57 protein-coding genes (1 of these 57 cut by a window edge) are annotated in these 55,585 nt (G+C 68.9%); 38 read left to right on the top strand and 19 right to left on the bottom strand.

Going from position 1 to position 55,585, the window contains the following annotated elements:
- The first annotated feature begins 1,252 nt into the window (after positions 1-1,252).
- From C7389_RS19575 to sppA, 5 genes are all read left to right on the top strand, one after another.
- On the top strand, positions 1,253-1,738 hold the full coding sequence (locus C7389_RS19575) for a hypothetical protein (protein WP_168977723.1): 486 nt from the start codon (positions 1,253-1,255) through the stop codon (positions 1,736-1,738).
- A gap of 270 nt (positions 1,739-2,008) precedes the next feature.
- Positions 2,009-2,212, top strand: coding sequence for a sulfur carrier protein ThiS (gene thiS, locus C7389_RS19580; RefSeq protein ID WP_133594347.1), 204 nt, complete (start codon positions 2,009-2,011; stop codon positions 2,210-2,212).
- Between the two features lie 70 nt (positions 2,213-2,282).
- On the top strand, positions 2,283-3,068 hold the full coding sequence (locus tag C7389_RS19585) for a thiazole synthase (RefSeq protein WP_133594348.1): 786 nt from the start codon (positions 2,283-2,285) through the stop codon (positions 3,066-3,068).
- Entirely contained in the window at positions 3,065-3,793 is a 729-nt protein-coding gene (gene trmB / locus C7389_RS19590) for a tRNA (guanosine(46)-N7)-methyltransferase TrmB (RefSeq protein WP_133594349.1), read from the top strand. Before C7389_RS19585 ends, trmB begins: the two co-directional genes overlap by 4 nt.
- A 46-nt stretch (positions 3,794-3,839) precedes the next feature.
- A complete protein-coding gene (sppA, locus tag C7389_RS19595; protein ID WP_133594350.1) occupies positions 3,840-5,657 on the top strand; it encodes a signal peptide peptidase SppA in 1,818 nt (605 codons plus the stop codon).
- Positions 5,658-5,878: 221 nt separating this feature from the next.
- Here sppA and hemW read toward each other — a convergent pair whose 3' ends face one another.
- From hemW to C7389_RS19620, 5 genes are read right to left on the bottom strand one after another with little or no spacing between them, the layout of a single operon-like run.
- The gene (gene hemW / locus C7389_RS19600; protein ID WP_133594351.1) at positions 5,879-7,111 is read right to left on the bottom strand and encodes a radical SAM family heme chaperone HemW; all 1,233 of its coding nucleotides are present in this window, start codon (positions 7,109-7,111) and stop codon (positions 5,879-5,881) included.
- On the bottom strand, positions 7,108-7,716 hold the full coding sequence (rdgB, locus tag C7389_RS19605) for an RdgB/HAM1 family non-canonical purine NTP pyrophosphatase (protein ID WP_133594352.1): 609 nt from the start codon (positions 7,714-7,716) through the stop codon (positions 7,108-7,110). Before rdgB ends, hemW begins: the two co-directional genes overlap by 4 nt.
- Before the next feature lie 46 nt (positions 7,717-7,762).
- Positions 7,763-8,488, bottom strand: a complete 726-nt coding sequence (gene rph, locus C7389_RS19610) for a ribonuclease PH (protein ID WP_133594353.1) — start codon at positions 8,486-8,488, stop codon at positions 7,763-7,765.
- Between the two features lie 14 nt (positions 8,489-8,502).
- Entirely contained in the window at positions 8,503-9,432 is a 930-nt protein-coding gene (locus tag C7389_RS19615; RefSeq protein ID WP_133594354.1) for a PP2C family protein-serine/threonine phosphatase, read from the bottom strand.
- Positions 9,433-9,442: 10 nt separating this feature from the next.
- A complete protein-coding gene (locus C7389_RS19620; RefSeq protein WP_133594355.1) occupies positions 9,443-10,390 on the bottom strand; it encodes a serine/threonine protein kinase in 948 nt (315 codons plus the stop codon).
- 94 nt (positions 10,391-10,484) lie between these two features.
- Between C7389_RS19620 and C7389_RS19625 the strand changes: the two genes are divergently transcribed.
- From C7389_RS19625 to C7389_RS19655, 7 genes are all read left to right on the top strand, one after another.
- A complete protein-coding gene (locus C7389_RS19625) occupies positions 10,485-11,351 on the top strand; it encodes a YicC/YloC family endoribonuclease (protein WP_133594356.1) in 867 nt (288 codons plus the stop codon).
- Positions 11,352-11,362: 11 nt separating this feature from the next.
- Positions 11,363-11,977: a guanylate kinase gene (gmk, locus tag C7389_RS19630; protein WP_133594357.1), complete on the top strand. Its 615-nt coding sequence runs from the start codon at positions 11,363-11,365 to the stop codon at positions 11,975-11,977.
- A 2-nt stretch (positions 11,978-11,979) separates the two neighbouring features.
- Complete coding sequence (gene rpoZ / locus C7389_RS19635; RefSeq protein WP_133594358.1) at positions 11,980-12,195, top strand: DNA-directed RNA polymerase subunit omega; 216 nt, start codon at positions 11,980-11,982, stop codon at positions 12,193-12,195.
- 23 nt (positions 12,196-12,218) lie between these two features.
- The gene (locus C7389_RS19640) at positions 12,219-14,426 is read left to right on the top strand and encodes a RelA/SpoT family protein (RefSeq protein ID WP_133594359.1); all 2,208 of its coding nucleotides are present in this window, start codon (positions 12,219-12,221) and stop codon (positions 14,424-14,426) included.
- A gap of 73 nt (positions 14,427-14,499) precedes the next feature.
- Positions 14,500-14,691: a DUF3460 family protein gene (locus tag C7389_RS19645; RefSeq protein ID WP_133594360.1), complete on the top strand. Its 192-nt coding sequence runs from the start codon at positions 14,500-14,502 to the stop codon at positions 14,689-14,691.
- A gap of 40 nt (positions 14,692-14,731) precedes the next feature.
- Positions 14,732-15,529, top strand: a complete 798-nt coding sequence (locus tag C7389_RS19650) for a class I SAM-dependent methyltransferase (RefSeq protein ID WP_133594361.1) — start codon at positions 14,732-14,734, stop codon at positions 15,527-15,529.
- A gap of 10 nt (positions 15,530-15,539) precedes the next feature.
- On the top strand, positions 15,540-16,955 hold the full coding sequence (locus tag C7389_RS19655; protein WP_133594362.1) for an exonuclease domain-containing protein: 1,416 nt from the start codon (positions 15,540-15,542) through the stop codon (positions 16,953-16,955).
- 39 nt (positions 16,956-16,994) lie between these two features.
- On the opposite strand, the gene C7389_RS19660 is transcribed toward C7389_RS19655, so the two are convergent.
- Complete coding sequence (locus C7389_RS19660; RefSeq protein WP_133594363.1) at positions 16,995-17,687, bottom strand: Crp/Fnr family transcriptional regulator; 693 nt, start codon at positions 17,685-17,687, stop codon at positions 16,995-16,997.
- 245 nt (positions 17,688-17,932) lie between these two features.
- Between C7389_RS19660 and C7389_RS19665 the strand changes: the two genes are divergently transcribed.
- The 9 genes from C7389_RS19665 to C7389_RS19705 all read left to right on the top strand — a co-directional run bounded on the left by C7389_RS19665 (position 17,933) and on the right by C7389_RS19705 (position 27,197).
- Positions 17,933-19,861 carry an ATP-binding protein gene (locus C7389_RS19665; protein WP_133594364.1) on the top strand — a complete coding sequence of 643 codons (1,929 nt, stop codon included), beginning with the start codon at positions 17,933-17,935 and terminating at the stop codon, positions 19,859-19,861.
- Positions 19,858-20,520, top strand: coding sequence for a two-component system response regulator NarL (narL, locus tag C7389_RS19670; protein ID WP_133594365.1), 663 nt, complete (start codon positions 19,858-19,860; stop codon positions 20,518-20,520). The genes C7389_RS19665 and narL overlap by 4 nt, the downstream gene beginning before the upstream one ends.
- A gap of 167 nt (positions 20,521-20,687) precedes the next feature.
- Entirely contained in the window at positions 20,688-21,260 is a 573-nt protein-coding gene (gene napF / locus C7389_RS19675) for a ferredoxin-type protein NapF (protein WP_342773521.1), read from the top strand.
- Positions 21,257-21,523, top strand: coding sequence for a chaperone NapD (locus C7389_RS19680; protein ID WP_133594366.1), 267 nt, complete (start codon positions 21,257-21,259; stop codon positions 21,521-21,523). The genes napF and C7389_RS19680 overlap by 4 nt, the downstream gene beginning before the upstream one ends.
- 118 nt (positions 21,524-21,641) lie before the next feature.
- Positions 21,642-24,179, top strand: a complete 2,538-nt coding sequence (gene napA / locus C7389_RS19685) for a nitrate reductase catalytic subunit NapA (protein WP_133594367.1) — start codon at positions 21,642-21,644, stop codon at positions 24,177-24,179.
- 70 nt (positions 24,180-24,249) lie between these two features.
- Entirely contained in the window at positions 24,250-25,137 is an 888-nt protein-coding gene (gene napG / locus C7389_RS19690; RefSeq protein ID WP_133594368.1) for a ferredoxin-type protein NapG, read from the top strand.
- On the top strand, positions 25,134-26,099 hold the full coding sequence (gene napH / locus C7389_RS19695) for a quinol dehydrogenase ferredoxin subunit NapH (RefSeq protein WP_133594369.1): 966 nt from the start codon (positions 25,134-25,136) through the stop codon (positions 26,097-26,099). The genes napG and napH overlap by 4 nt, the downstream gene beginning before the upstream one ends.
- Positions 26,096-26,548 carry a nitrate reductase cytochrome c-type subunit gene (locus C7389_RS19700; protein ID WP_133594370.1) on the top strand — a complete coding sequence of 151 codons (453 nt, stop codon included), beginning with the start codon at positions 26,096-26,098 and terminating at the stop codon, positions 26,546-26,548. The genes napH and C7389_RS19700 overlap by 4 nt, the downstream gene beginning before the upstream one ends.
- A gap of 22 nt (positions 26,549-26,570) precedes the next feature.
- Positions 26,571-27,197 (top strand): NapC/NirT family cytochrome c, encoded by a 627-nt coding sequence (locus C7389_RS19705; RefSeq protein WP_133594371.1) that lies wholly within the window; start codon positions 26,571-26,573, stop codon positions 27,195-27,197.
- A 493-nt stretch (positions 27,198-27,690) separates the two neighbouring features.
- Here C7389_RS19705 and C7389_RS19710 read toward each other — a convergent pair whose 3' ends face one another.
- Positions 27,691-29,325 carry a methyl-accepting chemotaxis protein gene (locus C7389_RS19710; protein ID WP_133594372.1) on the bottom strand — a complete coding sequence of 545 codons (1,635 nt, stop codon included), beginning with the start codon at positions 29,323-29,325 and terminating at the stop codon, positions 27,691-27,693.
- Positions 29,326-29,803: 478 nt separating this feature from the next.
- On the opposite strand from C7389_RS19710, the gene ccmA reads away from it, so the two are divergent.
- From ccmA to ccmI, 9 genes are all read left to right on the top strand, one after another.
- The gene (gene ccmA / locus C7389_RS19715; protein WP_133594373.1) at positions 29,804-30,430 is read left to right on the top strand and encodes a cytochrome c biogenesis heme-transporting ATPase CcmA; all 627 of its coding nucleotides are present in this window, start codon (positions 29,804-29,806) and stop codon (positions 30,428-30,430) included.
- Complete coding sequence (gene ccmB / locus C7389_RS19720) at positions 30,424-31,092, top strand: heme exporter protein CcmB (protein WP_133594374.1); 669 nt, start codon at positions 30,424-30,426, stop codon at positions 31,090-31,092. Before ccmA ends, ccmB begins: the two co-directional genes overlap by 7 nt.
- A gap of 61 nt (positions 31,093-31,153) precedes the next feature.
- Positions 31,154-31,936 (top strand): heme ABC transporter permease CcmC, encoded by a 783-nt coding sequence (ccmC, locus tag C7389_RS19725; RefSeq protein ID WP_133594375.1) that lies wholly within the window; start codon positions 31,154-31,156, stop codon positions 31,934-31,936.
- The gene (gene ccmD / locus C7389_RS19730) at positions 31,936-32,130 is read left to right on the top strand and encodes a heme exporter protein CcmD (protein WP_133594376.1); all 195 of its coding nucleotides are present in this window, start codon (positions 31,936-31,938) and stop codon (positions 32,128-32,130) included. Before ccmC ends, ccmD begins: the two co-directional genes overlap by 1 nt.
- Positions 32,131-32,152: 22 nt before the next feature.
- Entirely contained in the window at positions 32,153-32,599 is a 447-nt protein-coding gene (gene ccmE / locus C7389_RS19735; RefSeq protein WP_133594377.1) for a cytochrome c maturation protein CcmE, read from the top strand.
- Between the two features lie 87 nt (positions 32,600-32,686).
- Positions 32,687-34,657 carry a heme lyase CcmF/NrfE family subunit gene (locus tag C7389_RS19740; RefSeq protein ID WP_133594378.1) on the top strand — a complete coding sequence of 657 codons (1,971 nt, stop codon included), beginning with the start codon at positions 32,687-32,689 and terminating at the stop codon, positions 34,655-34,657.
- 13 nt (positions 34,658-34,670) lie between these two features.
- Positions 34,671-35,264, top strand: a complete 594-nt coding sequence (locus tag C7389_RS19745; protein ID WP_133594379.1) for a DsbE family thiol:disulfide interchange protein — start codon at positions 34,671-34,673, stop codon at positions 35,262-35,264.
- On the top strand, positions 35,254-35,775 hold the full coding sequence (locus C7389_RS19750; protein ID WP_133594380.1) for a cytochrome c-type biogenesis protein: 522 nt from the start codon (positions 35,254-35,256) through the stop codon (positions 35,773-35,775). The genes C7389_RS19745 and C7389_RS19750 overlap by 11 nt, the downstream gene beginning before the upstream one ends.
- A 17-nt stretch (positions 35,776-35,792) precedes the next feature.
- Entirely contained in the window at positions 35,793-37,049 is a 1,257-nt protein-coding gene (ccmI, locus tag C7389_RS19755) for a c-type cytochrome biogenesis protein CcmI (RefSeq protein WP_133594430.1), read from the top strand.
- Positions 37,050-37,413: 364 nt separating this feature from the next.
- Here the strand turns inward: ccmI and C7389_RS19760 are convergent, their stop codons facing one another.
- Entirely contained in the window at positions 37,414-38,196 is a 783-nt protein-coding gene (locus C7389_RS19760; RefSeq protein WP_133594381.1) for a helix-turn-helix transcriptional regulator, read from the bottom strand.
- Positions 38,197-38,320: 124 nt separating this feature from the next.
- Here C7389_RS19760 and C7389_RS19765 point away from each other — a divergent pair, with 124 nt between their 5' ends.
- Entirely contained in the window at positions 38,321-39,094 is a 774-nt protein-coding gene (locus C7389_RS19765) for a class I SAM-dependent methyltransferase (RefSeq protein WP_133594382.1), read from the top strand.
- An 88-nt stretch (positions 39,095-39,182) separates the two neighbouring features.
- On the opposite strand, the gene alr is transcribed toward C7389_RS19765, so the two are convergent.
- Both alr and C7389_RS19775 read right to left on the bottom strand, forming a co-directional pair.
- Positions 39,183-40,253, bottom strand: a complete 1,071-nt coding sequence (alr, locus tag C7389_RS19770; RefSeq protein WP_133594383.1) for an alanine racemase — start codon at positions 40,251-40,253, stop codon at positions 39,183-39,185.
- Positions 40,254-40,324: 71 nt separating this feature from the next.
- Positions 40,325-41,626 (bottom strand): D-amino acid dehydrogenase, encoded by a 1,302-nt coding sequence (locus C7389_RS19775; protein WP_133594384.1) that lies wholly within the window; start codon positions 41,624-41,626, stop codon positions 40,325-40,327.
- Positions 41,627-41,761: 135 nt separating this feature from the next.
- Between C7389_RS19775 and C7389_RS19780 the strand changes: the two genes are divergently transcribed.
- The 7 genes from C7389_RS19780 (at position 41,762) to C7389_RS19810 (ending at position 47,851) form a co-directional block, all read left to right on the top strand.
- On the top strand, positions 41,762-42,229 hold the full coding sequence (locus C7389_RS19780; protein ID WP_133594385.1) for a winged helix-turn-helix transcriptional regulator: 468 nt from the start codon (positions 41,762-41,764) through the stop codon (positions 42,227-42,229).
- Positions 42,230-42,335: 106 nt separating this feature from the next.
- Entirely contained in the window at positions 42,336-42,914 is a 579-nt protein-coding gene (locus tag C7389_RS19785; RefSeq protein WP_211168450.1) for a hypothetical protein, read from the top strand.
- Positions 42,911-44,278: an NAD(P)/FAD-dependent oxidoreductase gene (locus C7389_RS19790; protein WP_133594386.1), complete on the top strand. Its 1,368-nt coding sequence runs from the start codon at positions 42,911-42,913 to the stop codon at positions 44,276-44,278. The genes C7389_RS19785 and C7389_RS19790 overlap by 4 nt, the downstream gene beginning before the upstream one ends.
- Positions 44,275-45,342, top strand: a complete 1,068-nt coding sequence (locus C7389_RS19795; protein WP_246034905.1) for a chorismate transformation FkbO/Hyg5 family protein — start codon at positions 44,275-44,277, stop codon at positions 45,340-45,342. The genes C7389_RS19790 and C7389_RS19795 overlap by 4 nt, the downstream gene beginning before the upstream one ends.
- Complete coding sequence (locus C7389_RS19800) at positions 45,339-46,184, top strand: MipA/OmpV family protein (RefSeq protein WP_133594387.1); 846 nt, start codon at positions 45,339-45,341, stop codon at positions 46,182-46,184. The genes C7389_RS19795 and C7389_RS19800 overlap by 4 nt, the downstream gene beginning before the upstream one ends.
- 81 nt (positions 46,185-46,265) lie before the next feature.
- Complete coding sequence (locus C7389_RS19805; protein WP_133594388.1) at positions 46,266-47,033, top strand: lysophospholipid acyltransferase family protein; 768 nt, start codon at positions 46,266-46,268, stop codon at positions 47,031-47,033.
- Between the two features lie 41 nt (positions 47,034-47,074).
- Positions 47,075-47,851, top strand: coding sequence for a glycosyltransferase family 2 protein (locus C7389_RS19810; protein ID WP_133594389.1), 777 nt, complete (start codon positions 47,075-47,077; stop codon positions 47,849-47,851).
- 74 nt (positions 47,852-47,925) lie between these two features.
- Here the strand turns inward: C7389_RS19810 and argC are convergent, their stop codons facing one another.
- From argC to C7389_RS19855, 9 genes are all read right to left on the bottom strand, one after another.
- A complete protein-coding gene (gene argC / locus C7389_RS19815) occupies positions 47,926-48,849 on the bottom strand; it encodes an N-acetyl-gamma-glutamyl-phosphate reductase (protein ID WP_133594390.1) in 924 nt (307 codons plus the stop codon).
- Between the two features lie 124 nt (positions 48,850-48,973).
- The gene (locus C7389_RS19820; protein ID WP_133594391.1) at positions 48,974-50,281 is read right to left on the bottom strand and encodes a cation:proton antiporter; all 1,308 of its coding nucleotides are present in this window, start codon (positions 50,279-50,281) and stop codon (positions 48,974-48,976) included.
- A gap of 106 nt (positions 50,282-50,387) precedes the next feature.
- A complete protein-coding gene (gene fabG / locus C7389_RS19825; protein WP_133594392.1) occupies positions 50,388-51,110 on the bottom strand; it encodes a 3-oxoacyl-ACP reductase FabG in 723 nt (240 codons plus the stop codon).
- Between the two features lie 55 nt (positions 51,111-51,165).
- Positions 51,166-51,627, bottom strand: coding sequence for a hotdog family protein (locus C7389_RS19830; RefSeq protein WP_133594393.1), 462 nt, complete (start codon positions 51,625-51,627; stop codon positions 51,166-51,168).
- The gene (locus tag C7389_RS19835; RefSeq protein ID WP_133594394.1) at positions 51,624-52,430 is read right to left on the bottom strand and encodes a beta-ketoacyl synthase chain length factor; all 807 of its coding nucleotides are present in this window, start codon (positions 52,428-52,430) and stop codon (positions 51,624-51,626) included. Before C7389_RS19835 ends, C7389_RS19830 begins: the two co-directional genes overlap by 4 nt.
- Complete coding sequence (locus C7389_RS19840; RefSeq protein WP_246034906.1) at positions 52,427-53,641, bottom strand: beta-ketoacyl-[acyl-carrier-protein] synthase family protein; 1,215 nt, start codon at positions 53,639-53,641, stop codon at positions 52,427-52,429. Before C7389_RS19840 ends, C7389_RS19835 begins: the two co-directional genes overlap by 4 nt.
- A 131-nt stretch (positions 53,642-53,772) precedes the next feature.
- Positions 53,773-54,486 (bottom strand): class I SAM-dependent methyltransferase, encoded by a 714-nt coding sequence (locus C7389_RS19845; protein WP_133594396.1) that lies wholly within the window; start codon positions 54,484-54,486, stop codon positions 53,773-53,775.
- Positions 54,483-55,301, bottom strand: a complete 819-nt coding sequence (locus C7389_RS19850) for a polysaccharide deacetylase family protein (protein ID WP_133594397.1) — start codon at positions 55,299-55,301, stop codon at positions 54,483-54,485. Before C7389_RS19850 ends, C7389_RS19845 begins: the two co-directional genes overlap by 4 nt.
- Positions 55,302-55,509: 208 nt before the next feature.
- A protein-coding gene (locus C7389_RS19855) for a chemotaxis protein CheW (RefSeq protein WP_425455587.1) crosses the window boundary here: on the bottom strand, positions 55,510-55,585 show its 3' portion. Its footprint extends 470 nt past the window's final position; 76 of the gene's 546 nt are visible here — the last part of the coding sequence; the start codon falls outside the window, past its right edge; it ends in the stop codon at positions 55,510-55,512.

The raw sequence follows: 55,585 nt of genomic DNA on the forward strand, positions 1-55,585 counted from the left end.
TCTGCTTCTTCTTGGCGGCGTACTCCAGGTCGGAAAAGCTCGATTGCATCGGTTGAGGTCTCGTCGTGGCCCAGCAGCCGCCATTATCTCAAAGGCACTCCGCCAGCCGGGCGGTGGCGGACGAATAAATCAGCGGTTCCCTATGGGCTTGGACTGGCTTTTACAGGCTTGGGTAATGCTGGCGGGCAGGCCGGGACGTGGGTTACTCAACAGTTCGTATCACAATGGGTGCGCACAGCCCCATTGAATCCTTTGGTGCCAGCCTTGTTGCAAGCACCTGCTGTGCTCAATCCGAGGCCGGGTCAGATTGGCTCTGTCGCAGACACGTTCATCAGTAATATCCCGGCGTTTCTGGATACGTCAAAGCAGTCTGGAGTACAGCCATGAGGTGGTGGCCAGGCTGGGACTTTAGGAGGAGCCCATTCGACGAAGGGCAAGTCTGGGATTTGCGAACGTATGGAGGAGTGCTTCGGTTTGCCATCATGTATGGAGTTGGCCTATGGGGGGCGTGGTTCATAGATGACTTCTTTGTATGGCAGGATCTTGTTGCCAAGGTCGACCCAAGAGAGCAGCAGTGGCACCGTTTCGGCGTGATCGGCTTGGCAATTGTTGGCGCTTATGGAGTATTGGGTGCGGTGGCGCTAATTGTTGTCCGCCGCCGACGTGAGCGCCAGATTCGCGAAAGCGCCAAGGGTCAGTGGTATGACCGTGCGGATCTGACAAGCGAGGAACTCTACGGCTCGTTAGGGGGAGAGGGCGCGACGGAGTGCGAAGACGATTCTTTGACGCAACGGTCACCTCGACCGCATCGGCAATAAAAGCAGTGGGTGCATTTGGCTTTTGATGCTGATTCTCCGGGGAAAAAGGATTGCTAGGGCAAGCCTGATTAATTGATTTATTCAGTGCTCACATCTAGGATGCATCGATTTTACGCGGTTCCGCCGGTCGGTTTTCCCGCGGCCCTTCGAGATATTTTCTGTCTTGAGCCTCCTTGGGGGCAGCGGACGGATTTCACTCATTAACTAATCAAGACTCTTCTGGTCAGTTTAGGGATTAGTCAATCTGATCAAAGGGAATGCTTGCGCGGAGTTCTTTGCGATCTCTTTATGCACAAGTAAATTTTGCTAAATTAATTTAATTGATCCTAATAATGCGTGCATTGCTGTTGTTTTCTCTGATTTTATTAAGCTCCTGTTCCATGATTCCGTATGAGGCACCAGAAGCCCATTCACGAATAATCCGAGATCTGAAGGTGCTTGATTCGGATGTCTTGGGGGTCACGGAAATAAATTGGTGTGTATTCGACTATGGGAAAATATCCCAGTGCAAGCCAACGAGAGGTTTAGGAGTGCTTGCCAAAAATGGCCTGATACTCAGTGTGTACGAAGATAATATTTATAGCCGCGTCTTTACGCTCTCAGCCATGGATGTTGGTTGCACGCACATACAGACTGGCGACAATGTGCCCGGACTCTTCTATGCTTTTACTGATACAAAGTCGTTCATGTTGGTGCCGATAACGCCCAGCGGAAAGGCAAACGTATTGATGCGGGAAAAGATATATGAATATTTGAATGGTGAGGGCGCTAAGAAATTTGTTGGAGATGAAGTGAAGTTTGTGAGGGAGACGGGGGATAAAGAATACCAAACCTCACTTCTCGTAGTCGGGACTGTGCCTGTGCCATATGTGAATAGAAAGCCTGTTCATGAAATGATTAATCCATGTCCTGTCCGTTAGTCTGGCAATCGAATAAGCCTCGATATAGTCCCGATGGGGACTGAAATTATCGGAGGCGGCGGCCTCGTTAATGAATGGTCGGCGAGCAATTTCACAGGGGGCGCCCAAAAAGGGGGCGGGAGCGCTTCTCTGTGCCGCGAACAGAGCGCAGCCGGCGGTGTTCGGTCGTGCTGACTAGCAGGAAGGCCAAGCGCTTGTCGGGTTTATAGGTGGCAGGCCTGCTTACCCCGCGTGTTAAAATCCGGCCTCGCAACAGTTCCAGGTCGCCGCATGATCCAGGTCACTCTCAACGGCCAGCCAGAAGTGCTGGATGACGGTATTACCGTGCTCGCGCTGCTCGAGCGGCGTCAGCTTGCGGGCAAGCGGCTGGCAGTCGAGCGCAATGGCGAGATCGTGCCCAAGGCGCGGCATGGCGAGACGGCGCTGGCCGAGGGCGACAGGCTGGAGATCGTCGTCGCCGTTGGCGGCGGCTGACGGCCGTCGCGCCTTCCGCCCAGCGGGTGCTTGCCCGCCCCTCAAAACTCCATAGACAGGTTTCCCCATCATGAACGAACCCTTGGTGATTGCCGGCAAGGCCTATGCCTCCCGGCTGCTGGTCGGGACCGGCAAGTACAAGGATTTCGCCGAGACGCAGGCGGCGATCGAGGCCAGCGGCGCGGAGATCGTCACCGTGGCGATCCGTCGCACCAACATCGGCCAGAACCCGGGCGAGCCCAATCTGCTCGACGTGTTGCCGCCGGAGCGCTACACCATCCTGCCGAACACCGCCGGCTGCTACACCGCGGACGAGGCGGTGCGCACGCTGCGGCTGGCGCGCGAGCTGCTGGATGGCCATTCCCTGGTGAAGCTGGAGGTGCTGGGCGATGCGCAGAACCTCTTTCCCAACATGCCGGAGACGCTGAAGGCGGCCGAGACGCTGGTGAAGGAAGGCTTTCAGGTGATGGTGTACTGCGCCGATGATCCCATTCAGGCCAAGATGCTGGAGGAGATCGGCTGTGTGGCGGTGATGCCGCTGGCTTCGCTGATCGGCTCGGGCCTGGGCATTATCAACCCGTGGAACCTGCGACTGATCATCGACAATGCCAGGGTGCCGGTGCTGGTGGATGCCGGCGTGGGCACCGCCTCCGACGCGGCCATTGCGATGGAGCTGGGCTGCGACGGCGTGCTGATGAACACCGCTATCGCCAAAGCCGGTAACCCGGTGTTGATGGCGAGTGCGATGAAGAAGGCGGTGGAGGCCGGCCGCGAGGCCTTCCTGGCTGGCCGCATGCCGCGCAAGTTCTACACGGCGGACCCCAGCTCGCCCAGCAGCGGACTCATTGGCTCGTGAGCGTTGAGCATGAGAAGGTCGAGCTGATCGGCCAGGACAGCCCGGAGCAGCGCTTCTCCAGCCGCAGCATCCGCAGCTTCGTGCTGCGCCAGGGCCGGATGTCGGTGGCGCAGCAACGTTGCCTGGAAGAGGTGCTGCCGCGCATCGGGCTGAAGTACAGCACGACCGAGAAGCTGGACCTGGACGCCGCCTTCGGCCGCAAGGCGCCGCACATCGTCGAGATCGGCTTCGGTATGGGCGAGACCACGGCGAAGATCGCCGCTGCCATGCCGGACAAGGATTTCGTCGGTATCGAGGTGCATGGCCCCGGCGTCGGCAGCCTGTGCAAGCTGGTGGCGGATGGCGATCTGCAGAACGTGCGCATCATGCAGCACGACGCGGTGGAGGTGCTGCGCGACATGGTGCCGGACGGCTCGCTGGCCGGCGTGCATCTCTTCTTCCCCGACCCCTGGCACAAGAAGCGCCACCACAAGCGGCGCATCGTGCAGCCGGACTTCGTCGCCCTGATTGCCGCCAAGTTGGCGCCGGGCGGCTATTTCCACTGCGCCACCGACTGGGAAGAATACGCAGTCTGGATGCTGGAGGTGCTGTCGGCGGAGCCTTTGCTACAGAACTCCGCCGAAGGCTATGCACCGCGGCCGGATTACCGGCCGCTGACCAAATTCGAGAACCGCGGCTTGAAGCTGGGCCATGGCGTCTGGGACCTGGTGTTCCACCGCCGTTGAAACAGGCGCGCCCTCCCCGGTGCGCTTTATGTAGGGAGAGGAAAGCTTGTTTCGATTGATAGGTCGTCTATTCAAGGGCCTGTGGTGGGCCCTGGATCTGGTGCGCCGCACCGCCCTTAACCTGATCCTGCTGGCGGTGCTGGTGGCGGTGGTCGCAGTGCTGATGCGGCCGGCGCCGGGCGTGCCGCAGGGCGCCGCGCTGGTGCTGCGGCCTACCGGCGCGCTGGTGGAGCAGGCGGCGCTGGTGGAGCCGCTGAACGTGCTGCGCGGCGGTGGCGTTTCCACCGAGCAGGCAGTGCTGCCGGATCTGCTGGAGGCCATCAACGCCGCCCGCGACGATGAGCGCATCACCGGCCTGGTCATCGAGACCGATGACCTGAGCGGCGGTGGCCTGTCCAAGCTGGCCGAGCTGCGCGCTGCGGTGCTTGCCTTCAAGGGCGCCGGCAAGCCGGTGCTGGTGCGTGGCGAGCGCTACACCCAAGCCCAGTACTACCTCGCCTCCGCCGCCGACGAAGTGCGCATGTCGTCCGATGGCTTCGTGCTGCTGCGCGGGCTGGCGCGCTACAACACCTACTTCAAGGGCGCGCTGGATACGCTGGGCGTGAAGGTGCACGTGTTCCGCGTCGGCGAGTACAAGTCTTTCTCCGAGCCCTTCACCCGCAGCGACATGTCCGAAGAAGACCGAGAGTCGTCCCGCGACCTGCTGGACGCCCTGTGGAACGCCTTCCGCACCGACGTGGCCGCCACCCGCAGGTTCTCTTCGGACGTGCTGGACGGCTATGTGACCGGCTACCGCGATGTGCTGGCGGCGGCCGGCGGCGACGCCGCCAAGGCGGCGAAGACAGTTGGCCTGGTGGACAAGCTGGATACCCGCGACGAGTGGCATGCAGACCTCATCGCCCGCTTCGGCGCTGATGGCAGCGGCAAGGACTATCGCCAGATCGACACCGGCGGCTACCTGGCGGCGGTGCGCAGCGGCTTGTCGCGCCCGCCGGCCAAGGTGGCGGTGCTGGTGGCGCAGGGCGCCATCGTCGATGGCGAGCAGCCCGGCGGTTCGGTGGGCGGCGACACCTTCGCCCGCATGATCCGCGAGGCGCGCGAGAGCGACGCGGTGAAGGCGCTGGTGCTGCGCATCGACAGCCCGGGGGGCAGCGCCTGGGCCTCCGAGTTGATCCGCCGCGAGCTGGAGCTCACCCGCCGTGCCGGCAAGCCGGTGATTGCTTCCATGAGCTCGGTGGCGGCCTCCGGCGGCTACTGGATCGCCACCGGCGCCGATGAGATCTGGGCGGCACCCACCACGCTCACCGGTTCCATCGGCATCTTCGGCATCTTCCCCGAGTTCGCCGAGCCGATGAAGCGCCTGGGGCTGACGGTGGATGGCGTCGCCACCGCGCCGCTGGCCGGCGCCTTCGACCCGCGCCGTCCGCTGGACGAGGCTGCCGCCCAGGCGATGCAGCTGGGCATCGAGCATGGCTACCGGCGCTTCCTGGAAACCGTGGGCAGCGCCCGCAACATGTCACCGGAGGACGTGGACAAGGTCGCCCGCGGCCGGGTGTGGACCGGCGAAGCCGCAGCCAAGCTGGGCCTGGTCGATTCCCTGGGCGGGCTGGACGCGGCGGTGGATGCGGCGGCCAAGCGCGCCAAGCTCACCGAGTACGAGGTGGTGTGGCCCATGGTGGGCGCGTCGACCAGCCAGGTGCTGCTGCAGCGCCTGCTGACCAGCGTCGGCCTGGAAGTACCGGCGGGGCCCACCGGGTCCGCCCTTGGCCAGATGCTCGACGGGCTGCAGGCGCAGGCGGCGGAACTGCTGCGCTGGAACGATCCACAGAACCTCTACACCCACTGCTTCTGCGAAGCGCCCTGAGGCGGTTTGCAGCAGGAGGCGCTGCCGCAGGCTGTGGCAGTGCCGTCACCGGGCCGTTTTCAGCGCGGCCCTTGCGCCGGGTGGTCATCAACCCGGCCATCAGATAAGCGGCGCCGTTCGCCCCGGGTTTGCCGAAGGGCCTCGCGGGGAGGGGGCTTCGACACGCCCAGTCTGAACGGTTGCCGCGTATCCAGCGGCCGGGTCAATAGCCCCGGGCGCGCTCAATCCTTCAGGAACAGCTGCAGCAGATCGTTGAGGAAGTGGCGGCCGCGCTCGGTCGGGCGGATGAAATCGCTGCCGACCTCCAGCAGGCCCCGGGCTTGCGCCTGCTTCAGCTCCGCCGCCACCGCCGCCAGCGGCAGGCCGGTGCGGCTGGCGAACAGGCTGGTCTGGAAACCGCCGGTGAGGCGCAGCGTGTTCATCATGAATTCGAAGGGCAGCTCTTCCACGCCCACTTCCCGTCTTTCCTGCACGAAATCGCCCTTGGCCGCGCCTTCGAGGTAGCGCGCCGGGTGCTTGTGCCGCATCTCGCGCACGATGCCCTCGTGGCTGGAAAGCTTGCCGTGGGCGCCGGGGCCTATCCCCAGGTAGTCGCCGAAACTCCAGTAGTTCAGGTTGTGGCGGCTGTGCTGGTTGGGGCGGGCGAAGGCGGAGGTCTCGTAGTGTTCGAAGCCGGCCGCGGCCAGCCGGCTTTCGATGGCGTCCTGCATGTCGGCGGCGGCGTCCTCATCCGGCACCGGCGGCGGGCTGTGGCCGAAGGGCGTGTTCGGCTCCATCGTCAGGTGATAACAGGAGAGATGGCCGGTGCCGAAGGCCAGCGCCGTCTCCAGGTCGGCCAGCGCCTGCGCCAGGCTCTGCTCCGGCAGGGCGTACATCAGGTCGAGATTGACGCGCTCGAAGCTGGCCTGGGCGATCTCTATCGCCCGCCTGGCCTCGTCGCCGCCGTGGATGCGGCCCAGGCGGCCGAGCATGGCGTCGTCGAAGCTCTGGATCCCGAGAGAGAGGCGGTTGATGCCGGCGGCCCGGTAGTCGCGGAAGCGCGCCGCTTCCACCGTGCCGGGATTGGCCTCCAGCGTGATCTCCGCCAGCGGGTCCAGCGGCAGGCGCATGCGGATGGCGGTCAGCAGCGTGTCCAGGCCGGCGGCGGAGAGCAGGCTGGGCGTGCCGCCGCCGATGAAGATGCTGTGCACCCGTCGGCCCCAGACCTGCGGCAGCGAGGCTTCCAGGTCCGCCACCACCGCCTGCAGCCACTCGGCCTCGGGCAAGGGGCTGCCCTCGCCGCGCACCGTGTGCGAATTGAAGTCGCAATACGGGCATTTGCGCACGCACCAGGGGAAGTGCACATACAGGGCCAGGGGCGGCGGGGCGCTGAGCTGGGGGCGTTGCGGCAGCGGGAGGGGGGAATCCAGCCCCCGTCCGGCCGGGGCGATGGGAATGATGCGGCGTTCGTTCACAAGGGGTGGTACTTGAGGCGGTCCAGCAGGTGGCGCATGGCGGCGCCGCGGTGGCTCAGGGTGTTCTTGAGCGCGGCGTCCAGCTCGGCGGCGCTCTGTTCCAGGTCCGGCAGCCAGAACAGCGGGTCGTAGCCGAAGCCGCCCTCGCCGCGGGCGGCGTGCAGGATGGTGCCGTGCCACTCGCCGTCGGCGATCAGCGGGCGCGGATCGTCGGCATGGCGCACCAGCACCACCGCCGAGTAGAAGTAGGCGCGCCGCTCCTCGGCTTCCTCGTAGGCGGCCAGCCGCTCCAGCAGCAGGGCGTTGTTGCGTATGTCCGACTTCGGCTCACCGGCGTAGCGGGCCGACAGCACGCCGGGCGCGCCGCCCAGGGCGGCGACGCAGAGGCCGGAGTCGTCCGCCACCGCCGGCAGGCCGGACAGCGCGGAAGCGTGGCGGGCCTTGGCCAGCGCGTTCTCGACGAAGGTGGGATGCGGCTCCTCCGCTTCCGGGATGCCCAGCGTGGCCTGCGCCACCACCTCGATGCCGAGCGGCGCCAGCAGGGCCTGCATCTCCACCGCCTTCTTGGCGTTGTTGCTGGCGAGGACAAGGCGTTTGGCGCTCACTGCGGCTTTCTCCGGTTGCGCTGGGTAGGCAGGGTGCGGCAATGGCTCATGCGGACGCCCCGGCCAGTGCGGCCTTCTGCAGTTCGATCAGCCGGGCGATGCCGTTCTCGGCCAGGCCGAGCAGGGCGTCGAGTTCGGCGCGGGAGAAGGGGGCGCCTTCCGCTGTGCCCTGGACTTCGACCAGCCCGCCGGAACCAGTCATGACCACGTTCATGTCGGTCTCGCAGTCCGAGTCTTCAGGATAGTCCAGGTCCAGCACGGGTACGCCGCGATAGATGCCGACAGACACGGCGGCAACGAAATCCTTCATCGGGTTCGCCGCCAGCAGTCCCTTGGCGACGAGTTGGCTCAGCGCGTCGTGCACGGCCACGCAGGCGCCGGTGATGGCGGCGGTGCGGGTGCCGCCGTCGGCCTGCAGCACGTCGCAGTCGATGGTGATCTGGCGTTCGCCCAGCGCGGCCATGTCCACCACCGCGCGCAGGCTGCGGCCGATCAGGCGCTGGATCTCCTGAGTGCGGCCGCTCTGCTTGCCCTTGGCCGCCTCGCGGGCGCTGCGGGTGTGGGTGGCGCGCGGCAGCATGCCGTACTCGGCGGTGAGCCAGCCCTGGCCCTTGCCGCGCAGGAAGGGTGGCACGCTCTCCTCCACGCTGGCGGTGACGAGGACGCGGGTGTCGCCGAACTCCACCAGCACCGAGCCTTCGGCGTGGCGGGTGTAGCCCCGGGTGAAGCGGATGGGGCGGAGTTCGTCGGCTTGGCGCTTGCTGGGTCGCATCGGGAATTTCCTGCTCAGTTGCGATTGAATTTCTGGATGGTCGAGTTGATCTCGGCGATGGTGCGCTCGATCTCGTCGTCGCTGAGGTCGATGTCCGGCCCGCCGGAGGCGCTGCCACGGCCGCGCTGGAAGGTGTCCATGCGGGTGTTGAAGTCGTCCAGCGCCATGGTCTGGGTGGATACCGCTGCCGGCGTCGGTTGGCCGGCGTCTTCGTGCCAGGCCATGGCGATCATGGAGAGATTGTCGCAGCCGTCGCCGGCGATGCTCTCCGCCCGGCTCATCATCTTGGGCACGGCGCCCATCACGTTGCCGCCGAGCAGGCCGAGCACCACGCCCTCGTTGCCCAGCGGCCCCCACAGGCCATCGGTGCACAGCACGATGAGGTCGCCATCCTGCAGCGGGGTGCGGCGGGAGAACTCGATCTGCGGCAGGTGCGAGCCGCCGAGGCAGGAGTAGATGCGGTTGCGCCCCGGGTGGCGGGCGGCGCCCTCGGCGTCCAGCAGGCCCTGGTCCATCATCAGCTGCACGCGGGAGTGGTCGCGGGTCTGCGCGGCGACGCGGCCCTGGCGCAGCAGGTAGAGGCGGGAGTCGCCGGCGTGCGCCCAGGTGGCGCTGTTCTCCTGGACCACGCAGGCGACGATGGTGGTGCGCGGCGCTTCGGGCAGGTTCTTGTCGAAGGCGTAGTCGAGGATGGCGCTGTGGGCGCGGCTCAGCGTGCGCGACAGGAACAGCGCCGGGTCCAGCAGCGCCGGCTGGGCCTCGCGCTGGAAGGCCTGGGTGATGAACTGCACTGCCAGGTGGGCGGCGACCTCGCCGTGCAGATGGCCGCCCATGCCGTCGGCGATCAGCATCAGCAGCGCGTCGCGCGAATAGCAGTAGGCGATGCGGTCCTGATTGGTCTTGCGCCGGCCTATCCGGCTTTCCTGGTAGATGGTGAATCGCAAGGGCGCGCTCCTAACGCTTGCCGATGAAGGACTTCAGACGCGAGCCCAGATCGGTGAACCAGCTCGCCGGCATGGCTTCACCGGCCTCTTTCTGCATCAGTGCCTTCTGCAAGGTATACACGCTCTGCGGCCGCGCCAGCGGGTCCAGCCGCAGGCACCAGTCCACCAGCTCCAGCAGCTGCGGGCTGTAGCGCGAGGCTTGCTGGCGGGCGATGGGCTGCAGGGTGTCCTGCTTGACGCGCTCGTCCGAGCGCGGCGGCGCGGTGCCGACGATACAGGCGTACATGCTGGCGCCGACGCTGTAGATATCGCTCCACGGCCCCAGCGCCTCGCGGTTGGCGAACTGCTCCGGCGAGGCGAAGCCGGGGGTGTACATCGGCTTCAGCATCGGCTGCTCCAGCGCCAGCGTCTGCCGGGCGGCGCCGAAGTCCAGCAGCACCGGCGTGCCGTCGTTGCGCAGGTAGATGTTGGAAGGCTTGATGTCCAGGTGCAGCAGCTTGTGCGCATGCACCTCGCGCAGGCCGTTCAGCATGCGGGTGAAGATGGCGCGGATGAAACGCTCCTTCACCTCGCCCTTGTGCTTCTGGATGTAGTCGTGCAGCGTGCGGCCGCGCTCGAACTGCATCACCATGTACACCGTGTTGTTGGCGCGGAAGAAATTCAGCACCCGCACGACATTGGGGTGCATCAGCTTGGCCAGCGAGCGGCCTTCCTCGAAGAAGCATTTCATGCCGTAGCGGAAGGCCGGCATGTTCTCGTCCGGAACCCGCGGCTCCACCTCGCCATCCTTGCGCAGGGCAAGGGAGTTGGGCAGGTATTCCTTGATCGCGACAGGCAGGCCGTCCTGGTCGAAAGCCAGGTATACGATGGAGAAGCCCCCCAGCGACAATTGCCGCTCGATACGGTACTGGTCGAGCTGAAAGCCGTGGGGCAGGGCGCAGTTGGCTTGAGGCGGCATCTTGGGGGGCGCTAAGATTCGGCTTTCCGCGGCACATTTATCCTGAATGGGCCCTGCAGTGTAAACGATCGCAGGTCCCCGGAGACCCTTACCCATGATCCACAGCATGACCGGCTTCGCGGTGCAGACCCGCGATCTGGGGCCTGTCAGCCTCCATCTCGAGCTGCGCAGCGTCAATTCCCGCTACCTGGACCTCACCTTCCGCATCGTCGAGGACCTGCGCCAGGCCGAGCCGGCCATCCGTGAGCAGCTTTCCGCCCGGCTCACCCGCGGAAAGGTGGAGTGCCGCCTCAACCTGCACACCAGCGATGCCGCGCCGCGCAGCCTGGCGCTGAACGGCGCGCTGCTGGCCCAGCTGGTGGATGCCCAGGCCGCGGTGAAGGCGCAGTTCGCGGATGCAGCGCCGCTGTCAGTGGCGGAGATCATGCGCTGGCCCGGCATGTTGGCCGACGACAGCATGGCCTTCGAGCAGATGCAGCCGGCCATCGCCGCGCTGGCCAAGGCCGCGCTGGATGAACTGGTGGCCACCCGCCGGCGCGAGGGCGAGAAGCTGGCCGACATGATCCGTGAGCGCGTCACCCGCATGCGCGAGCTGGTCGCCCAGGTGGAGCCGCGCATGCCGGCCATCATCGGCGAATACCAGGACAAGCTCACCGCCCGCCTGCGCGACGCGGTCGCCTCGCTGGACGAGGACCGCATCCGCCAGGAAGTGGCGCTGTTCGCCCAGCGCATCGACGTCGCCGAAGAGCTGTCGCGCCTGTCCACCCACCTCGACGAGGTGGAGCGCATCCTCAAGGCCGGCGGCGCCGCCGGCAAGCGGCTGGATTTCCTGATGCAGGAGCTCAACCGCGAGGCCAACACCCTGGCCTCCAAGTCCGCCGCCACCGACGTCACCGGCGTCGCCATGGAACTGAAGGTCCTGATCGAGCAGATGCGCGAGCAGGTGCAGAACATCGAGTAGGAGGGGGCGCCATGCCGGGAACCCTGTTCATCGTCACCGCGCCCTCGGGCGCCGGCAAGACCACCCTGGTGCGCGGGCTGCTGGATCGCGATCCGCAGGTCCAGCTCTCCATCTCCTACACCACCCGCGCGCCGCGCGCCGGCGAGCAGGATGGGCGTGAGTACAACTTCGTGGATGTGCCCACCTTCCGCGCCCTGCGCGACCGCGGCGAGTTCCTGGAGTGGGCGGAGGTCCATGGAAACTACTACGCCACCTCCAAGGTCTGGCTGAAGGAACAGATCCAGGCCGGGCGCGACACCCTGCTGGAAATCGACTGGCAGGGCGCGCAGCAGGTGCGCAAGGCCTTCCCCGAGGCGGTGGGCGTGTTCATCCTACCGCCCTCGCTGGAGGAGCTGGAGCACCGCCTGCGCGGCCGTGGCACCGACAGCGACGAAGTCATCAGCCGCCGCCTGCTGGGCGCCCGTGGCGAGATGCGGCATGTGGGCGAGTTCGACTACGTTATAATTAACAACGAGTTGCAACTTGCATTGGACGATCTCGTTGCAGTCGTCCGCGCCGCGCGCCTACGCTACGGCAACCAACACCTGCGGCATCCGCAGTATTTCGCATTTCTCGAACAGGACTGACCATGGCCCGTATTACCGTCGAAGACTGCCTGAAAAGGATCCCGAACCGCTTCCAGCTGACCCTGGCGGCGACCTACCGTGCGCGCCAGCTGACCGCCGGCGGCACGCCGCAACTCGAGCTGGATTCCGCCGACCGTGACAAACCCACGGTGATCGCCCTGCGCGAAATCGCAGCCGGCAAGGTCGGCCTCGAGATGCTCAACCGCGGCCAGGCCTGACCCCGCGCCAGGGGGAACGCGCAATGGAAGCCGCTGCCATTCCGGTCCCCCAGCCGCCTGCCTCTCCGCCCACGGGCGAAAGCGCAGTGGCGGCGAATTTCGCACGGCTGAAGCTCAAGCTCGCGAGCTACCTGAAGCCGGAAGACGTCGCCCGCATCGAGGCGGCGTATCACTTCTCCACCGCCGCGCACGAAGGGCAGTTCCGCATCAGCGGCGAGCCCTACATCACCCATCCGGTGGCGGTGGCGGACATCGTCGCCGACTGGAACCTCGATCCCCAGGCGCTCATCGCCGCGCTCCTCCACGACGTGATGGAGGACACCCACATCTCCAAGCAGGAGATCTCCGAGCGCTTCGGCAAGGCGGCGGCGGAGCTGGTGGATGGCCTCTCCAAGCTGGACAAGATCGAGTTCCGCTCGCAGGAAGAGGCGCAGGCGGAGAACTTCCGCAAGATGCTGCTGGCAATGGCGAGCGACCTGCGGGTCATCCTCGTCAAGCTGGCCGACCGCCTGCACAACATGCGCACGCTGGACTACGTGCGGCCGGCCAAGCGCCGCCGCATCGCCAACGAGACGCTGGAAATCTACGCCCCCATCGCCAACCGCCTGGGGCTGAACAACCTGTACCGCGAACTGCAGGAACTTTCGTTCCAGCACAAGTACCCGCTGCGCTACAAGGTGTTGTTCAAGGCCATCAAGGCCGCCCGCGGCAACCGCCGCGAGGTGGTGGGCAAGGTGCTGTCCACCATCGAGGAACGGCTGCCGCAGTGGGGCATTTCCGCCGAAGTGCAGGGGCGGGAGAAGCACCTCTACGGCATCTACCGCAAGATGGTGGAAAAGCACCTGTCCTTCTCCCAGGTGCTGGACATCTACGGCTTCCGCGTCATCGTGCGTGACATACCCGGGTGTTACCTCGCGCTGGGCGCGCTGCACTCGATGTACAAGCCGGTGCCGGGCAAGTTCAAGGACTACCTGGCCATCCCCAAGGCCAACGGCTACCAGTCGCTGCACACCACGCTGATCGGCCCCTTCGGCACGCCGGTGGAGGTGCAGATCCGCACCCGCGAGATGCACCACATCGCCGAAACCGGCGTCGCCTCGCACTGGCTGTACAAGGAAGACGAGAAGACGCTCACTGAACTGCAGCAGAAGACGCACTCCTGGCTGCAGTCGCTGCTCGAGCTGCAATCCACCTCCGGCGAGGCCACCGAGTTCCTGGAGCACGTCAAGATCGACCTCTTCCCCGGCGAGGTGTATGCCTTCTCGCCCAAGGGCAAGATCTTCTCGCTGCCCAAGGGTTCGACCCCGGTGGACTTCGCCTACGCGGTGCATACCGACATCGGCAACCGCTGCGTGGCCTGTCGCATCAATGGCGACCTGATGCCGCTGCGCACCGAGCTGCGCAATGGCGACCAGGTGGAAGTCATCACCGCTGCCCACGCCAACCCGAACCCGGCCTGGCTGTCCTATGTACGCACCGGCAAGGCGCGGGCGCAGATCCGCCACTTCCTCAAGAACGCCCAGCAGGACCAGTCGGTGGCGCTGGGCGAGCGCCTGCTCAACCAGGCACTGCGGCCCTACGGCCTCACGCTGGGCCAGCTCTCCACCTTTGCCTGGGACCGCTTCCTGCGCGACCGCGGCGTGCGCAGCAAGAAGGAAGTGTTCGCCGACATCGGCCTGGGCAAGCGCCTGCCGGTCATCGTCGCCCGCCGTCTGTCGCAGGCGCAGGACCAGGAGTCCGGCCGGCCGGACGTGATCAAGCCCAAGCCCGCCGGCGCCATCCTCATCCGCGGCAGCGAGGGCATCGCGGTGCAACTGGCGCGCTGCTGTCACCCGATCCCGGGCGACCCCATCATCGGCACCATCCGCAAGGGCCAGGGGTTGGAAGTGCACCTGCACGACTGCCCGGTGGTGGCCAAGCTGCGTGGTGACCGCGGCCGCTGGGTGGACGTGGAATGGGAGCCGGGCGACGACCGCATGTTCGACGTCACCATCCGCGTGCTGACCAAGAACGTGCGCGGCGTGCTGGCCAAGGTGGCGAGCGTCATCTCCGAAGAGGAATGCAACATCCTCAACGTCGGCATGGACAACGAGCAGGGCGCTTACATCGCGCTGAGCTTCACCCTGCAAGTGCATGACCGCATGCATCTGGCGCGGGTGATGCGCGGCGTGCGCCGCGTGCCGGACGTGGTCCGCATCGGCCGCGTCAAGGGCGACGGCCGCGTTGGCTGATCCTGCCTGCGGCGGTGCCGTACTGCGCTAGAATTGCGCCCGTCCTGAATCCCGAGCGAATCCGAGGCCGACCATGGCGATCTACGAATCCGAGCACACCAAGTTCATGCGCGAGTGGATGGAAAAGCACCCGCAGGAAGTCGTCGAACAGAAGGAAGGCCGCGCCCTGTGGTGGGACAAGCCGCAAGACCTGGAGACCCAGCGCCGTAATCGCGACTCCAAGGTACCGGTGAAGGCCTACTACTACGACATCAACAATCACTGATGTCCCGTCGCTTCCCGGGACATCCCGCCAGCCGGCGCCGATGAGCGATTCCGCTTCCCGCGCCGCGCCCGCTCCGCAAGCGGCCGCTGCACACAGCCCGCTGCAGGCCGATCCCCAGCTGCAACGCTACTTCTCCGCCGAAGGCGAGCGGCGCGCGGCCACCCGCGCGCTGTTCGACCGCGCGGCCAGCGGCTACGACCGCGCCGAGAGCATCACCGCCCTCGGCTCCGGCGCCTGGTACCGGCGGCGCGCCCTGCAGCGCTGCGGGCTGAAGCCCGGCATGGCCATCCTGGACGCGGCCGCCGGCACCGGCCTGGTGGCGCGCGAGGCCCAGCGCATCATCGGTGAGCAGGGCCGCCTGATCGCGCTCGATCCCTCGCCCGGCATGCTGGCCGAGCTGCGCAAGAAGCTTTCGGTGGAAACGCTGGAAGCCGGCGCCGAGGCCATCCCCCTGCCGGAGGCGGAAGTCGATTTCGTCTCCATGGGCTACGCGTTGCGCCATGTGGCCGACCTCGATCAAGCCTTCGCTGAATACCTGCGGGTGCTGCGCCCCGGCGGCCGGGTGTGCGTGATGGAAATCACCCGCCCGCAGAGCGCCCTTGGCCGGCAGATGCTGCGCTTCTACCTGCGCGCGGTAGTGCCGCTTCTCTCCCGCATCGCCCGCTGCAGCGCCGACGTGTCGCTGCTGTGGGAGTACTACTGGGACACCATCCAGGCCGCGGTGCCGCCGCAACGGGTGCTGGAGGCGATGCGCCGCGCGGGTTTCGAAGAGGTGGACTGCGCGCTGACGCTGGGCGTGTTCCGCGAATACGTAGGGCGCAAGCCGGCCGCCCGCTGAGTTTCTGCCGATGGCGCTGCCCGACCGCTATGTGATCGTCGACGTCGAGACCACCGGCGCCCACCCGGTGCGCGACCGCATCACCGAGATCGCGGTGATCCGCATCGAGGGTGGCGTCGAGACCGGGCGCTGGGAAACGCTGGTGCATCCCGGCATCCCGATTCCGGGGATGATCCAGGACCTCATCGGCATCACCGACGAGATGGTGGCGCAGGCGCCGGCCTTCGCCGACATTGCCGATACGCTGGCGGGTTGGCTGGAAGGCAGCGTCTTTGTCGCCCATAACGCCCGCTTCGACTACGGCTTCATCAAGAACGCCTTCGCCCGGGTGCAGCGGGAGTTCGAGGCGCCGGTGCTATGCACCGTCAAGCTTTCCCGCGCCCTCTACCCGGAGCACCACCGCCACGGCCTGGATGCGCTGATAGCGCGCCACGGCTTCGTCTGCGCGGCCCGCCACCGGGCGATGGGCGATACCGAGGTGCTGAAGCAGTTCGTCGCCATGACCGGCGAGGCCTTTCCCGCCGAAGTGCTGGCGCGGGCGGTGGTCAAGGCGATGAAAGCGCCGCAGCGGCCCGCCGGCTTGCCGGAAGGCTCGCTGGACGGCCTGCCGGACGCGAGCGGCGTCTACCTCTTCTACGCCACGCCGGAAGCCGAACCCGGCCGTAGCGATACGCCGCTGCTGGTCGGCCAGGCGCTCAGCCTGCGCGCCAAGCTCACCGCCTGGTTCGCCGCCGCCAAGGGCAAGGACGCCGAACTGGCCGCCCGTGTGCGCCGGCTGGAATGGGTGGAGACGCCCGGCGAACTTGGGGCGCTGCTGCTGGAGCTGGCGCTGCTCAAGTCCCATCGGCCGCTGGCCAACCGCATTCCGGATGGTGATGCCGCCTTCGGCCTGCGCCTGCTGCCGAATCGCCGCCGGCCGCCGGTGCTGGAGCGGGTGGCGATCGCCGGCACTGATCCGCGCAGCTGGGCCGGCGAGGTGCTCGGCGCCTTCCGCAACCGCGCCGAGGTGGACAACCGCCTGCGCGAGCTGGCCATGCTCTACCGGCTGTGTCCGCAGCGCCTGGGGCTGGAGGCGGGCAGCGGGCCGTGCGATGCGCATCGTGCCAAGCGCTGCGCTGGCGTGTGCGCCGGCAAGGAGCGGCCGGAGGAGCACGACGCCCGCCTGCTGGGCGCGCTCGGCAGCGTCGGGCTGAAAGCCTGGCCCTGGAACGGGCCGGTGGTGGTGGCGGAGCGCAACGAGGACAACGGCCAGACGGCCTTCCATTTGCTGGACGCCTGGTGCCATCTCGGCACGGTGGCCGACGAAGCGGCGCTCCCCGCGTTGGCGGCGACGCCCCGCGCCTTCGATCTGGATGCCTACCGGCTGCTGTCGCGTTGGCTGGCGGTGCCGGCCAACGCGGCCAGAGTGCAGCCGCTTTCCCGCTGAGCGCGCGCCGGCTGCTACCGGGTGGCTCTCAGCGGCGGCTCAGCCGGCGGCGCACAGCCGCAGTTCGGAAACCTTGTTCACCACCACGCCGCGCCGGCCCTGCGGCCGGATGGTGCCGTCGCGGGTGAGGCGGGATAGCGCGCGGGACAGCGTCTCCGGCGTCAGGTTGAGCTGGGCGGCGATGGTCTGCTTGTCGCTTTCCAGCCGGATCTCGCAGCGTTCGGCATTGGCCGGCGCCAGCCGCGCCAGGTAGTGCGCCACCCGCTGCAGGCTGTTGCGCTGGAAGCACAGCTGCAGGTTCTCCAGCAGGGCATACATGGCTTCGGCCAGGTGGGCGCTCAGCGCGGCGGCGAAGGCCGGGCTGGCGTGCATGGCGGCGCGCAGGTCGCTGCCGCGCAGGCGCAGCAGGCGGCTGTCCTGCACCGCCTGGTTGGTGACCAGGGGCGCGCGGGCGAGCAGCGCGACATCCTCGCCGAAGCTGTCGCCGGCACCGGCCAGCTGCACTACCAGCTCGGCGCCGGTGGCCGACAGCAGATAGCGCTTGATGCTGCCTTCCAGCACGACGAAGACTTGGTCGTCATGCCCGTCGGTGGGCAGCAGCATTTCGCCGCGCAGCAGCTGCTGCGGGCGGCCGTGTTCCAGCAGGCGCTGGCGCAGGCTGCCATCCAGCAGGTCGAAGGGCGCGATGCTGCCGAGTACATCCTGTTGCGGCGCGACCGTATCGACGCTCATCCTGACCTCCGTGACTGCCTGTCCAGCTTTTGACTTGCGCCCAGTGTAGGGCGGCGAATATCGCGCGGAAGTGGCGCAGAACCGGGGTAGAGCCACCGGCATACCTCCAAGGAGGTATAAGACGAAATGGGTAAGGTCTTGTTTAATCGGGGCTTGCCTTGCGGCGCCTGCAACCGGAAGCGGTGCGGCGGCGCTATCGAGGTATGTCCACATTCATCCGGGAAACCGCAGAGAAGGAGCGCGGCATGCGAAGGAAATACGGTGATGCGCTGGCCCGGCGCTCCATCCTGCTGCTGGTCGGGCTCGCGTTGGCGGCGGTGACGCTGATCGGCCTGGCCGGCATGACGGTGTCGGTGGTGGTGGCCGAAACCGTGCAGGGCAGCGCCAGTGCCGTCAATGTCGCTGGCAGCCTGCGGCGTTTGACTCACCGCATCGCCAGCCTGGCGGCGGCCGACGTCGCCCGCGGCGCGGTGCCCGGCGAACGGGTGGCAAAGGCCATCGCCCAGCTGGAGGCGCAGCTGGACAACGACGAGCTGCTGCGGGTGCGCGAGCGGGCGCCCGGCGGGCTGTTCGCCGCCACCTACCGCGGCGTGCAGGCCGGCTGGCGCACCAGTCTGAAGCCGCACATCGAGGCGCTGATGACGGCCGGCAGCGTGCCGGACGAGGCACAGATCGAGACCATCCTGGCCGAGGTGGACACCTTCGTAGACCAGCTGAACGCCCTGGTGGCGGTGCTGGAGCACGACACCGAGGCACGCATCGCCGACCTGCGGCAGACGCTGGCCATTGCCATCGTCGGCACGCTGGTGCTGGTCGCGGTGGCGCTGTTGCTGCTGCACCGGCTGGTGTCGCTGCCGCTGAGCGACCTGCTGGCGGTGGCCAGCCGCATCGGCCGCGGCGATTTCTCCGCGCGGGCGGCCTACACCGGGCGCAACGAGCTGGGCCGCGTCGGCGCCGCCTTCAACCTGATGGCCAGCGAGCTTTCCAAGCTCTACCGCGACCTGGAACAGCGGGTGGAAGCGAAGACGGCGGAGCTGCAGCGCAGCAACCGCTCGCTGGAGCTGCTCTACCACGCCATCGCCCGCCTGTACCACGCGCCGGCGGCGGCCGACGCCTACTCCGACACCCTGCGCGACATGGAGCAGCTGATGGGCCTGGACGGCAGCTTCGCCTGCATAGAGCCGCGCCACGACGGCCCCGCCACCGTGCTGGCCTCCACCCTGGGGCCCTGCCCGGAACGCCATCGCGCGGACGGCGAAGGCTGCGGCCTGTGCCGCGAGGATGTCCAGCCCTGGACCTACCGCCGCGAGGGCGGGCACGAGTTGCTGCGGGTGCCGCTGCGCGACAGCGAACGCCACTACGGCATGCTGCGCTTCACCCTGCCGGCTGGCCACCGGCTGGAGGACTGGCAGCGCCAGCTGGTGGAGGCGCTGTCGCGCCACATCGGCATGGCGCTGGGCGCGGCACGGCGCAACGAGCAGGAGCGCATGCTGGCGCTGCAGGAAGAGCGCTCGGTGATCGCCCGCGAACTGCACGACTCCCTGGCCCAGGCGCTGTCCTACATGAAAATCCAGGTGGCGTTGCTGCAGCCGGTGCTGGGCGACCCGGCGCGGCAGGCGGATGCGGCCACCATCGTTGCCGACCTGCGCACCGGCATCAACGCCGCCTACCGCCAGTTGCGCGAGCTGCTGAGCTCCTTCCGGCTGAAGATGAGCGGCGATTTCCCCAGCCTGCTGCGCGCCGCGGTGGCGGAATACGCCGGCAAGGGCGGTGTGGACATCCGGCTGGAGACGCGGCTGGCGGACTGTCCGCTCAGCCCCAACCAGGAGATCCACGTCTTGCACATCATCCGCGAAGCCCTGTCGAACATGGTCCGCCACGCCGCCGCCCGGCATGCCACCGTCAGCCTCAGCAGCAATGCGTTGCAGCGGGTCACCGTCGTCGTCGAGGACGATGGCGTCGGCCTGCCGGGCGAACCGCTGGACAGCCGCAACCACCACGGCATGACCATCATGCGCGAGCGCGCCCGCAGCCTGGGCGGCGAGCTGGACGTCAGCGCCGGCCGCGATTGCGGCACCCGCGTCACCCTGCGCTTCCAGGCGCGGCCGGGCACGCTGGGTGTGGACGAGGAGGGCCCGGCGGTGGCGATGAACTGGGGAGGCGAGCCGGCATGAGCGAGGAGCGACAGCGCGTCATCCTGGTGGACGACCACCCCCTGTTCCGCAAGGGCCTGGCGCAGCTGCTGGCCGCCGTGCCGGCCTTCGACCTCGTCGGCGAGGCCGCCGGCGGCAGCGAGGGCCTGGCGCTGTGCCTGCGGCTGGCGCCGGACCTGCTGCTGCTGGACCTCAACATGAAGGACATGGGCGGGCTGGAGGTGCTGCGCGGCGTGCGCGCGGCCCAGCTCGACACCCGCGTGGTGATGATCACCGTGTCCGACGCCGGCGAGGATCTGGTCGCCGCGCTGCGCGCCGGCGCCGACGGCTACCTGCTGAAGGACATGGAGCCGGAGGCCATGGTGGAGGCGCTGGCCGAGGCCGCCGCTGGCCGCATCGTCATCTCCGAGCAGCTCACCCACCTGATGGCGGCCGCGCTGCGCGGCGAAACCCGGCCGCGCTCGGTGGAGGCGGCCGGCCTCACCGAGCAGGAGCTGCGCATCCTCGGCCACATCGCCAACGGCCTGTCGAACAAGCTCATCGGCCGCGAGCTGGACATCGCCGAAGGCACGGTGAAGGTCCATGTGAAGCACATCCTGCGCAAGCTGGCGGTGCGCTCGCGGGTGGAAGCGGCGGTGTGGGCGGTGGAGCACCTGCGCGCGTCTGGCCAGGCGCAATAGCCGCGGTCGTGTCCCGGCGGCCGGCGGGCCGGAGGCTGCGCGGGAATATCCCTTTCCCCGGCAGGGCGATGAGAGCGATTCTCGTCTTGACTGCCATCAATGACGCGCCGGGGGGCGCACGCATCCAATAGACCCCGCCGAGAAGTTCTTTTGCGGGGAGCAGGATCGTGGAAGCCGTGTCGATGTCGCGCCGCACGCTGTTGCGGACGCCGGGTGGGAAGGCGGGGAAATCGCCCCTGCGGCCGCCCTGGGCGCTGGCGGAAGCGAGCTTCATCGAGCTGTGCACCCGCTGCGATGCCTGCATTACCGCCTGCCCGACCGGCGTGCTGCGCCGCGGCGGCGGCGGTTTCCCCATCACCGATTTCTCCCTGGGCGCCTGCACCTTCTGCGGCGCCTGTGTCGCCGCCTGTGGCGCGCCCTCCCGGCCGCAAGCCCTGCGCCGGCAGGAGGGTCTCCCCGCCTGGGCGCGGGTGGCCGCCATCGGCGACGGCTGCCTGTCCCGCCGCGGCATCGAGTGCCGCGTCTGCGGCGAAGCCTGCGAAGCCGCCGCCATCCGCTTCCGCCCGCGCCTGGGTGGCGTCGCGCTGCCCGAACTGGATGCCAGCCGATGTAGCGCCTGCGGCGCCTGCCAGGCCCCCTGTCCGGGGAGCGCGATCGAGATGGTCGCGCTCGCGCTCCCGTCCGACGCTCCGCCGGACACCTCTTCCCTCTCCGCTCCGAACCTGGAGGAAGCCGCATGAAGATCGCAAGCCTGGTGCTGCGGGCCAAGCCCGAGCATTTCGCCGAGTTGAGCCAGACCCTGGGCGAGATCCCTGGCGTGGAAGTGCACTCCCGCTGTGCCGACAGCGGCCGCCTGGTGGTCACCGTGGAGGATGGCGACGGTTACTCCACCAGCGATTCCATCCTGGCCGTGAGCCTGACCCAGCACGTGCTGGTAGCCACCCTGGCCTACGAATACACCGACGAAGGGCTGGCGGAGACGCCGCTCATGGAAACCGCATGAACCGGCCGCCGCCGCTGCACCGGCGGCACCAACTCAGCATCCGCGGAGCCTGGCGCTCCACCCAATCGAAGCGGGAAGCCTGCGCCGCCTGGCCGGGACAACCGACTGGAGAAAGCAAATGAGCATGGATAGACGCGACTTCATCAAGGCCAACGCGATCGCCGCGGCGGCCGCCACCGCCGGCATGCCGCTGGCGGTGCAGGCGCAGCCGGGCAGCGCCGACACCCGCGTGCGCTGGGACAAGGCCGCCTGCCGCTTCTGCGGCGTCGGCTGTTCCGTGCTGGTGGGCGTGCAGAACGGCCGCGTGGTGGCCACCCAGGGCGACCCGGATGCGCCGGTGAACCGTGGCCTCAACTGCATCAAGGGCTACTTCCTGTCCAAGATCATGTACGGCGAGGACCGCCTCACCAAGCCGCTGCTGCGGATGAGGAACGGCAAGTACGACAAGGAAGGCGAGTTCACCCCAATCAGCTGGAACCAGGCCTTCGACATCATGGCCGAGAAGTGGAAAACGGCCATCAAGCAGCATGGCAACGATTCCGTCTGCATGTTCGGCTCCGGCCAATGGACGATCTGGGAGGGCTACGCCGCTTCCAAGCTGTTCAAGGCCGGCTTCCGCACCAACAACATCGACCCGAATGCCCGCCACTGCATGGCTTCGGCGGTCACTGGCTTCATGCGCACCTTCGGCATCGACGAGCCCATGGGCTGCTACGACGACATCGAGAACGCCGATGCCTTCGTGCTGTGGGGCTCCAACATGGCGGAGATGCACCCCATCCTGTGGACCCGCATCACCGACCGCCGGCTGTCGCGCGAGGGCTGCGAGGTGCACGTGCTGTCCACCTTCGAGCACCGCTCCTTCGAGCTGGCCGACAACGGCATGGTCTTCAACCCGCAGACCGACCTCGCCATCCTCAACTACATCTGCAACCACATCATCCAGACGAAGCGGGTGAATACCGCCTTCGTGAACGCCAACGTCAGGTTCAAGGCCGGCGAAACCGACATCGGCTTCGGCCTCCGCCCCAACCACGAGCTGGAAGCCAAGGCCAGCAGCAACGGCTACCCCGGCGCCGAGGGCAAGCCCAAGGGCGACCCCAACGCCGCCCGCGACATCAGCTTCGACGAGTTCGCCAGGTTCGTCTCCGAATACACGCTGGAGAAGGTATCCAAGCTCTCCGGCGTGCCCGCCGAGCGCCTGAAGCGGATGGCCGAGGTCTATGCCGACCCGGACAAGAAGGTGATGTCGCTGTGGACCATGGGCTTCAACCAGCACACCCGCGGCACCTGGGTGAACAACATGATCTACAACGTCCACCTGCTGGTGGGCAAGATCAGCGAGCCGGGCAACAGCCCCTTCTCCCTCACTGGCCAGCCCTCCGCCTGCGGCACTGCCCGCGAGGTCGGCACCTTCGCCCACCGCCTGCCGGCCGACATGGTGGTCGCCAACCCGATGCACCGCGCCATCGCCGAGGAGATCTGGCAGCTGCCGGAAGGCACCATCCCGGCCAAGATCGGCCTGCACGCGGTGGCGCAGAGCCGCGCGCTGAAGGACGGCAAGCTCAAGTGCTACTGGACCAGCACCACCAACAACATGCAGGCCGGGCCGAACATCAACGGCGAGATCTACCCCGGCTGGCGCAACCCTGAAGCCTTCGTCGTCGTCTCCGACGTCTATCCCACCGTGTCCGCGCTGTCGGCCGACCTCATCCTGCCGTCGGCGATGTGGACCGAAAAGGAAGGCGCTTTCGGCAACGCCGAGCGCCGCACCCAGTTCTGGCGCCAGCAGGTGAGCGCGCCGGGCGAGGCCAGGAGCGATCTGTGGCAGTACGTGGAGTTCTCCAAGCGCTTCAAGGTCGAGGAAGTGTGGCCGGCCGAACTCATCGCCAAGAAGCCGGAGCTCAAGGGCAAGACCCTGTACGACGTGCTGTTCGCCAACGGCAGCGTCAACAAATTCCCCCTGGCCGACATCGAGAAGGCCAACAGCCACGCCATCCCCGGCTACACCAATGACGAAGGCAAGGCCTTCGGCTTCTACCTGCAGAAAGGCCTGTTCGAGGAATACGCCCGCTTCGGCCGCGGCCATGGTCACGACCTGGCGGACTTCGAGGTCTATCACAAGGCGCGCGGCCTGCGCTGGCCGGTGGTGGAGGGCAAGGAAACCCTGTGGCGCTTCCGCGAAGGCTACGACCCCTACGTGAAGCAGGGTGAGGGCGTGAAGTTCTACGGCCACAAGGACGGCAAGGCGGTGGTGTTCGCGCTGCCCTACCAGGATCCGCCGGAGATGCCGGACAAGGAGTTCGACATGTGGCTGTGCACCGGCCGCGTGCTGGAGCACTGGCACACCGGCTCGATGACGCGCCGGGTGCCGGAGCTGCACCGCTCGGTGCCGGAGGCGCAGGTCTTCATGCACCCGGAAGACGCCACCAAACGCGGTCTGCAGCGCGGCATGGCGGTGAAGATCGCCTCCCGCCGCGGCGAGGTCGTCGCCCGGCTGGAAACGCGCGGCCGCAACAAGCCGCCCAAGGGCCTGATCTTCGTGCCCTTCTTCGACGAAGGCCGGCTGGTGAACAAGCTCACGCTGGACGCCACCTGCCCGATCTCCAAGGAAACCGACTTCAAGAAGTGCGCGGTGAAGGTCACCAAGGCCTGAGTTCCGCAGCGCGGACGGCGCGGCACGCCCGGCGGGCGCCGCCGCCCTATGTCCGCGCGACGAGATCATCATGAAAGACGCCAACGACACCCCGGCACCCGCAAGGGCCACGACAGGCACGCGCTCGTCCCGCCGCCGCTTCCTCAAGGAAGCGGCCGGCGTGGCCGGGGGCGCCGGCCTGCTGGCGCTGGGCGCCGGGCTGTATGCGCGCCAGGCGGCAGCCCTGCCGGCCACCGCGCTGCGGCCGCCGGGGGCGCTGGCCGAAGGCGATTTCCTCTCCGCCTGCGTGCGCTGCGGCCTGTGCGCGCGCGATTGCCCCTACGACACGCTGAAGCTCGCCCGCCTGGGCGATGCGCCGGCCACCGGTACGCCTTATTTCGAGGCGCGCGGCGTGCCCTGCGAGATGTGCGAGGACATTCCCTGCGTGGTCGCCTGTCCCACCGGCGCGCTGGACCACGGGCTGACCGACATCACCCAGGCGCGCATGGGCCTGGCGGTGCTGATAGACCACGAGACCTGCCTCAACTTCCTCGGCCTGCGCTGTGACGTCTGCTACCGGGTGTGCCCGGTGATCGACAAGGCGATCACGCTGGAGAAGAGCCACAACCCGCGCTCTGACCGCCACGCCATGCTGCTGCCGACGGTGCATTCCGATTACTGCACCGGCTGCGGCAAGTGCGAGAAGGCCTGCGTGCTGCCGGGCGAGGCGGCGATCAAGGTGCTGCCGCTGAAGTTGGCGCAGGGCTCCCGGGCAGAGCACTACCGCCGTGGCTGGGAAGAGAAGGAGGCCGCCGGCGGCTCGCTGATCGGCGAGCAGGTGGAATTGCCAGTGCGTGGCATGGAGGACAAGGCCTACGGCGATACCCGCCTGCGGCCGGGCGAAACGCCGCTGCCGCAGCCGGAAGCGGTGCCCGCCGCGCCCGCTGGCAGCGGCCTGGATTCGCGGTGGAAGCCATGAGCACGCCACGCGCTCCCGCGGCCGATCCGGTGGTGTCCGCCCAGTCCGCCGCGAGCGCCAGGCCGGCGCTGCCGCGCAGCAGCGTGCGCGGCGCCGCCCAGCTCGGCCTTGCCGCGCGGCCGGGTGTCGAAGCGGTGGCGGCCAAGGGCTGGCTGCGGGCGCACAAGTGGCTGCTGCTGCGGCGCTTGAGCCAGCTCGGGGTGCTGGCGCTGTTCCTCGTCGGCCCCTGGTTCGGCTGCTGGGTCGTCAAGGGCAACCTGACTTCCAGTCTCACGCTGGGCGTGCTGCCGCTGTCCGACCCCTTCGTGCTGGCGCAATCGCTGGCGGCCGGGCATCTGCCCTACCGTCAGGCGCTGATCGGCGGCGGCATCGTGTTTGCCTTCTACCTCGCCTTTGGCGGCCGCCTGTTCTGTTCCTGGGTGTGCCCGATGAACCTGGTGACCGACGCCGCTGCCTGGCTGCGCCGCCGCCTCGGGCTCAAGGGCGGCAAGGCGCCGGCCGCGGCCAGCCGCTACTGGCTGCTGGGCTTCGTGCTGTTGGCCGCGGCGCTGAGCGGCAGCCTGGCGTGGGAGTGGCTGAACCCGGTGTCCATGCTGCATCGGGCACTGCTGTTCGGCTTCGGCCTGGCCTGGGGCCTGGTGGGCGGCGTCTTCCTCTACGACCTGCTGATCGCGCCGCGCGGCTGGTGCGGCCACCTCTGTCCGCAGGGCGCCTTCTACAGCCTGCTCGGCCGCGCCAGCCTGCTCGGTGTTTCCGCCGCCCGCCGGCGCGACTGCAACGACTGCATGGACTGCTTCGCGGTCTGCCCCGAACCCCAGGTCATCCGCCCGGCGCTGAAAGCCGCCGGCCAGGACCATCCCCTGATCCTCGATGGCGATTGCACCCGTTGCGGCCGCTGCATCGATGTCTGCGGCAAGTCCGTTTTCCGCATTACGACCCGATTCAACAGGAGCGAGTCATGAAAAAACCCATCCGCCAACTCGCGCTGGCCCTGGTTGCCGTTCTCGGCATTGCCGGCACGCTGCCGCCGCTGGCCCTCGCCGAAGGCGTCAAGAGCATCCGTGGCAACGACGTCGGCGAAGCCGAGGTGCCGCCGGGCATCTACAAGCCGATTCCCGACCGCGCGCCGATTCCGCGCGACTACGTGCAGCAGCCGCCGCTGATCCCGCACAAGATCGAAGGCTACGAGGTCAGCAAGAACTTCAACCGCTGCATGGATTGCCACGCCTGGAGCCGCTACCAGGAGACCGGCGCCACCAAGGTCAGCCTCACCCATTTCAAGGACCGCGACGGCGGCGAGCTCTCCAACATCTCGCCGCGCCGCTACTTCTGCACCCAGTGCCACGTGCCGCAGACCGATGCGCCGCCGCTGGTGAACAACAAGTTCCAGCGCGCCGACGGTCTGCGCTGAGCTAACGCAAACGGGGAAGATCATGAGCGAAAGCAAGGGCAGCAGCCTGGTCGCCAGGTTACGCAAGGTCGGTTGGGGCCTGCTCGGTATCGCCTTCGTCGGCGGCATCCTGTTCTGGGGCAGCTTCAACTGGGCGCTGGAGATGACGAACCGGGAACAGTTCTGCATCTCCTGCCACGAGATGGAGCAGAACGTGTTCCAGGAGTACCGCAACACCATCCACTACCAGAACCGCACCGGCGTGCGCGCCACCTGCCCGGACTGCCACGTGCCCAAGGAGTGGGGGCCGAAGATGATCCGCAAGATCAAGGCCTCCAACGAGGTCTGGCACAAGCTGCTGGGCTCCATCGACACGCCGGAGAAGTTCAACGCCAAGCGCCTGCAGCTGGCGCAGAACGAATGGCGGCGGATGAAGGCCAACAACTCGCAGGAGTGCCGCAACTGCCACAACTTCGAGTACTTCGATTACTCGGTGCAGGGCCGCCGCTCCAACCAGATGCACCAGGCCGGCCTCTCCGCCGGCCAGACCTGCATCGACTGCCACAAGGGCATCGCCCACTCCCTGCCTCCGGTGGCGCAGGACATCGGCGCGGCCCACGAAGGCGTGGCACCGGAGGTGTTCCACCCGCCTGCTCCGAAGAAGGAGTAGGGGAGGGCGGCGCGAGCCGCTGGCTGGAAGGCGGGCGGGCCTGGCGGGCTCGCCCGTTTTCTCTTGCGGGGCTTTTTCAGCAATCAATGCCTGCGGCATTCTTGGAAGGCATTGTTGAGGGGCTGATCATGGCCGAGCCGCGAGCGCCCCAGGCGCATGAGGTCCAGCAAACGAGGCAGGCGGGTTTTCTCCCCCTTGGCGGGAGAAGGCAAGCTGCGGTCGGACTGGCGCGCAGCCGCCCCCGCAGGGCGCCCCCTCTCTCCGGCCTTCTCCCGCGGGGGGAGAGGGGTATGCCGGCGAGGGCCGGAGCGGGGGCGATTGGGCTTGGGCGCACCGGCTTCGGGTCTTCTCGGGCCACGAGCGAAAAAACGGGCGGCTCCCGCACAGGAGTCGCCCGTTTCTACCTGCCTTCGGGCGGAAGTGGTGTGCCGGCAGTTCAATCGCCGGCCATCAAGGCGTGATCGTCGCGGCCCCGCCCCAAACCAGCCCCACCTCACACCGCATATTGCCCCACGGCCTTGCGCATGCGGTCCACCACCGTGTCCAGCTGGCGCACCATCTCCTCGGCGTCGCCGACCGCCGCCACGTTCTGCTCGGTCATCGCCGCCACTTCCTCGATGTGGCGGGCCAGTTCGTCCATCGCACCCTGCTGTTCGGCGGAGGCGCGGGTGATGCCGGTGACGCGCTCCATGGTGCGCACCATTTCGTCGTTGATCCGGTGCAGCGAGTCCTCCGCCGCGCTGACGCGCTCGACGCCCTCGCCGACCTGGGCCGCGCCCTCGCGCATCGCGCCTACCGCCTGGCGGGTTTCTGTGCGCACGTTCTCTATCATCTCGCCGATCTCGCGGGTGGCCTGGCCGGTGCGTTCGGCCAGCTTGCGCACTTCGTCCGCCACCACCGCGAAGCCGCGGCCCTGCTCGCCGGCGCGGGCGGCCTCGATGGCGGCGTTGAGCGCCAGCAGGTTGGTCTGCTCGGCAATTTCGCGGATCACGCCGGTGACGCGGCCGATCTCGTCCGAGCGCTTGCCCAGCGATTCCAGCTGTTCCGCCGAGGCGCGTACGCGGTCGGCCAGCGACTGGATGTTGGCGCTGGCGTCGCGGGTGATGCGGGCGCCTTCGTCCGACACCCGGCTGGTTTCCTCCGCCACGCTGCGGGTGGAGTCGGCATGGGTGGCGACTTCGGCGATGGAGGTGCCCACTACTTCGATGGCTGCGCCGGCCGAGGTGGCGGCGACGCGCTGGGTCTGGGCGGCGCTGCGCACCTCGCGCACGCCGGTGCCGACGCGGCCGGTGGCCCCTTCCACCTGCTGGGCGACCTCCGACATGCCCTGCAAGGTGGCCTGCAGCGAGGACACCACCTTGTCCGCCCGGCGCGAGATGGCGCCGATCACGTCGCGCCGGTCCAGGCCGTGGCGGCTGCGCAGGTCGCCGGTACACAGCACGGCGTCCAGCCAGTCGGCGGTGGCGCCGAGGTCGTGATTGAACCGCGGGCCATAGACCAGCAGGTAGTAGAGCGCATACAGCAGCGCCAGTGCGCCCAGCACGCCGGACGTCATCGCCGGCAGGCTGCCGAGGCCGGTGGCGGCGGCGAGCAGCGCCAGCGCCGGCAGCAGGGCGGCCACGCCGATGTAGTTGGTCTGCGCGCGCACCGAGCACAGCCGCGCCAGCCACTCCGGTCGCCTGCGCACCACCCGCCCGTGCCACACCATCAGACGTTTGTCGCCTTCGCGCAGGCGCTTGTAAGCCGCCTCCGCCGCCTCGACCTCCGCCCGCGAGGGTTTGCCGCGGATCGACTGGTAGCCCACCACCTTGCCGTTTTCCCGTACCGGGGAGGCGTTCGCCACCACCCAGTAGTAGCCGCCATCCTTGCGCCGGTTCTTCACCAGACCGCGCCAGGGCCGGCCCGCCTTGAGGTCATTCCACATGTCGGCGAAGGCCTCCGGCGGCATGTCCGGATGGCGGACCATGTTGTGCGGCCGGCCTATCATTTCTTCCCGGGTATAGGCGCTGATGCGGGCGAAGGCGTCGTTCGCCTCCAGGATGTTGCCCTTGAGGTCGGTGAGCGAGTAGATGAACTCTCCGTCCGGGATCACGGTTTCTATTGCGGTCGCAGCGGCGGCTGTAGGCATGGCGATGGCTCCGGGGCCGGGCGCGGCAGCGGCGTTGCGCGCACAGGCCGGTGGGAACGATGGGTCCGTCGCGGCCTGGGGGTCAGCAGTCGGACGGTGCGGGGCTTCAGGACGGGAAACTTCGAGGAATTTGTCCGAAGTCCAGGAAACATAAGTCATTTGACCATTTCCGGATAAGGTCTTTTGGTGCTACTAAAGTGCTAAGTCCAATGGCATTCGATTTATTCCGTTGGCGTGCTGCCTCGGATGGCGGCGCGTGGCCGGCACAGGCACTAAGGCAAAAACCGTGCGAGAGACCGGGGCCAAGCCCGGAACGGGACGGTGCGGGCTGTAGCAGGGGGCCGGGCAAGGCGGATTTTCGCCGCACTTGGGGGCCTTTCCCGGAGGAAGGTGACAAGGATGCATGCCCTTGTAAGGTTTCCTTCATATTGCACAGAGTAGGTGCCGACGTCCGGCCGCTGTGGTTCAATCCGTCCCCATGCTTGAAGTCGAAGATCTAGCCTGCCTGAAGGGAGACCGCCTGCTGTTCCGCGAATTGGCGTTCGCCGTGGCGCCGCATGAAATGCTGCGCATCGCCGGTCCCAACGGCGCGGGCAAGACCAGCCTGCTGCGTTTGCTTACCGGCCTGTCGCTGCCGGAGGTGGGCGAAGTACGCTGGCAGGGGCAGCCGATACGGCGCGTCCGCGAGGCTTTCCATCGCGCCCTGTGCTACCTCGGCCATTCCCCGGCGCTCAACGACATGCTGACGCCGCTGGAGAACCTGCGCTTCGCCTGCGAGGCGGGCGGCGATCAGGTCTCGGAGCAGGACTGCGAGCAGGCGCTGGTGCGCATCGGCCTGGCGAACCAGCTGGACTTGCCGGCGAGGGTGCTGTCTCAGGGCCAGCGGCGGCGGGTCGGTCTGGCGCGGCTCTTCCTCGCCGACAAGCGGCCGCTGTGGGTGCTGGATGAGCCTTTCACCGCGCTGGATGTCAAGGCGGTGGCGGAGCTGGCACAGACCTTGTCGGACCACTGCGCCGCTGGTGGCACCGTGCTGCTCACCACCCACCAGGACGCGCCCTTCGCTGCTCCGCCGCGGATGCTGGATCTCGGGGAGTGGGCATGCTGAACACCTTCGTCGCGGTGCTGCGCCGCGATCTGCTGCTGGCCTGGCGCGGCCGGGCCGACGTGCTGGTGACGCTGGCCTTCTTCGTCATCGTCGTCTGCCTCTTCCCCTTCGGCGTCGGTGCGGAGCCGAACCAGCTGCGGGCTATCGCTCCCGGCGTATTGTGGGTGGCGGTGCTGCTGTCCTGCCTGCTGTCCATGCACAGGCTGTTCGCCCAGGACCATGCAGACGGAACCCTGGAGCAGCTTCTTCTGTCTAGTGAGCCGGCCGTCGTCTGGGTTGGCGCCAAGGTGCTCGCCTTCTGGCTGAGCACCGGCCTGCCGGTGGTGGTAGTGGCGCCGGGGCTCGCCTTGCTGCTTGACCTTGAGCAAGGAGCCCTGCCGGTGTTGGTAGTAAGTTTGCTGCTCGGCACCCCCATTCTCGCCCTGCTGGGCGCAGTTGGAGCGGCATTGACGCTGGGTGTGCGCGGCGGTGGCATGCTGTTGGCGCTGCTGGTGTTGCCCCTGTTCGTGCCGGTGCTGATCTTTGGCGCCGGCGCGGTGGAGGCGGAGTTGTCCGGAACCGGGGCGGTGGCGCACCTGCTGCTGCTCGGCGGCGGATGCGCCGGTGCGCTGGCGCTCGCCCCCTGGGCATGTGCCGCCTCTTTGCGTATATCGATGGAATGAACAGAACAACCTTCCCTTCCTGCGGCGCCGCCGCAGCCCCCGGCTCCGGAGCCTGTACGCGATGACTGCCGCAGAGCGCGCGCCGCGTGCCTCCCTGTTCCGTTTCGCCGCGCCCCAGACCTTCTACCCGCTGGCCGGCCGGCTTGCCCCCTGGTTCGCCGCCGCCGCGCTGGTGCTGACGCTGGCCGGCATGTGGCTGGGTTTCTTCGTCGCCCCGACCGACGCCACCCAGGGCGAGGTCTACCGGGTCATCTTCATCCATGTGCCGGCGGCCTGGATGTCCATGTTCATTTACCTGGTGATGGCCTTCTGGTCGGCGGTCGGGCTGGTCATGAACACCCGGCTGTCCTTCGTCATGAGCCAGGCGTTGGCGCCCACCGGGGCGATGTTCTGTTTCGTTGCGCTGTGGACCGGCGCGCTGTGGGGCCGCCCGACCTGGGGCGCCTACTGGGTATGGGATGCCCGCCTGACTTCGCAGCTGCTGTTGCTCTTCCTCTACCTCGGCTTCATCGCCCTGACCCGCGCCATCGAGGATCCCCGCCGTGCCGACCGCGCCGGCGCGATGATCGCGCTGGTGGGCGCGGTGAACGTGCCCATCATCTATTTCTCGGTGAAGTGGTGGAACACCCTGCACCAGGGGGCGTCGGTGAGCCTGACCAAGGCGCCGTCGATGGCTTCCACCATGCTGGCCGGCATGCTGGTGATGGCGTTTGCCGCCTGGGCCTACACGCTGGCGGTGACGCTGTGGCGGGTGCGGCCGATGATCCTGGAACGCGAGCGCCACACCGAATGGGTGGGCGCGGTGCTGGAGGCCGAGGGCGCCAGGGCTGGAGGAGGGCGCTGATGCAGTGGGATTCGCTGTCCGCTTTCTGGGACATGGGTGGTGCAGCGGCCTTCGTCTGGGGCAGCTATGGCGTCACCTTCGCGCTGGTGGCGCTGGAGTTCTTCCTGGTGCGCCGCCGCCGGCTGGACACGGTACGCCGGCTGTTGCGCTGGCGCCGTGCCGTCGGCAAGGAAAAGAAGGAGCGCGCCGCCTGAGCCGGCGCGATGGAGACGCAAGATGAAAGCCCGTAGCAAACGCCTGATCCTGGTCGGTACCGGGGTCGTCCTGTTCGGCGCCGCAGTGGCGCTGGTCCTTTCCGCCTTCCAGCAGAACCTGGTGTTCTTCCACACGCCCACCGAGGTGGTCGAGGGCAAGGCGCCGCTGGGCAAGACTTTCCGCATCGGCGGCATGGTGGAAGAGGGTTCCATCCGCCGCGACGCCGACGGCATCACCGTGCGCTTCGCCATCACCGACACCGCCAAGGTGATCCCGGTGAGCTACCAGGGTTCGCTGCCCGACCTGTTCAAGGAAGGCAAGGGCGCGGTGGTGCAGGGCAGCCTGGGACCGGACGGCCTGTTCCGCGCCTCCGAGGTGCTGGCCAAGCACGACGAGAACTACATGCCGCCCGAAGCGGCGCACGCGGTGGCCGAGGCGCACAAGGCAGCGGCTACGCTGAAGCAGTAAGCCAGTACATCCTTTCCTGAAACCCCAGCAGGACCGGCATTCCCCGCCCGCCATCGCGGTGGGCGCGCCGGTCCGGAGTCTCCCGCAATGATTCCCGAACTCGGCCATTTCGCCCTCGTCCTCGCCTTCGTCATCGCGCTGGTGCAGGCGGTGGTGCCCTTGCTCGGCGCGCATCGGAACCGCCTGGCGCTGATGGCGGTGGGCCGGCCGGCGGCGCTGGGCCAATTCCTGTTCACCGGCTTCTCCTTCGCCTGTCTGACCTGGGCCTTCGTGGCCAACGACTTCTCGGTCGAGTACGTGGCGATGCACTCCAACACCGCGACGCCGCTGATCTACCGCATCACCGCGGTGTGGGGCAGCCACGAAGGCTCGCTGCTGCTGTGGGCGCTGACGCTGTCGCTGTGGACGGTGGCGGTGGCGGTGTTCTCCCGCAACCTGCCGGAAGCCTTCGTCGCCCGCGTGCTGGGCACCTTGGGCTGGATCGCGGTGGGCTTCCTCGCCTTCATGCTGGTCACCTCCAACCCCTTCACCCGGCTGATTCCCGGCGCGGCCGAGGGGCGCGACCTCAACCCGCTGCTGCAGGATCCGGGCATGATCATCCACCCGCCGCTGCTCTACATGGGCTACGTCGGCTTCTCGGTGGCCTTCGCCTTCGCCATCGCTGCGCTGCTCACCGGCCGGCTGGATGCCGCCTGGGCGCGCTGGTCGCGGCCCTGGACCACCGCCGCCTGGGTGTTCCTCACCGCCGGCATCGCGCTCGGTTCCGGCTGGGCGTATTACGAGTTGGGCTGGGGCGGCTGGTGGTTCTGGGACCCGGTGGAGAACGCCTCCTTCATGCCCTGGCTGCTGGGCACCGCGCTGATCCACTCGCTGGCAGTCACCGAGAAGCGCGGCGCCTTCCGCAGCTGGACGGTGCTGCTGGCGATCGGTGCCTTTTCGCTGTCGCTGCTGGGCACCTTCCTGGTCCGCTCCGGCGTGCTCACCAGCGTGCACGCCTTCGCCACCGACCCGCGCCGCGGCCTCTTCATCCTCGCCTTCCTGGTGGCGGTGATCGGTGTGTCGCTGCTGCTCTATGCCTGGCGCGCGCCCAAGCTGGCCGGCGGCGGCAGCTTCGCTTTCGTGTCGCGGGATACCGCGCTGCTGGGCAACAACGTGCTGCTGTCGGTGGTGTCCGCCTCGGTGCTGCTGGGCACGCTGTATCCCCTGTTCCTGGATGCGCTGGGCCTGGGCAAGCTGTCGGTCGGGCCGCCGTACTTCGAGGCGGTGTTCGTGCCGCTGATGACGCCGGTGGTGGTGCTGATGATGTTCGGCCCCTTCCTGCGCTGGAAGGGCGACGAGCTGATGCCGGCGCTGCGCCGGGTGGCGCCCGCCTTCGTCGCCAGCATCCTGATCGGCCTGGGTATCGCGCTTGCCGTCGGCCATGTGACCTGGCGCACCGTGCTCGGCCTGGCGCTGGCCGCGTGGGTGGTGCTGGCCAGCCTGCAGCTGCTGGCGGCGCGCCTGAAGGAGCGCGCCGGCGCCTCCGCCACCTCCCGGCTGGCTACCATCCCCGCCGCCTGGTGGGGCATGTGGCTGGCGCACCTGGGCGTGGGCGTGTTCATCATCGGCGTCACCATGGTCGGCAGCCTGGAGAACAACCTGGACGTGAAGATGAAGGAGGGCGAGCGGGTGGAGTTTTCCGGCTACACCCTGCTGTTCCGCGGCGTGCGGGATGCGCCCGGCCCCAACTTCGCGGCCGCGCGGGCCAACCTGGAACTGTTCCGCGGCGAGGTGGACCTCGGCACGCTGCAGCCGGAAAAGCGCATCTACCTGGCACAGCAGATGCCGATGACCGAAGCTGCCCTGGACGTCGGCCTGTTCCGCGACGTCTACGTTTCCCTGGGCGAGCAGCTGGAGGACGGCAGCTGGATCGTCAGCCTCCACTACAAGCCCTTCATCAGCTGGATCTGGGCCGGCTGCGTGCTGATGGCCCTGGGCGGCATCCTGGCCGCGGCCGACCGCCGTTACCGTCGCCTGGCCGAGCGCCGGCTGCCCGCCGCCGCGGTGCAGGCGGCCTGAGGAAATCATCGTCATGAAAGCCAAGTTTCTCGTTCCCCTGGCGTTGTTCCTGGTGCTGGTAGGCTTCCTCGCCTTCGGCCTGCGGCTGGACCCGCGCGAAGTGCCCTCGCCGCTGATCGACAAGCCGGCGCCCGCCTTCAGCCTCGCCCGCCTGGACGACAACAGCCAGCGCTTCGGCCTGGAGGAAATGCGCGGCCAGGTATGGCTGCTCAACGTCTGGGCCTCCTGGTGCGTGGCCTGCCGGCAGGAACACCCGGTGCTGGTCGATCTCGCCCGCCGCCAGGTGGTGCCGGTGGTCGGCCTCAACTACAAGGAAGTGCGCGGCGACGGCGCCATCGACGCCCGCCGCCTGGCGCCTGAACAGGAGCTGGCGATGGCAGTGGAGCGGGCGCGCGGCTGGCTCTCTGCCCACGGCGATCCCTACAAGCTGTCGGTGCTGGACCTGGATGGCCGCGTCGGCATCGACTTCGGCGTCTATGGCGTGCCCGAAACCTTCCTGATCGACCAGCGCGGCAGCGTGCGCTACAAGCACATCGGCCCGATCACCCCGGAGTCGCTGGAGAAGGTGCTGCTGCCCAAGATCGAGGAGCTGAAGCGTGCCGGCTGATCGTTTCCTGCGGGCCCTGCGTGGCGCCGCCCTCATCGGCGGCTGTCTGTTCGGCGCCGCCGCCATTGCCGCGGATGGGCCCACCGCCCAGCCGCTGGCCGCCGACCCGGCGCTGGAAGCGCGGGTGCTGGACCTCTCCCACAAGCTGCGCTGCCTGGTATGCCAGAACCAGTCCATCGCCGAATCCCACGCGCCGCTGGCGGTGGACCTGCGTGACCAGGTGCGCGAGCAACTCGCCGCCGGCCGCAGCGAGAACGAGGTGGTGGATTACCTCGTCGCCCGTTATGGCGACTTCGTGCTCTACGCGCCGCCCTTCAAGGCCACCACGCTGCTGTTGTGGCTGGGCCCGGCGGCGCTGCTGCTGGCCGGTGCCGGCTGGCTGGCGATACGCCTGCGCCGCCGCGAACGCGAAGCCGCAGTGAGCCTGTCCGAAGCGGAACACCGCCGCGCTCGCGAGCTGCTCGCCGGCAATGCCGCCGTACCGCCTTCCTCCGAGGAACCCCGTTCGTGAGTGCCGAATTGTCTACCCTGTTGCCCTTCATCGTCGGCGCTGCCGTACTGGTCGGCGTTGCGCTGCTGCTGCTGTTGCCGCCCCTGTTCCGCGGCAGCCGCAAGCAGGCCGCCGTTCCGGCGGACGCCGACGCCGGTCAGGCCGAGACCGCGCTGGTCGTGCTGCGCGAGCAACTCGCCGAGCTGGAGGCCGAGCATGCCGCCGGGCGCATGGACGAAACCACCTATCGCCGCAGCCGCGACGAGCTGGAACGCCGCGCGCTGGACGAGGGCGAGGCCGGCGCCGCCACGCTGGTGGCCGCGCCCTCGCGCTACTGGGCGGTGGTGGTGGCCATCGGCGTGCCGGTGATGGCCGCTGCGGTCTATCTCATCCTCGGCAACCCGGCCGGGCTGGACCCGCGCCAGATCGCCGGCGAACAGCAGTTCGATCCGCAGCAGATCGCCGGCATGGTTAACACCCTGGCCGAGCGCATGGAGAGGGAGCCGGACAACGTCGAAGGCTGGAGCATGCTGGCCCGCTCCTACGTGGTGCTGGAGGACTACGCCAAGGCCGCCGCCGCCTATGCCCATGTGGCCGAACGGGTGAAGGACGATCCGGACCTGCTGGCCGACTGGGCGGACGTGGTCGCCGCCCGCGACCGCAGCGTGGCCGGCGAGGCGGAGCAGATCGCCAAGCGCGCGCTGGAGCTGGACCCCGGCCACCCGAAGTCGCGCCTGCTGGCCGGCACCGCCGCCTACCAGCGCGGCGACTATGCCGGTGCCTCGGCGCACTGGGAGCGCATCCTCGCCACCGTGCCGGCAGGCGATCCGGTGGTCGCTTCGCTGCTGGAAGGCATCAACGACGCCCGCGCCAAGGGCGGTCTGCCGCCATTGTCGGCGCCAGCGGCCCCGGCCGCACCGGCCCCGGCCGTACCGGCGGCGGCCGCCGGCCAGGGCGGCGAGCTCAGCCTCTCCGGCCGCCTCGCGCTGGCGCCGGCGCTGGCCGGCAAGGTGAAGGCGGACGACGTCGTCTTCGTCTTCGTCCGCGGTGAAGCGGGCGGCGCGCCGCTGGCGGCGCTGCGCTTCACCGCCGGCGAACTGCCGCGCGACTTCAGCTTCTCCGGCGTGCCTCGCATGGCCGGCGACAGCCCGGTGCCAGCCAAGGTCACGCTGGCTGCCCGCGTCGCCAAGAGCGGCAATCCCAGCGGCGGCCCGGGCGATCTGGAGGGCCGCATGGCCGGCCTGGCGCCTGACACCACCGGCGTGGCGCTGGTGATCGACCAGGTGCGCGAGTAGAGCTTGCGCGCCGCGGGCTCCATGCTCGCCCTCGCTGCAATGAAGAAGAGGCTCCTGTGGGAGCCTCTCGCCCTTCAGGGCCCAGGCTCAGCCGCCGTCCTCCGGTGCGCGCGTCAAACGGCGACAGGAGGCAGCTCTGGCGCCCGGCGAGGCCTGTCATGACCCCATGTTCCGCTTCGGCGGCTCGCTGGTTTCCTAGCCGCAACCGCAAGGGCAGGTCAATGGCGCGGACACTTGCGGCGCATGCCCTGCGTCCTTCGGCTCCGCCCCGGGCGGGCTTGTCCAGCGGCCCTGCGAGCATGCGGTTTCGACAGGGCTGCCGCGAGCTTGCAGGAGGCCCCTGCCTGGATGCCGGTTCGCTTCCTCAAGCCGGCAGCAGCATCACCAGCAGCAGTTCCGGCGCAGTGGCCGCCGCCAGCGTGAGCTGGCGATAGCACAGCCGGCCGCGCCGTGGGTGCAGGAAGGCGCGCAGCCCGCCTTCGCGCTCCTCCACCTCCTGCGCCTCCCAGTAGCACTGGAAATCCGAGCTGGTGGCCAGTAGTTCCTCCACCACCGCCATCGCCGCCGCGTTCTCCCGGTGGCGGCCGCTGTGGGCGCGGAACTCGGCCACTAGCCGGGCGGCGCGGTGCGGCCAGTCCTCCACCAGGTCGCGCAGGACCGGCGACAGGAACATGCTGCGCAGCAGGTTGTGGCCGCCTTCCGCCGGCGTATCCAGCCAGCCAACGAACAGTTCCGCCGCCGCGCCATTGAAGGCCAGCGCATTCCAGGCGGCGTCCAGCACATAGGCCGGGCCGGCGATCAGCTGCACGCTGTCCAGTAATTCGGGCGGCAGTTCGGCCACGGCCGGCGGCGCGGGATCGCGCCGGCCGACCAGATCGAACAGGTGGCTGCGCTCCGCCCGCGACAGCTGCAGCGCATCGGCGATGCCGGCCAGTGCCCGTGGCGACAGCGACACTGCCCGCCCTTGTTCCAGCCAGGTGTACCAAGTGGGGCTGAGGCCGGCGAGCTGGGCGACCTCTTCGCGGCGCAGGCCGGGCGTACGCCGGCGGCGCCCCTCCGGCAGGCCGGCTGCCGCCGGGCTGAGGCGCTCGCGGTGGCGGCGCAGGAAGGCGCCGAGTTCAGTGGGGAGAGCGCTGTCTGCCGTCATGGTCTGGCGTGGGGTAAAGGCTAGCGGAGCGGTATTTATACCAGGATAAATTGCCATCTTGTACCTGGATAAAGGCCGCCATAAAGTGGTTCCGCCATCGTCGGCAGACCCTACAGGAGCAGCCATGCAAGCCCATGAAACCCTCGTCAGCCAGCAGTTCGGCGCCACCGCCCGCGCCTACCTGGAAAGCGCGGTACACGCCCGCGGCCAGGACCTGGAGCGGCTGACAGCGCTGCTGGGCGCACGCCCGCGCGGCCGGGTGCTGGACATCGGCTGTGGCGGCGGCCACGCCAGCTTCGCCGCCGCGCCGGTGGCGGAGGAGGTGTGGGCCACCGACCTGTCGGCGGACATGCTGGCGGTAGTGGCCGAGGCCGCCCGCGAGCGCGGCTACGCCAACCTGCAGACCCAGCAGGCGGCGGCCGATCTGCTGCCTTTCGCCGATGCCGGTTTCGATGCGGTGGTCACCCGCATGAGCGCCCACCACTGGCGCGACGTGCCGGCCGCGCTGGGCGAGATCCGCCGGGTGCTGAAGCCGGACGGCGTGTTCCTGCTGATCGACATCGCCGGCGCCGAGGAGCCCCTGTGCGATACCTGGCTGCAAGGTATCGAGTTGCTGCGCGATCCCTCCCATGTGCGCAACCACACGCCCTCCGCCTGGCGGGCGATGCTGGATGCCGCCGGCTTCGAGCGCGGCGATGCCTGGCTGTGGCGGCTGCCGATCGCCTTCGAGCCCTGGATCGGCCGCATGCGCACGCCACTGGTGGCGGTGGAGGCGATACGCCACCTGTGGTCGCTGGCGCCGGCGGAGGTGAAGCAGCGCCACGCGGTGGCGGCGGACGGCAGCTTCGAGCTGGATGCGCTGATGATGGTGGCGACGCCGTCGCGGCGGGTGGATTGATAGGGCTGCGGGCGAGGTTGCTTGGAGTGGAGCCCGGTTAGCACCGACATAGCCCGGGGTGGGGGGGAGTTACTGCGGCAGCCCCGGTTCAGGCTTCTCCGCCCTCATAGCGAACCCCCACCCGCTTCACATTGCACAGCAACTCATAGGAGATGGTGTTGGCCGCCGCGGCGATGCGGTTCACCGGCACCTCCTTGCCCCACAGTTCAACCCGGCTGCCGATGCCGGCGGCGGGCAAGTGGGTGAGGTCCACCGTCAGCATGTCCATGGACACCCGGCCGATCAACCGGCTGGGCTGGCCGTCCACGGTGAGCGGCGTGCCGTCGGGCACGGTGCGGGGATAGCCGTCGGCGTAGCCCATGGCCACCAGGCCGACGCGGGTGGGCTGCTCGGCGACGAAGCGGGCGCCGTAGCCCAGCGGGGAGCCGGGTGGGATCTCGCGCACCGCGATCACCGCGCTCTCCAGCGTCATCACCGGGCGCAGCCCGTTGCCCTCCGCCGGCATCGGGTCGGCGCCGTACAGCAGGATGCCGGGGCGGGCCCAGTCGCGGTGGGCGTCCGGCCAGCCCAGCACCGCGGCGGAGTTGGCCAGGCTGCGCGGGCCGGGCAGCTCGCGGGTGGCGGCGTCGAATTCGGCGAGTTGCTCGGCGGTGGAGATCACCTGCGGTTCGTCGGCGCGGGCGAAGTGGGTCATCAGCGTGATGTCGCTCACCTTGCCGCTGGCCTGCAGGCGCTGCCAGGCCTGCGCCACCGCCGGGCCGACGAAGCCGGCGCGGTTCATGCCGCTGTTCACCTTCAGCCACACCGGCAGGGCCGCGGCCAGCGGCGCGGCTTCCAGCATGCGGATCTGGTCTTCGTGATGCACCACCTGCCACAGCCCCTGCTCGGCAACCGCGGCCAGCTCGGCGGCATCGAACACGCCCTCCAGCAGCAGGATGGGTTGGGTGATGCCGGCGGCGCGCAGCTCCAGTGCTTCGTCCAGGAAGGCTACCGCGTAGCCGTCCGCCTGGTCCGCCAGCGCCCAGGCGCAGCGCACCGCGCCGTGGCCGTAGGCGTTGGCCTTGACCACGGCGAGGGCGCGGCCGCCGTGGCGCTGGCGAGCAAGGCGGTAGTTGTGGCGGAGGGCGTCGAGGTCGATACGGGCGAGGGCGGGGCGCATGGAGCGGAAAGCGTCTAGAGCCGGCCCGCGATGGACCGGCGTTGGGGGAGAAGGAAGGGCGTGAGCGTGGATCAGACGGGCGAGAGGCCCATGGAACGGCGGCCTGCGGACGCTACTTTGCCATAACGGGCGAAAGCGAGATCGTCGTGGCGGATGGCGGGGCGCTTGCCGGCGACGAGGTCGGCCACCACCCGGCCGGAGCCGCAGGCCATGGTCCAGCCCAGGGTGCCGTGGCCGGTGTTGAGGTAGAGCTCCGGCCAGGCGGTGGCACCGACGATGGGCGTGCCGTCCGGCGTCATCGGCCGCAGCCCGGTCCAGAATTCGGCGGCGGGCAGGTCGCCGCAATCCGGGAAGAGGTCGCGCACCACCCTCTCCAGGGTTTCGCGGCGGCGCGGGTTGAGGCTGAGGTCGTAGCCAGCCAGCTCGGCCATGCCGCCCACCCGCAGGCGCTGGTCGAAGCGGGTGAGGGCGATCTTCCAGGTTTCGTCCAGCACGGTGGAAACCGGCGCGGCGTCGGCGTCGGTGAGCGGCACGGTGAGGGAATAGCCCTTCACCGGATACACCGGCAGGTCCAGCCCCAGCGGCCTGGCCAGGGCGCGGGAGTAGCTGCCGAGGGCGAGCACGTAGCGGTCGGCGCTCAGTACTTCGCCGCCGGCCAGGCGCACGCCGCGCAGCGCGCGGCTGTCGCTGGCGAGGCCCTGGATGTCCACGCCGTAGCGGAATTCCACGCCCAGCGCCTGGGCGCGTTCGGCGAGGCGCCGGGTGAAGAGGTGGCAGTCGCCGGTTTCGTCGTTGGGCAGGCGCAGGCCGCCGGTGAATTTGTCGCGCATCCGCGCTAGCGCCGGCTCGGCGGCAGCGACGCCGTCGCGGTCCAGCAGCTGGTAGGGCACGCCCAGCTCGGCCAGCACTGCCACGTCGCGGCCGGCGGCTTCGAGTTGCTCGGCGCTGCGGAACAGCTGCAGCGTGCCCAGGGCGCGTTCCTCGTAGTGCAGGTCGCTGGCGGCGCGCAGTTCGCGCAGGCAGTCGCGGCTGTATTCGGCCAGCCGCATCATGCGCGCCTTGTTTTCGGCGTAGCGGTCGGCGCGGCAGTTGCGCAGCATGGCGAGCATCCAGCGCAGCTGGAACAGGCTGCCGTCGGCGCGCAGGGCGAACGGCGCATGGCGCTGGGTGAGCCACTTCAGCGCCTTCAGCGGGATGCCGGGGGCGGCCCAGGGAGTGGAATAGCCGGGGGAAACCTGGCCGGCGTTGCCGTAGCTGGTTTCCAGGGCGGGGCCGGGCTGGCGGTCCAGCACGGTGACACGCAGGCCGTGGTTGGCGAGATACCACGCGGTGGTGGTGCCGACCACGCCGCTGCCGAGCACGATCACATGCATGGGAAAACTCCTGCGATAAGCGTGAATGGAATTACTAAAGTCTAGACGCCGTCAGGCAGTGTTTTTCGCTGAAGTACTGCTAGGATTTGGTGCTTATAACTGAAGGCGCCGGTCTGGCCGGATGGAGAGAGTGGAATGCGTGAGCTGGATCGCACCGACCGCAAGATCCTGGACATCCTGCAGCGGGAGGGCCGCATCGCGGTCACCGAGCTGGCGCAGCGCGTCGGCCTGTCCGCCACCCCCTGCGCCGAGCGGGTACGGCGGCTGGAGCGCGATGGCGTCATCACCGGCTACTACGCCCGCGTCGATCCGCGGGCGCTGGGCGTGCCGCTGCTGGTGTTCGTCGAGATCAAGCTGTCGGCCAAGTCCAACGACGTCTTCGACCGGGTGAAGAAGGAGCTGCAGTTCGTGCCGGAGGTGATGGAATGCCACCTGGTGTCCGGCGATTTCGACTACCTCATCAAGGCCCGGCTGGGCGAGATGGCGGACTACCGCCGCCTGCTCGGCAACATCCTGCTGAAGCTGCCGGCGGCGGCGGAATCGCGTAGCTATGTGGTGATGGAAGAAGTCAAGGAAAGCCTCTTCCTGCCGACCCTGACTTGACGCCCGGGCCGTCATTCCCCCGGCTATGCGGCTGCGGTATAGTCGGCGGTCGGAAAAAACCAGCTACCAGGGGGAACTTTTCATGATCGGCAGTGTTGCGAAGGGAATGAAGACGGGCTTGACCGTGCTGGCGGCGACGCTGGCCCTGGGGGCGTGCAAGACCCTGGAGACGACGCCGGCCGCGCCGCTGCAGCAGGGCTACACCTGCTGCAACCTGCACCACGAAGGCGACTGGATCAGCGACTCCAACTACGCCGGCCTGCCCATGGTGCCCGCCGGCACCCCGGTCAAGGTGCTGTCCTACGGCCGTTATCGCGCCCATGTGGACATGAACGGCAAGCCCTTCCGCCTCGGCCAGGACTATGGCCGCGAGCAGGAAAGCACCGAGAAGTGGGTGTCCAAGCTGGTGGTCACCGAAGATCCCAAGCTGAAGCTGGCGAGCTACCCGAAGGCGGTGCAGGAGGCGATCAAGGCCGGCCAGCTGATGAAGGGCATGACCAAGGAGCAGGTGATCATGTCGGTCGGTTATCCGCTGACCAACGAGAACCCCTCGCTGGACGCGCCCATCTGGCGCTACTGGCGTTCCAGCTTCGACGAATACCAGGTGGAGTGGGACAAGCAGGGCCGGGTGAAGAACATCGCCGCCCATCCCATGTCGCTGCCGCTGATCGAGTACAAGAAATGAGCGCCGCGGCCGAGGCGCCCTTCTCGCGGGTTCCCGGCGCGGCTTTGGAAGCGCCAGCGCCGCAGGCCTGCGACGTCCTGGTGATAGGCGGCGGGCCGGCCGGCTCCACCGTGGCCACGCTCCTTGCCCAGCGCGGCCACGCGGTGACCCTGCTGGAGAAATCCCACCATCCGCGCTTCCACATCGGTGAATCGCTGCTGCCGGCCAACCTGCCGCTGTTCGAGAAGCTGGGCGTGGCGGACGAGATCCGCGCCATCGGCATGGTGAAGCACTGCGCCGAGTTCGTTTCGCCGCACCACGACTGCAAGCAGATCTTCCATTTCGCGGAAGGCTGGGACGACCGCCTGCCTTACGCCTACCAGGTGCGCCGCTCCGAGTTCGATCATGTGCTGATACGCAATGCTGCAAGCAAGGGCGCGACCGTGGTGGAGGGCTGCCGAGTCAAGGAAGTGGATTTCGTCGGCGACGGCGCGGTGGTGCAGGCCGAGCATGAGGATGGCCGCCGCCAGCAATGGAACGCCCGCTTCGTCATCGACGCCTCCGGCCGCGACACCTTCATCGCCAACCGCCTGCGCGCCAAGCACCGCAATCCGAAGCACAACAGCTCGGCGCTGTACGGCCACTTCGATGGCGCCAAGCGCAACTGCGGCGAGGCGGAAGGCAACATCAGCATCTACTGGTTCGAGCACGGCTGGTTCTGGTTCATCCCGCTGGCCGACGGTGCCACCAGCGTGGGCGCGGTCACCTGGCCGTACTACATGAAGCAGCGCAACGGCCGCACGCTGGAGCGCTTCCTGCTCGACACCATCGCCCTGTGCCCGCCGCTGGCGGAAAGGCTGGCGGAGGCCACGCTGATGGCCGCGCCCGAGGCCACCGGCAACTTCTCCTACACCACCGACCACACCCACGGCGAGCGCTACATCCTGCTGGGCGACGCCTACGCCTTCATCGACCCGGTGTTCTCCTCCGGCGTCATGCTGGCGATGCAGAGCGCCTTCTTCGGCGCCGACGCGGTGGATACCTGCCTGCGCGAACCGGCCCAGTCGCGCGCTGCGCTGGCCCGCTTCGACAAAGGCGTCCGCCTCGGGCCGCGGGAGTTCTCCTGGTTCATCTACCGCATGACCAGCCCCACCATGCGCGATCTCTTCATGGGGCCGCGCAACCCGCTGCGGGTCAAGAACGCGCTGATCTCGCTGCTGGCCGGCGACATCTACGGCCGGGTGCCCATCCGCTTCTCCCTGGCGGCGTTCAAGGCCATCTACTACGTCAACGCGATCGGCAACTGGCGGCGGACCCTGGCGGCCTGGCGCATGCGCAGGCGCAACATCCTGCCTGTGGATGACGGCATGGCCGCTGGCGCATGACGGCTGCCGTGATGGAACACGGGGCCAGCGTTGCGGCCCCGGCTTTGCAGTTGCACTGGCCGCTGGCAGCGGACGTGGCGCTGGACCCGCATGACCTCGGCGCCCTGGTGTTCGGCGCCGGCCCTGGCCGTCATCCGGCCGGCGGGCCCATCCTGCAGGTGATGACGCCCGCGCTGGCGCCGGCGCGGCCCTGGCTGGCCGCCTGGCGCAGCCCCGCTCCGGTGCGTGCAGGCCGCCACGGCCGGGTGAACTACCGCTGCGCCGACGGCCTGCTGTTCGGCGTGGTGACCGTCGCCGAGGACGAATGGGACGAGGCCTCCACGCAAGAGGGCGCCCCGCAGCACCGCCTTCAACATGCGGCCGAACTCGCCTACCGCGAACTCTTCGGCACCCTGGATGCGCTGGCCCATCCCCATCTGCTGCGCGTCTGGAACTACCTGCCGCACATCAACGCGGAAGAAGGCGGCGAGGAGCGCTACCGCCAGTTCAACGCCGGCCGCCAGGCCGCCTTCGCCGCCCACGGCCGCACGCTGACCGGCGAAGTGCCGGCCGCCTGTGCGCTGGGCGTCGGCGGTGGGCCGCTGGCCATCGCCTTCCTGGCGGCAACGCAGCCTGCGCTGGCGGTGGAGAATCCGCGCCAGGTGGCGGCCTACGACTATCCGCCGGAGTATGGCCGGCGCAGTCCCACCTTCGCCCGTGCCGCGCTGGCCCGCCACGGCGGCCAGCGCTTGCTTTTCGTGTCCGGCACCGCCAGCATCGTCGGCCACCGCAGCTTGCATGCCGGCGACGTCGTCGCCCAGACCCGCGAAACGCTGGCCAACATCGACGCCCTGCTGGCCGAGGCCGCGCGGCTGGCGCCCGAAGCCGGCTTCCGCGCCGGAGACCTGGCTTACGTCGCCTACCTGCGCCGGCCGCAGGATCTGCCGAAGGTTCGCGCCGAAGTGGAGCGCCACCTGGGCGCCGATGCCGCCATTGCCTATGTCCAGGCCGACGTCTGCCGCGCCGACCTGCTGGTCGAGATCGAGGCCAGCGGCGGCCACCCGATGGAGTTCCGTTGTCGATGAGTTCAAGCGCCCGCCGTTTTTCCCGCCTCCTGCTGACGGCCCTTGGGGTGGCGACCGCCGGCGCGGCGGCAGCAGCCGAGCGCCCGCTGTGGGAACTTGGCCTGGGGGTGGGCGCGGTGTCCTTTCCCGACTACCGCGGCGCCGACGAGCGCAGCACCTATGTGCTGCCGGCGCCCTACGTGGTCTATCGCGGCGAATTCCTTAAGGCCGACCGCGACGGCGTGCGCGGCGTGTTCTTCGAGAGCGACCGCGTCGAACTCAACTTCAGCGCCGCCGCCTCGGTGCCGGTGGACAGCGACGGCAACAAGGCCCGCCGCGGCATGCCGGACCTCAAGCCCACGGTGGAATTCGGCCCTTCGCTGGACCTCACCCTGTGGCGCGCGCCGGATCGCAGCGCCAAGCTGGATTTCCGCCTGCCGGTGCGGGCCGCCTACGCGGTGATCGGCGGCGTGAAACGCGTCGGCCTGGTGTCCACGCCCACCCTCAACCTCGACCTGCGCGATCCCCTCGGCCAGCACGGCTGGAACCTCGGCCTGCTGGCCGGCCCGGTGTTCGGCGATGCCCGCCAGCACCGCTACTTCTACGACGTTGCCCCGGAGCACGCCACGCCTGGCCGCGAGACCTACCGCGCCAAGGGCGGCTACGGCGGCAGCCAGTTCCTCGCCGCGCTGTCCAAGCGCTACGACAACTACTGGGTGGGTGCCTTCGTGCGTTACGACAACCTGCGCGGCGCGGTCTTCGACGACAGCCCGTTGGTGAAGCGCGACCAGAGCTGGGCGGCCGGCTTTGCCATCGCCTGGATCATCGGCGAATCCGCCACCCGGGTGCAGGTGAATGACTGAAATCCGGCCGCACCGTCCCGCGGCGCGACAGCCGTCGGGACAGGGCGGGCCCGCACTCGCCCTGGCGTCCGGAGGCTGCCGGTGAAGCGCGCGCTGCCGGGCTGGTACGCCTCCTTCTGCCTCTATGCCGGGCTGGGCGCGCTCGGCCTGCTCTGCCTTGCCTGGCTGCCCTTCGCCATCGTGCTGCATCCGCTGCTGCCGGCGCGGCTGGGGCGCAGGCTGGGGCGCGGCGTCATCACCGCCGCCTTCCGCTTCTACCTCTTCATCCTCACCGCCCTCGGCGCCTGCCGCTTCGAGTTCGAGGGCGTGGACGAACTGCGCGACGCGGGCCCGCTCATCCTCGCGCCCAATCACCCCTGCCTGCTGGACGCGGTGATGGTGATCTCCCGCCTGCCGGACGTCGCCTGCGTGATGAAGGCGGCGCTGATGAAGAACCTCTTCCTCGGAGCCGGCGCCCGGCTGGCGCGCTACATCCCCAACGGCAAGCCGCTGGGCATGGTGATGGCCGCCTGCGAGGACCTTGCCGCCGGCAGCCAGCTGCTGATCTTCCCCGAAGGCACCCGCACGGTGGTTGCGCCGCTCAACCCGCTGCTGCCCAGCGTGGCGCTGATCTCCCGTCGCGCCCGGGTGCCGGTGCAGACGCTGATCATAGAAACCGACTCCGCCTACCTCGCCAAGGGCTGGCCGCTGTTCCGCCGCCCGCCCATGCCCATCCGCTACCGGGTGCGCGCCGGCCGCCGCTTTCCGCCGGCTACCGAGACCGCCGGCTTCGTCGCCGAACTGGATGCCTACTTCCGCGCCGAGCTGGCCGAGGCCGAGCTGGTGCCGCCGGTGTTCCAGCCGGGCTGAATCGGGTACCCTCGCCGGCCGTCGCGCCTTCCCTGTCCGCCATGCGTTCCACCGTCACTCCCCCGCCGTCCGCCACCCACCTGGTGCTCATTCCCAGCTACAACCCGGGGCCCAAGGTGTTCGACACCGTGACGGCGGCGCGCGCGCGGTGGAATCCGGTTTGGGTGGTGGTGGATGGCAGTACCGACGGCACCGCCGAGGAACTGCAGCGCCTGGCCGGGGAGGACGCCGGCCTGCGGGTGCTGGTGCTGCCGCACAACTGCGGCAAGGGTGCGGCGGTGCTGCACGGCCTGGACGAGGCGGCGCGCCTGGGTTTCACCCATGCGCTGACGATGGACTCCGACGGCCAGCATCCTGCCGGGCTCATTCCGCAATTCATGGCCGAATCGGCCGCCGCGCCGGCGCGCATGATCCTCGGCCGGCCGGTGTTCGATGCCAGCGCGCCGCTGCTGCGGGTGCGCGGGCGCAAGGTGTCCAACGCCTGGGCCAACCTGGAGACGCTGTGGGTGGGCATAGGCGATTCGCTGTACGGCTTCCGCGTCTATCCCATCGCGCCGCTGCAGAAGGTGATGCGCGGCCAGCGCTGGATGCGCCGCTTCGATTTCGATCCGGAAGCGGTGGTGCGCCTGGCCTGGCGCGGCGTGCGGCCGGTGAACGTGGATGCGCCGGTGAAGTACTTCAGCGCGGAGGAGGGCGGCGTGTCGCACTTCAATTACCTGCGCGACAACGCCCTGCTGACCTGGATGCATACCCGCCTCTTCCTCGGCTTCCTGCTGCGCCTGCCGCTGCTGCTGCTGCGCCGCCTGGGCGGGAGCTGAAAAGCCGGCGGCGCCTCGCTGGGCGCCGCCGTGGTCCTGCCCGCTGCTGATTTTCCGGGAGACAGAAAGCGCGCTCAGAGCCCCAGCATCAGCTTGAGGTTCTGCACCGCCGCGCCGCTGGCGCCCTTGCCAAGGTTGTCCAGCCGGGCGATGGCGACGGCGTGGCGCTCCGCCTCGTTGGCGAACACACGGATTTCCAGCTGGTTGGTGTTGTTCAGCGCCAATGCGTCCAGCTTGCCGTCTTCGGTCGGCGGCAGCACCTTCACGAAGTTCTCCGCGGTGTTGCTGCTGGCGTAGTGCGCGCTGTAGGTGGCCTGCAGGTCGGCGGCGGTCGGCTTGCCGGGCAGGGCGTCCAGGTGCAGCGGCAGGTTCACCAGCATGCCCTGGCGGAAGTTGCCCACCGCCGGAATGAACAGCGGGCGGCAGCTCAGCCCGGTGTACTTCATGATTTCCGGGATGTGCTTGTGCTTGAGGCCCAGCGCGTAGCTCTCGTACAGCGGCGCGGTGCCGGCCTCATAGGCTTCGATCATGGGCCGGCCACCGCCGGAGTAACCGCTGACGGAAGGCAGCGAGATGGGGAAATCCTTGGGCAGCAGGCCGGCATCCACCAGCGGGCGTACCAGCGCGATGGCGCCGGTGGCGTAGCAGCCGGGGTTGGCGACGCGCTCCGCCTTCGCCACCGCTTCCGCCTGGCCGGGCACCAGCTCCGGGAAGCCATACACCCAGCCCGGGGCGATGCGGTGGGCGGTGGAGGCGTCGATGATGCGCGGGCGCTTGCCTTGCAGGCCGTCGATCAACGCCACGGATTCGCGCGCCGCGTCGTCGTGCAGGCAGAGGATCACCAGGTCCACGCCAGCCATCAACTCGCGCTTGGCGGCGACGTCCTTGCGCAGCTCGGGGGCGATGGAGACGAGTTCGAGCTGCGGCATCTGCTGCAGCTGTTCGCGGATTTGCAGGCCGGTGGTGCCGGCTTCGCCGTCGATGAAAACCTTGGGCATGTCAGTTCCTGATCGTTGAAGCGGGTTCAAACCGGAGAGGTTTGGACGTGTGCAGTGCCGGCGAATTCAGTGTCACCGCCCTGGCACCGCTTTATTGTGCCGAATGGCCGCGCCGCAGTCTTGCTCACTCGCGCACCGCCGGCGGCAGTTTATGGCCAATTTTCGGCAGCCACAGGCGCAGGCAGGGCGTGGTCACCACCGTGCTGGCGATGGCCATGATCACCAGCATGGTGAAGACCTGCGGCGAGATCACACCGAGGTCGTAGCCGACGTTGATGACGATGAGCTCCATCAGCGCGCGGGTGTTCATCATGATGCCGAGCAGGCTGGCCTCGTGGTGGCCCAGGCCGCAGCGGCGGGCGGCGAGGTAGGAGCCGCCGAACTTGCCCACCGTGGCCAGTGCCACCACCAGCGCACACCATCCCCAGGCGGCCGCCGAATCCAGGCTGCCGACGTCGGTGCGCAGGCCGGTGTAGGTGAAGAAGATGGGCAGGAAGAACACGGTGACGAAGTGGCCCACGCGGGTGTTCCAGGCTTCGCGCAGTTCGTGCTCGTCGTGCAGGATCACCCCCATCAGGAAGCCGCCGAAGATGGCGAAGATGCCCAGCTGATAGGTGGTCATGCCGGCGAGGAAGATCAGCGCCAGCAGCGCGCCCATCAGGTTGGGCGGGAAATGGCCGCGGCTGGGGCGGCTGTGGCGCACCAGGCGCTTCACCAGCGGCCGCAGCACCAGCCAGGCGAAGGCGAAGAAGGCCAGCACCAGCGCCACCTTGGTGGCGAAGGCCAGCGGCTCGAAGTGGGACACCGCCAGCGTGGACACCAGCGCCAGCAGCAACCAGCCGACCACGTCGTTGATCGCCGCCGCGCTGATGGCGATCACGCCCAGCGCCGTCCGGCTGAGCTGGAACTCGATCATGATGCGGCCGAGGATGGGCAACGCGGTGATGGAGAAGGCGGTGGCGACGAACAGCCCCGCCGCCAGCGGCGACACCCCGGGCGGCGCCAGCAGCGGCGCGGTGTACCAGCCGAAACCCAGGCCCAGCATGAAGGGCAGCGCCAGCCCGGCGCTGGCCACCCACAGCACGGTGCGCTGGTGCTTGCGCTCGCGCAGGTGGCCGAAGTCGAACTCCAGGCCGATCTGGAACATCAGTAGCAGCAGGCCGATCTGCGACAGGATCTGCATCGGCTCGCCGGAGGCGCTGCGGAACACCAGGGCGAAGAGATCCGGCGCCAGCCAGCCGAACAGCGAAGGCCCGAGCAGGATGCCGGTGATGATTTCGCCCACCGCGGGCGACTGGCCGCAGCGCAGCGCCAGCGCGCCGCCGGCGCGGGCGGCGAGGATGATGACGGCCAACTGCAGCAGGGTGAAGAACAGCAGCGCCTCGCTGCGATGCACGGCCACGGCGTGCAGGGCGTCGGCGGTCTGGCTCATCGGGTGTCCTTGGGGTTCGGCCGGGGCTGTCGGGGGCGCCCGGCTGGGTTGGGGAAGTGTGGGTGTGGCGGCCGGCGACGCGGCGGCAAGCGTCGCCCTGCCGGCTTCAGATCATGCCGCCGTTGATCGAGATGATCTGGCCGGTGATGTAGGCCGCCCGCGGCGAGGCGAGGAAGGCAACCAGGTCGGCCACTTCCTCAGGCTGGCCGGCGCGGCCCAGCGGCACCAGCCGCTTCACCGCGTCGGCATCGAAAGCGCCTTCGCTCATCGCGGTGTCTATGATCCCCGGCGCCACCGCGTTCACCGTGATGCCGCGGCTGGCCAGCTCGAGCGCCAGCGACTTGGTCGCCGAATGCAGTGCGCCCTTGGCGGCGGCGTAGTTCACCTGGCCGCGGTTGCCTGCCAGCGCCGCCACCGAGGTGATGTTGATGATGCGGCCCCAGCGGGTGCGCACCATGGGCAGCGTCAGCGGCTGGGTGAGGTTGAAGAAGCCGTTGAGGCTTACGTCCAGCACCTTGTGCCACTGGGCGGCGGACATGCCGGGGAAGACGGCGTCGTCATGCACGCCGGCGTTGTTCACCAGCACCTGCACCGGGCCGGCGGCGAGGAGGGTTTCCACCGCGGCGGCGGTGGCTGCGGCATCGGTGAGGTCGAAGGCGAGCGCCTCGGCGCTGCCGCCGGCGTGGCGGATGCCTTCCGCCACCGCTTCGGCGGCGGCCAGATTGCGGTTGGCGTGCACCAGGACGTGCAGGCCGTCTTCGGCGAGGCGGCGGCAGATGGCGCGGCCTATGCCGCCGCTGCCGCCGCTGACCAGGGCGCGTTTGTTCATGTGGCGCTTTCCTGTGTTGCTGGCTTTGTCGTTATGGGCGGGGGCCGCAGGCGGCTCAGGCCACGCTCAGCACCACCGAGGCGCGGCCGCGCAGCAGCGGCCGGCCGCCGGCGGAGAGGGTGAAGGCGTAGAGCAGGGCGCGGTCGTCGGCTGAAAGGCATTCGGCGTCCACCTGCAGATCGTCGGCGATGTCGTCCAGCCGGCTCACCAGGCACTCCACCGCGCGGGCGCTGCCCAGCATGCCGGGGCGGGACGAGGCGCAGGCCGCGCCGCCGGCGCGCAGCGCGCCATGCACCGCCATCGCCTGGGCGGCGTATTCGATGCCGGTGAGCGCGCCCAGGCGGCCACCGGCGCGCAGCGGGTTGGCGGGGTCGCGGTGGCTCACCGCGCGGCAGCGGATGCGCTCCGGGCTCCAGCTCTCCACCGCGTCCAGCAGGCACATGCTGCCCTGGTGCGGCACATGGGCGGCGATCCAGGCGTGGTCCAGCGGTGTGGCTTCGGTCTGGGCCTGGGTCACGGCGTCACATCCACCGCCAGCGCCAGGCCGTCCAGGTACTCGAGCACGCTGGTGCCGGCTTCCCCGCGCGCCAGGCGGGCGAGCAGCGGCAGCGCGCGGGCGGCGGGCACGTCGCGGCGCAGGGCGTCCAGCGCCGGGTCGGCCAGGCTGTCGCAGGCGCAGCAGGTGAAGCCGGCCAGGGCAAGGCGCGGCAGCACCTGAGTGCCGTGGCTGTCCGGCGTCAGCAGCAGCGCGGTGGCGAAGGCCGCGCCCTGCGGCCGGACGGCGCCCAGCGGCTCCGGGTAGGGCAGGTCGTAAGCGATCAGCAGCACCGGCGCCGCGCTGGCGCGCAGTTGCGAGAGCGCCTCCACCAGCCCGGCGGCGAAGCTGCCGTCGTAAGCGGAGACGATGGTGGACGCGGCCTGCGCGCCGGTGGCGATGCCCCAGTAGCCGGAAGCGGCGTTGTTCACCGAGTTGTGGAAGCGGGTAGGCGAGATCAGCCGGTCGCCGCTTGCCAGCGCTTCGCAGATGGCGTGGCAGTTGGCGCCGTCGCCGCCCGAGGAGGCGAACACCGTCGCCAGCGTGGCGGCGTCGGCGCCGCCGGCGGCGACGGCCTGCAGGCCGGCGGCCAGCGCCAGGCGGACGACGTTGCCGACGCGGCGGCGTTCAGCCGGCGGCAGGCTTTCGGGCGCCGGCATGGGTGTGGCGGTCGGCGTCCACGGCGCGCCGGCGAGCACCGCACGGGCGGCGGCCCAGTCGGCCAGGCCGGGGCCGAGTACGCCGATGCCGGCGATGTGGGCGGACAGGGGCTGGTAGAGCGTCATTTGCGGGCGCCCTCCACTGCGGCGAGGCGGCCGAACAGCAGGCTGCAGTTGGTGCCGCCGAAGCCGAAGGAATTGCTCAGCACGTGCTGCAGCGACGCTCGCCGCGGCCCACATTCATAGCGCAGCGCCAGCGCGGGATCGAGCGCGCGGGTGCCAGGGCTGCCGGGGATCAGGCCGTCGGCCAGGGCGAGGGCGCCGAACACCGCCTCCAGCGCGCCGGCCGCGCCCAGGGTGTGGCCGGTGGCGCCCTTGGTGGAGCTGGCGGGCACGCGGTCGCCGAACAGGGCTTGCACCGCCTTGCCCTCGGCGGCGTCGTTGCTGGGGGTGCCGGTGCCGTGCAGGTTGATGTAGTCGATGGCGTCCGCCTCCAGCGCGGCGCTGGCGAGGGCCTGCTCCATCGCCTGGCGGGCGCCGCGGCCTTCGGGATGTGGCGAGGACATGTGGTAGGCGTCGCTGGATTCGCCGCTGCCGAGCAGCAGTACGGTATCGCCCTCGGGCGCGGCGGAGGGGCGCTCCAGCAATGCGAAGGCGGCCGCCTCGCCGATGGAGATGCCCTTGCGCGCGGCGTCGTAGGGGCGGCAGGGTTCGGCGGCGACCAACTCCAGCGAGTTGAAACCGTACAGCGTGGTCAGGCACAGCGAGTCGACGCCGCCGACGATGGCCGCATCCACCAGCCCGGCCTCGATCAGCCGGGCGGCACTGGCGAACACCTTGGCGCTAGAGGAGCAGGCGGTGGAACTGACCCAGGCCGGACCGCGGGCACCGGTCAATTCGCGGGTGAATTCCGCCACCGAGTAGATGTTGTGCGTGCCGCGATAGTCGAACCCCGGCGGCAGCGCCCCGGTGGCCGGATCGCGCTGGCGATAGGCGAGCTCGGTTTCCAGGATGCCGGAGGTGCTGGTGCCCAGCAGCACCGCCACCCGGTGCGCACCGTAGCGGGCGACGGCGGCGCGGGCGGCGTCGAGGAAGCCGTCCTGCTGCAGGCCGAGCAGCGCCAGGCGGTTGTTGCGGCAGTCGTAGGCGGCCAGCTGCGGTGGCAGGGCGACTTCCTCTACACCGGCGACGCGGCCTATCCAGGTGTCCAGCGCGACCGTCTCGAAATCACAGGGCGTGAGTCCGCTGCGGCCGGCGGCCAGGGCCGCGCGGGTGGCGGCCAGGCCGGCACCCAGGCAGCTGGTGGCGGTGTAGCGGGAAAGGGCGAGCGGGCTCAAGCGGTGGAATCCAGGGTGAATGGGGCGGATTCTAACCCGGATGCCTGCTGGCTCCGGCATCTGCCGTCGGGCTGACGGGCTGCTGTGGCGGGGTTTTTCGTGGCGGAACCGTTGGGTCTGCCACGGTCGCTTCAGCCGCCCAGCCGGCCGATCAGCATGGTGTTGGCGAAGGGGGTGCCATGGCTCATCGGCAGCACCTGTACCTGGAAGCCCAGCTGTTCCAGGCTGCGCTGCCAGTCGGCCACCGGGCGGCAGTACAGGGTGCCCAGGCGGTGGCCGCGGATGAAGGTGACGAGGCGATCCACCCAGTTGCTGAGCTTGAACGGCAGGCCGGCGGCGGCGTCGCCGACCCGCATCACCAGCATGCCTTCGGGGGCGAGGGCGTCGCGGGCGCGGGCGAGTACCGCCTCCTGCTCCGGGAGGGTGACGTAGTGCAGCGAGTCGAGGATGACTACCGCGTTGGGGCGGCCGAAGTCGCTGTGGCGGATGTCGCCCTGCTCCACCACCGCACCGGCGGGCAGCGCCGGGCGGGCGCGGTCCACATCGTTCTGCATCAGTTCGATGCCGCGGTAGCCGGCCAGCGTGGGCGGTGCCGGCCAGGTGGATGGCCAGTCGCCGGTGGCGTGCAAGCGGCCGGCGGCGGTGATCCAGTTGGACAGCAGGCCCTGACCGCAGCCGAGGTCCAGGATGCGGGCCTGCGCCGGCAGCAGGCCGTGGGCGAGGATGCCGGTGAACACCGGGTCGCGGCCCAGCTTGCCGCGGGCGAAATGCCAGGCGAAGCGGCCGGCGGGGCGATAGGGGGCGGTGGCGGCATCCAGCAGCCGCGTGCGGAAGGAAGACGTCATTGCAGGGTGCTGCGCAGGGTAACGGGCTTGAGTCCGGCGGCGGCGATGCGTTGCAGCAGCACCGGCAGGACTTCGACGATGACTGGCCGACCTGCCGCGGTGCGCGCGGCATGGCCGTCGTGCAGCAGCAGGATGTCGCCGGCGGCGAGGTTCTGGGTCAGGCGTTGCAGCACGACATCCGCACGGCTTTCGCGGGTGTCGAAGCCACGCCGTGTCCAGCTTGCCAGCAGCAGTCCCTGGCGGGCCAGGATGGGCTCCAGGAAGGGGTTGCGCAGGCCGGCGGGGGCGCGGAAGAAGCAGGGCGTATGCCCGGTGAGGGTGCGGAACAGCATCTGCGCGGCGAGGATGTCCGACTCCAGCCGGCGCGGTCCGAACAGCGAGAAGTGGTGGCGGTGGTGCTGGGAGTGGTTCTCCACGGCATGGCCGCGGCGCACGATCTCCTTTACCAGGCGAGGGTGGGCCACTGCCTGTTCGCCGATGCAGAAGAAGGTAGCGCGGGCGCCGGCGGCGTCCAGGAGGTCCAGCACCGGCGGAGTGACTTCCGGGTCGGGGCCGTCGTCTATGGTGATGGCGATTTCACCACGGCGGATCGCTCCTTCCGGCAGACGGGACCAGTTCGGCCCCAGCAGCCGGCTGCGCGGCCACAGCCCGGCGGCCGTCAGCGCGGCATGGCTGAGCACCACCGCGCCCAACGCGGCCGGCCAGGCCTGGGGCGCGAAGGCAAGCGCCGCGGCGGCGCCTACATGGGCGGCGCAGGCGGCGTGCAGAAGCGGGCTGGGGCGCCAGCGTCGGGGGGAGGGGGCGGCGGAAATCATGTGGGCGCGATTGTAAATCGGCGCCGTCGCCTGCGGCTGATCCACCGCAAAAGGGATGGGATCGCGTCAGGTGTTGCGCGGGATGAGCGGGTCGGGTCGCCCGTGGCGGTGAAAGCGTGGATGGGGGAGGCGGGGGTCGTCGGCGGGTGTTTTCATCCGTGGCCGCTGGGGCGTCCAGCCTGCTTCCTTGCAGGTGCCCCGCCTGCGCTCAGGCGACGCCCTCGTCCTCTTCGCTGGCGAGGGAGCCGACCAGCGCCAGCTCGTCTATGGACAGTACCCGGCCG

The organism is Azoarcus indigens (genome assembly GCF_004361735.1).
GTDB classification, from domain to species: Bacteria; Pseudomonadota; Gammaproteobacteria; order Burkholderiales; family Rhodocyclaceae; genus Azoarcus; species Azoarcus indigens.

Bases quoted from the DNA above. Each gene is read 5' to 3' on its own strand.
- C7389_RS19835 (WP_133594394.1), bottom strand. From the start codon at position 52,430: ATGACGCTCTACCAGCCCCTGTCCGCCCACATCGCCGGCATCGGCGTA.
- ccmD (WP_133594376.1), top strand. From the start codon at position 31,936: ATGCAGTGGGATTCGCTGTCCGCTTTCTGGGACATGGGTGGTGCAGCG.
- C7389_RS19765 (WP_133594382.1), top strand. From the start codon at position 38,321: ATGCAAGCCCATGAAACCCTCGTCAGCCAGCAGTTCGGCGCCACCGCC.
- C7389_RS19820 (WP_133594391.1), bottom strand. From the start codon at position 50,281: ATGAGCCAGACCGCCGACGCCCTGCACGCCGTGGCCGTGCATCGCAGC.
- C7389_RS19790 (WP_133594386.1), top strand. From the start codon at position 42,911: ATGAGCGCCGCGGCCGAGGCGCCCTTCTCGCGGGTTCCCGGCGCGGCT.
- C7389_RS19710 (WP_133594372.1), bottom strand. From the start codon at position 29,325: ATGCCTACAGCCGCCGCTGCGACCGCAATAGAAACCGTGATCCCGGAC.
- ccmE (WP_133594377.1), top strand. From the start codon at position 32,153: ATGAAAGCCCGTAGCAAACGCCTGATCCTGGTCGGTACCGGGGTCGTC.
- C7389_RS19650 (WP_133594361.1), top strand. From the start codon at position 14,732: ATGAGCGATTCCGCTTCCCGCGCCGCGCCCGCTCCGCAAGCGGCCGCT.
- C7389_RS19705 (WP_133594371.1), top strand. From the start codon at position 26,571: ATGAGCGAAAGCAAGGGCAGCAGCCTGGTCGCCAGGTTACGCAAGGTC.
- napA (WP_133594367.1), top strand. From the start codon at position 21,642: ATGAGCATGGATAGACGCGACTTCATCAAGGCCAACGCGATCGCCGCG.
- gmk (WP_133594357.1), top strand. From the start codon at position 11,363: ATGCCGGGAACCCTGTTCATCGTCACCGCGCCCTCGGGCGCCGGCAAG.
- C7389_RS19660 (WP_133594363.1), bottom strand. From the start codon at position 17,687: ATGAGCGTCGATACGGTCGCGCCGCAACAGGATGTACTCGGCAGCATC.
- napH (WP_133594369.1), top strand. From the start codon at position 25,134: ATGAGCACGCCACGCGCTCCCGCGGCCGATCCGGTGGTGTCCGCCCAG.
- C7389_RS19585 (WP_133594348.1), top strand. From the start codon at position 2,283: ATGAACGAACCCTTGGTGATTGCCGGCAAGGCCTATGCCTCCCGGCTG.
- C7389_RS19845 (WP_133594396.1), bottom strand. From the start codon at position 54,486: ATGACGTCTTCCTTCCGCACGCGGCTGCTGGATGCCGCCACCGCCCCC.
- C7389_RS19745 (WP_133594379.1), top strand. From the start codon at position 34,671: ATGAAAGCCAAGTTTCTCGTTCCCCTGGCGTTGTTCCTGGTGCTGGTA.
- C7389_RS19680 (WP_133594366.1), top strand. From the start codon at position 21,257: ATGAAGATCGCAAGCCTGGTGCTGCGGGCCAAGCCCGAGCATTTCGCC.
- thiS (WP_133594347.1), top strand. From the start codon at position 2,009: ATGATCCAGGTCACTCTCAACGGCCAGCCAGAAGTGCTGGATGACGGT.
- rph (WP_133594353.1), bottom strand. From the start codon at position 8,488: ATGCGACCCAGCAAGCGCCAAGCCGACGAACTCCGCCCCATCCGCTTC.
- C7389_RS19740 (WP_133594378.1), top strand. From the start codon at position 32,687: ATGATTCCCGAACTCGGCCATTTCGCCCTCGTCCTCGCCTTCGTCATC.
- C7389_RS19795 (WP_246034905.1), top strand. From the start codon at position 44,275: ATGACGGCTGCCGTGATGGAACACGGGGCCAGCGTTGCGGCCCCGGCT.
- C7389_RS19700 (WP_133594370.1), top strand. From the start codon at position 26,096: ATGAAAAAACCCATCCGCCAACTCGCGCTGGCCCTGGTTGCCGTTCTC.
- C7389_RS19780 (WP_133594385.1), top strand. From the start codon at position 41,762: ATGCGTGAGCTGGATCGCACCGACCGCAAGATCCTGGACATCCTGCAG.
- C7389_RS19645 (WP_133594360.1), top strand. From the start codon at position 14,500: ATGGCGATCTACGAATCCGAGCACACCAAGTTCATGCGCGAGTGGATG.
- C7389_RS19785 (WP_211168450.1), top strand. From the start codon at position 42,336: ATGAAGACGGGCTTGACCGTGCTGGCGGCGACGCTGGCCCTGGGGGCG.
- C7389_RS19620 (WP_133594355.1), bottom strand. From the start codon at position 10,390: ATGCCGCCTCAAGCCAACTGCGCCCTGCCCCACGGCTTTCAGCTCGAC.
- alr (WP_133594383.1), bottom strand. From the start codon at position 40,253: ATGCGCCCCGCCCTCGCCCGTATCGACCTCGACGCCCTCCGCCACAAC.
- ccmA (WP_133594373.1), top strand. From the start codon at position 29,804: ATGCTTGAAGTCGAAGATCTAGCCTGCCTGAAGGGAGACCGCCTGCTG.
- argC (WP_133594390.1), bottom strand. From the start codon at position 48,849: ATGCCCAAGGTTTTCATCGACGGCGAAGCCGGCACCACCGGCCTGCAA.
- ccmC (WP_133594375.1), top strand. From the start codon at position 31,154: ATGACTGCCGCAGAGCGCGCGCCGCGTGCCTCCCTGTTCCGTTTCGCC.
- C7389_RS19760 (WP_133594381.1), bottom strand. From the start codon at position 38,196: ATGACGGCAGACAGCGCTCTCCCCACTGAACTCGGCGCCTTCCTGCGC.
- C7389_RS19625 (WP_133594356.1), top strand. From the start codon at position 10,485: ATGATCCACAGCATGACCGGCTTCGCGGTGCAGACCCGCGATCTGGGG.
- fabG (WP_133594392.1), bottom strand. From the start codon at position 51,110: ATGAACAAACGCGCCCTGGTCAGCGGCGGCAGCGGCGGCATAGGCCGC.
- C7389_RS19850 (WP_133594397.1), bottom strand. From the start codon at position 55,301: ATGATTTCCGCCGCCCCCTCCCCCCGACGCTGGCGCCCCAGCCCGCTT.
- rpoZ (WP_133594358.1), top strand. From the start codon at position 11,980: ATGGCCCGTATTACCGTCGAAGACTGCCTGAAAAGGATCCCGAACCGC.
- C7389_RS19810 (WP_133594389.1), top strand. From the start codon at position 47,075: ATGCGTTCCACCGTCACTCCCCCGCCGTCCGCCACCCACCTGGTGCTC.
- C7389_RS19655 (WP_133594362.1), top strand. From the start codon at position 15,540: ATGGCGCTGCCCGACCGCTATGTGATCGTCGACGTCGAGACCACCGGC.
- narL (WP_133594365.1), top strand. From the start codon at position 19,858: ATGAGCGAGGAGCGACAGCGCGTCATCCTGGTGGACGACCACCCCCTG.
- napG (WP_133594368.1), top strand. From the start codon at position 24,250: ATGAAAGACGCCAACGACACCCCGGCACCCGCAAGGGCCACGACAGGC.
- C7389_RS19775 (WP_133594384.1), bottom strand. From the start codon at position 41,626: ATGCATGTGATCGTGCTCGGCAGCGGCGTGGTCGGCACCACCACCGCG.
- C7389_RS19665 (WP_133594364.1), top strand. From the start codon at position 17,933: ATGCGAAGGAAATACGGTGATGCGCTGGCCCGGCGCTCCATCCTGCTG.
- C7389_RS19640 (WP_133594359.1), top strand. From the start codon at position 12,219: ATGGAAGCCGCTGCCATTCCGGTCCCCCAGCCGCCTGCCTCTCCGCCC.
- ccmB (WP_133594374.1), top strand. From the start codon at position 30,424: ATGCTGAACACCTTCGTCGCGGTGCTGCGCCGCGATCTGCTGCTGGCC.
- C7389_RS19800 (WP_133594387.1), top strand. From the start codon at position 45,339: ATGAGTTCAAGCGCCCGCCGTTTTTCCCGCCTCCTGCTGACGGCCCTT.